44 protein-coding genes (1 of these 44 running past the window's edge) are annotated in these 57671 nt (G+C 53.5%); 27 read left to right on the top strand and 17 right to left on the bottom strand.

From position 1 onward, the window contains the following. On the top strand, window positions 1–809 hold the 3' portion of the coding sequence (locus OH144_RS11445; RefSeq protein ID WP_266202374.1) for an arylsulfatase. 610 nt of this gene lie to the left of the window's left edge; only the last 809 of its 1419 coding nucleotides appear in the window; its start codon lies off the left edge, out of view; it ends in the stop codon at window positions 807–809. 195 nt (window positions 810–1004) lie between these two features. Beyond that, window positions 1005–3386 carry a glycoside hydrolase family 95 protein gene (locus tag OH144_RS11440; RefSeq protein WP_266202373.1) on the top strand — a complete coding sequence of 794 codons (2382 nt, stop codon included), beginning with the start codon at window positions 1005–1007 and terminating at the stop codon, window positions 3384–3386. A gap of 420 nt (window positions 3387–3806) precedes the next feature. On the opposite strand, the gene OH144_RS11435 is transcribed toward OH144_RS11440, so the two are convergent. The 6 genes from OH144_RS11435 to OH144_RS11410 form a co-directional block, all read right to left on the bottom strand. Next, entirely contained in the window at window positions 3807–4262 is a 456-nt protein-coding gene (locus OH144_RS11435) for a hypothetical protein (protein WP_266202372.1), read from the bottom strand. 146 nt (window positions 4263–4408) lie between these two features. After that, window positions 4409–4816, bottom strand: coding sequence for a hydroxyisourate hydrolase (uraH, locus tag OH144_RS11430; protein ID WP_266202371.1), 408 nt, complete (start codon window positions 4814–4816; stop codon window positions 4409–4411). Window positions 4817–4884: 68 nt separating this feature from the next. Then, window positions 4885–5412: a Crp/Fnr family transcriptional regulator gene (locus tag OH144_RS11425; RefSeq protein WP_266202370.1), complete on the bottom strand. Its 528-nt coding sequence runs from the start codon at window positions 5410–5412 to the stop codon at window positions 4885–4887. Window positions 5413–5675: 263 nt separating this feature from the next. After that, on the bottom strand, window positions 5676–6347 hold the full coding sequence (locus OH144_RS11420) for an ankyrin repeat domain-containing protein (protein ID WP_266202369.1): 672 nt from the start codon (window positions 6345–6347) through the stop codon (window positions 5676–5678). 11 nt (window positions 6348–6358) lie between these two features. Further along, window positions 6359–7702, bottom strand: coding sequence for an amidohydrolase family protein (locus OH144_RS11415; RefSeq protein ID WP_266202368.1), 1344 nt, complete (start codon window positions 7700–7702; stop codon window positions 6359–6361). 80 nt (window positions 7703–7782) lie between these two features. Beyond that, window positions 7783–8631, bottom strand: coding sequence for an AraC family transcriptional regulator (locus OH144_RS11410; protein ID WP_266202367.1), 849 nt, complete (start codon window positions 8629–8631; stop codon window positions 7783–7785). Between the two features lie 558 nt (window positions 8632–9189). On the opposite strand from OH144_RS11410, the gene OH144_RS11405 reads away from it, so the two are divergent. The 7 genes from OH144_RS11405 (at window position 9190) to OH144_RS11375 (ending at window position 19854) form a co-directional block, all read left to right on the top strand. Continuing rightward, on the top strand, window positions 9190–10545 hold the full coding sequence (locus OH144_RS11405) for a hypothetical protein (protein ID WP_266202366.1): 1356 nt from the start codon (window positions 9190–9192) through the stop codon (window positions 10543–10545). A gap of 5 nt (window positions 10546–10550) precedes the next feature. Then, entirely contained in the window at window positions 10551–10964 is a 414-nt protein-coding gene (locus tag OH144_RS11400; RefSeq protein WP_266202365.1) for a hypothetical protein, read from the top strand. A 2-nt stretch (window positions 10965–10966) separates the two neighbouring features. Next, window positions 10967–12418, top strand: coding sequence for a hypothetical protein (locus OH144_RS11395; protein WP_266202364.1), 1452 nt, complete (start codon window positions 10967–10969; stop codon window positions 12416–12418). Window positions 12419–12945: 527 nt separating this feature from the next. Further along, window positions 12946–16410: an acetate and sugar kinases/Hsc70/actin family protein gene (locus OH144_RS11390; RefSeq protein ID WP_266202363.1), complete on the top strand. Its 3465-nt coding sequence runs from the start codon at window positions 12946–12948 to the stop codon at window positions 16408–16410. Between the two features lie 153 nt (window positions 16411–16563). After that, complete coding sequence (locus OH144_RS11385) at window positions 16564–17427, top strand: hypothetical protein (RefSeq protein ID WP_266202362.1); 864 nt, start codon at window positions 16564–16566, stop codon at window positions 17425–17427. A gap of 8 nt (window positions 17428–17435) precedes the next feature. Continuing rightward, window positions 17436–19187, top strand: a complete 1752-nt coding sequence (locus tag OH144_RS11380; protein WP_266202361.1) for a hypothetical protein — start codon at window positions 17436–17438, stop codon at window positions 19185–19187. 10 nt (window positions 19188–19197) lie between these two features. Further along, window positions 19198–19854 carry an OmpA family protein gene (locus OH144_RS11375; RefSeq protein ID WP_266202360.1) on the top strand — a complete coding sequence of 219 codons (657 nt, stop codon included), beginning with the start codon at window positions 19198–19200 and terminating at the stop codon, window positions 19852–19854. Window positions 19855–19953: 99 nt separating this feature from the next. Here the strand turns inward: OH144_RS11375 and OH144_RS11370 are convergent, their stop codons facing one another. Beyond that, a complete protein-coding gene (locus OH144_RS11370; RefSeq protein WP_266202358.1) occupies window positions 19954–21387 on the bottom strand; it encodes a dicarboxylate/amino acid:cation symporter in 1434 nt (477 codons plus the stop codon). A 180-nt stretch (window positions 21388–21567) separates the two neighbouring features. Next, window positions 21568–21921 carry a hypothetical protein gene (locus OH144_RS11365; RefSeq protein WP_266202357.1) on the bottom strand — a complete coding sequence of 118 codons (354 nt, stop codon included), beginning with the start codon at window positions 21919–21921 and terminating at the stop codon, window positions 21568–21570. Between the two features lie 442 nt (window positions 21922–22363). Between OH144_RS11365 and OH144_RS11360 the strand changes: the two genes are divergently transcribed. The 3 genes from OH144_RS11360 (at window position 22364) to OH144_RS11350 (ending at window position 28571) form a co-directional block, all read left to right on the top strand. Further along, window positions 22364–23917, top strand: a complete 1554-nt coding sequence (locus OH144_RS11360; protein ID WP_266202356.1) for a GAF domain-containing protein — start codon at window positions 22364–22366, stop codon at window positions 23915–23917. 74 nt (window positions 23918–23991) lie between these two features. Further along, a complete protein-coding gene (locus OH144_RS11355) occupies window positions 23992–28092 on the top strand; it encodes a chemotaxis protein CheB (protein WP_266202355.1) in 4101 nt (1366 codons plus the stop codon). Window positions 28093–28202: 110 nt separating this feature from the next. Then, window positions 28203–28571: an FEKKY domain-containing protein gene (locus OH144_RS11350; RefSeq protein ID WP_266202354.1), complete on the top strand. Its 369-nt coding sequence runs from the start codon at window positions 28203–28205 to the stop codon at window positions 28569–28571. A 12-nt stretch (window positions 28572–28583) separates the two neighbouring features. Here OH144_RS11350 and OH144_RS11345 read toward each other — a convergent pair whose 3' ends face one another. Further along, entirely contained in the window at window positions 28584–29858 is a 1275-nt protein-coding gene (locus OH144_RS11345; protein ID WP_266202353.1) for a Y-family DNA polymerase, read from the bottom strand. Beyond that, window positions 29855–30247 (bottom strand): LexA family protein, encoded by a 393-nt coding sequence (locus OH144_RS11340; RefSeq protein ID WP_266202352.1) that lies wholly within the window; start codon window positions 30245–30247, stop codon window positions 29855–29857. Before OH144_RS11340 ends, OH144_RS11345 begins: the two co-directional genes overlap by 4 nt. A 625-nt stretch (window positions 30248–30872) precedes the next feature. Here OH144_RS11340 and OH144_RS11335 point away from each other — a divergent pair. The 11 genes from OH144_RS11335 to OH144_RS11285 all read left to right on the top strand — a co-directional run bounded on the left by OH144_RS11335 (window position 30873) and on the right by OH144_RS11285 (window position 46598). Continuing rightward, window positions 30873–32516 carry a glycerol-3-phosphate dehydrogenase/oxidase gene (locus OH144_RS11335; RefSeq protein WP_323134714.1) on the top strand — a complete coding sequence of 548 codons (1644 nt, stop codon included), beginning with the start codon at window positions 30873–30875 and terminating at the stop codon, window positions 32514–32516. A 15-nt stretch (window positions 32517–32531) separates the two neighbouring features. Continuing rightward, complete coding sequence (gene glpK, locus OH144_RS11330) at window positions 32532–34016, top strand: glycerol kinase GlpK (RefSeq protein WP_266202350.1); 1485 nt, start codon at window positions 32532–32534, stop codon at window positions 34014–34016. Between the two features lie 36 nt (window positions 34017–34052). Further along, the gene (locus OH144_RS11325) at window positions 34053–34784 is read left to right on the top strand and encodes an MIP/aquaporin family protein (protein WP_266202349.1); all 732 of its coding nucleotides are present in this window, start codon (window positions 34053–34055) and stop codon (window positions 34782–34784) included. Window positions 34785–34971: 187 nt separating this feature from the next. Beyond that, window positions 34972–36315: a glycerol-3-phosphate transporter gene (gene glpT / locus OH144_RS11320; RefSeq protein ID WP_266202348.1), complete on the top strand. Its 1344-nt coding sequence runs from the start codon at window positions 34972–34974 to the stop codon at window positions 36313–36315. 16 nt (window positions 36316–36331) lie between these two features. Next, the gene (locus tag OH144_RS11315; RefSeq protein ID WP_266202347.1) at window positions 36332–39583 is read left to right on the top strand and encodes a SusC/RagA family TonB-linked outer membrane protein; all 3252 of its coding nucleotides are present in this window, start codon (window positions 36332–36334) and stop codon (window positions 39581–39583) included. 86 nt (window positions 39584–39669) lie between these two features. After that, entirely contained in the window at window positions 39670–41112 is a 1443-nt protein-coding gene (locus OH144_RS11310) for a SusD/RagB family nutrient-binding outer membrane lipoprotein (protein ID WP_266202346.1), read from the top strand. Window positions 41113–41411: 299 nt separating this feature from the next. Then, window positions 41412–42419, top strand: a complete 1008-nt coding sequence (locus tag OH144_RS11305) for a phospholipase D-like domain-containing protein (protein WP_266202345.1) — start codon at window positions 41412–41414, stop codon at window positions 42417–42419. Between the two features lie 16 nt (window positions 42420–42435). After that, window positions 42436–43857 carry a calcineurin-like phosphoesterase family protein gene (locus OH144_RS11300; RefSeq protein WP_266202344.1) on the top strand — a complete coding sequence of 474 codons (1422 nt, stop codon included), beginning with the start codon at window positions 42436–42438 and terminating at the stop codon, window positions 43855–43857. A gap of 28 nt (window positions 43858–43885) precedes the next feature. After that, on the top strand, window positions 43886–44800 hold the full coding sequence (locus OH144_RS11295; RefSeq protein ID WP_266202343.1) for a glycerophosphodiester phosphodiesterase family protein: 915 nt from the start codon (window positions 43886–43888) through the stop codon (window positions 44798–44800). Window positions 44801–44865: 65 nt separating this feature from the next. Beyond that, window positions 44866–45573: a GDSL-type esterase/lipase family protein gene (locus OH144_RS11290; RefSeq protein WP_266202342.1), complete on the top strand. Its 708-nt coding sequence runs from the start codon at window positions 44866–44868 to the stop codon at window positions 45571–45573. Between the two features lie 83 nt (window positions 45574–45656). Next, window positions 45657–46598 carry a glycerophosphodiester phosphodiesterase family protein gene (locus OH144_RS11285; RefSeq protein ID WP_266202341.1) on the top strand — a complete coding sequence of 314 codons (942 nt, stop codon included), beginning with the start codon at window positions 45657–45659 and terminating at the stop codon, window positions 46596–46598. An 81-nt stretch (window positions 46599–46679) separates the two neighbouring features. Here the strand turns inward: OH144_RS11285 and agaR are convergent, their stop codons facing one another. Beyond that, window positions 46680–47444 (bottom strand): transcriptional repressor AgaR, encoded by a 765-nt coding sequence (agaR, locus tag OH144_RS11280; RefSeq protein ID WP_323134713.1) that lies wholly within the window; start codon window positions 47442–47444, stop codon window positions 46680–46682. 435 nt (window positions 47445–47879) lie between these two features. On the opposite strand from agaR, the gene OH144_RS11275 reads away from it, so the two are divergent. Beyond that, window positions 47880–48287, top strand: a complete 408-nt coding sequence (locus OH144_RS11275; protein WP_266202340.1) for a hypothetical protein — start codon at window positions 47880–47882, stop codon at window positions 48285–48287. A gap of 127 nt (window positions 48288–48414) precedes the next feature. Here OH144_RS11275 and OH144_RS11270 read toward each other — a convergent pair whose 3' ends face one another. The 6 genes from OH144_RS11270 to OH144_RS11245 form a co-directional block, all read right to left on the bottom strand. Next, window positions 48415–48828 carry a c-type cytochrome gene (locus OH144_RS11270; RefSeq protein WP_266202339.1) on the bottom strand — a complete coding sequence of 138 codons (414 nt, stop codon included), beginning with the start codon at window positions 48826–48828 and terminating at the stop codon, window positions 48415–48417. Next, entirely contained in the window at window positions 48815–49501 is a 687-nt protein-coding gene (locus OH144_RS11265; RefSeq protein WP_266202338.1) for an SCO family protein, read from the bottom strand. Before OH144_RS11265 ends, OH144_RS11270 begins: the two co-directional genes overlap by 14 nt. Then, window positions 49485–49919 carry a hypothetical protein gene (locus OH144_RS11260; RefSeq protein ID WP_266202337.1) on the bottom strand — a complete coding sequence of 145 codons (435 nt, stop codon included), beginning with the start codon at window positions 49917–49919 and terminating at the stop codon, window positions 49485–49487. The genes OH144_RS11265 and OH144_RS11260 overlap by 17 nt, the downstream gene beginning before the upstream one ends. A gap of 144 nt (window positions 49920–50063) precedes the next feature. Then, window positions 50064–50447, bottom strand: coding sequence for a hypothetical protein (locus OH144_RS11255; RefSeq protein WP_266202336.1), 384 nt, complete (start codon window positions 50445–50447; stop codon window positions 50064–50066). A 96-nt stretch (window positions 50448–50543) separates the two neighbouring features. Next, a complete protein-coding gene (locus OH144_RS11250) occupies window positions 50544–50969 on the bottom strand; it encodes a DUF2267 domain-containing protein (RefSeq protein ID WP_266202335.1) in 426 nt (141 codons plus the stop codon). A gap of 90 nt (window positions 50970–51059) precedes the next feature. Next, window positions 51060–51410 carry a DMT family protein gene (locus OH144_RS11245; protein ID WP_266206332.1) on the bottom strand — a complete coding sequence of 117 codons (351 nt, stop codon included), beginning with the start codon at window positions 51408–51410 and terminating at the stop codon, window positions 51060–51062. A gap of 128 nt (window positions 51411–51538) precedes the next feature. On the opposite strand from OH144_RS11245, the gene OH144_RS11240 reads away from it, so the two are divergent. The 3 genes from OH144_RS11240 (at window position 51539) to OH144_RS11230 (ending at window position 57498) form a co-directional block, all read left to right on the top strand. Next, complete coding sequence (locus OH144_RS11240; RefSeq protein WP_266202334.1) at window positions 51539–52192, top strand: SIMPL domain-containing protein; 654 nt, start codon at window positions 51539–51541, stop codon at window positions 52190–52192. Window positions 52193–52522: 330 nt separating this feature from the next. Next, window positions 52523–54481, top strand: a complete 1959-nt coding sequence (gene gyrB / locus OH144_RS11235) for a DNA topoisomerase (ATP-hydrolyzing) subunit B (RefSeq protein WP_266202333.1) — start codon at window positions 52523–52525, stop codon at window positions 54479–54481. A gap of 293 nt (window positions 54482–54774) precedes the next feature. After that, complete coding sequence (locus OH144_RS11230; protein WP_266202332.1) at window positions 54775–57498, top strand: DUF5686 and carboxypeptidase regulatory-like domain-containing protein; 2724 nt, start codon at window positions 54775–54777, stop codon at window positions 57496–57498. The last annotated feature ends 173 nt before the right edge of the window (window positions 57499–57671 follow it).

Genomic DNA, 57671 nt, shown 5'->3' with positions numbered 1-57671 from the left:
AGCATCCGTTCTTCCTCTACGTGTCTTATACTCTGCCGCATGCCGAGCTGAAGGTGCAGGACGAGTACATGCAGTCCTACCTTACGGCAGATGGGCAGAGTGTTTTTGCCCCCGAATCGGCGCAGCCGGCAGGGAAGTGGTATGGGGAGCAGCCTTACACAAAAGCAGCCTATGCTGCCATGGTAACCGCTGTGGATGCCTACGTAGGCCAGATCATGCAGAAACTGGAGCAGCAGGGGCTGGCTGATAATACCCTCGTGATCTTTGCCAGCGACAACGGCACCCATATAGAAGGCGGCCGCACCCTGGCCGATGCCATGGAGTTCTTCCAGAGCAGCGGCCCTTTGCGCGGTGTGAAGCGCGACCTCTATGAAGGCGGCATCCGCATTCCGTTCATCGCCTACTGGAAAGGTAAAGTACAGCCCGGTAGTACCAGCGCGCACATCGGCGCTTTCTGGGACGTGCTCCCCACCTTCACCCAACTGGCCGGAAGCGCTGCCCCCGAAAGTATAGACGGTATCTCTTTTGTGCCGGATCTGCTGGGCCAGGAAGAGCAGCCACAGCACGAGGCACTGTACTGGGAGTTTGGCGAGGGTGGCTTTAAGCAGGCCGTGCGGGAGGATGACTGGAAAGCCATCCGTTTCTACAAAAACGGACAGCCGGAGCGCACCGAGCTCTACAACCTAAAAACGGACATCGGGGAGCAAAACAACCTGGCCGCCGCTAACCCCGAGAAGGTAAAGGAACTGGAGCAACTCATGGAGCAGATGCGCACGCCTGCCGAGAACCCATTGTTTCAGATTAAGTAATTCTCACCGGAAAGTATAGAGACAGGGCTACTATAAAGTATAGCCAATACAGTCATTCTGGAAGAAACTTGGTGGAAATAGAGGGCGACTTCCCCGGAGGCCAGGCTTTAGGGGTTTGCCCACAAGATCCTTTCAGGATGACAATATAAGTTAGACAATCTTGCCCATGAACCCTTTGTAATTACACGCCTGTAGATGATACATTACCTGACATCCTTAAAAAGAACACTTCTCTTTCTGCCATACTTTCTATTGCTGCTGTTGCCAGCCCTGGCGCAAAATAAAACACTGAAGCTATGGTACGACAAACCTGCCACTGACTGGATGCGGGAGGCCCTGCCGATCGGCAACGGCTACATGGGCGTGATGTTTTTCGGAGGTGTGGGGGAGGAGCAGCTGCAGTTCTCGGAAGGTTCGCTGTGGTCCGGCGGCCCAAACTCGAACCCGCAGTATAACTATGGCAATAAACCGGAGGCCTGGCGTTACCTGCAGCAGGTGCGGCAGCTGATCAGCGGGGGAAAGCTGAGAGAGGCGAATCAACTGGTGCAGCAGCACCTGACGGGCACGCCGCCGGCCAAACTGGAAGGCAGCACCGAATGGGGCGATTACGGGGCGCAGCAAACGATGGGCGACCTGTACGTAAAACTAGGACATGGGGAGGCAACGCCACAAAACTATCGTCGCGAGCTGGACCTGAACACGGCCACCGGCAGCGTGCGCTATCAGATCGGCAAGACAAAGTATGAGCGTCTATACTTTGGCCATTATCCCAAGGGCGTGATGGTCTACCACTTCACCTCCAGCCGTCCCGAGAAGTATACCATCACCTACAAAACGCCGCACCCGAAAGATGAGGAGCGCTTCGAGAACGGGATTTATACTTTCCGTGGCCACGTAAACGACAACAAACAGGAGTTCGAAACGGCCTATCGTGTGGTGACGGACGGAAAGGTAACCTATGAGCATGGGGCTGTAGTTGTGAGCGATGCCAAATCGGTACAGCTTATTCATACCGCCGCCACGGACTACAGCTGGGAGTACCCCACTTACAAAGGTACAGACTACAAAAGCATAGTGGCGCAACGGTTAGAATCGGTGAAGAACCAAAGTATAGCCACGCTCCTGAAAGAGCATACGCAGGATTATACTTCGCTTTTCAACCGCGTCGCGCTGACATTAGAAGGGAACAAGTATAACGAGGTGCCAACCGATGTTCGCCAGAAAAACTACTTCGAAGGAGCCGAGGACCGTGGGCTGGAGATACTCTACTTTCAGTATGGCCGTTACCTGATGATCTCGGCTTCGCGCCCCGGCACCATGCCCATGAACCTGCAGGGCAAGTGGAACAACAGCACCAGCCCGCCCTGGGCCGCCGACTACCACACCAACATCAACCTGCAGATGCTCTACTGGCCGGCCGAGGTGACCAACCTTGCCGAGTGCCACGTGCCCTTGCTGGACTATACCGAAGCGCTGGTGGCCCCCGGCAGGCAGAGCGCCAAAGATTTTTTCAACACGCGGGGCTGGATCGTGAACACCATGAACAACGCCTACGGCTATACGGCGCCGGGCTGGGAAGTGCCCTGGGGCTTTTTCCCTGGCGGAGCAGGCTGGCTGGCGCAGCACCTGTGGGAGCACTATGAGTACACCCAGGATGCAGAGTACCTGAAGCGGCAGGCATACCCGGTCATGAAGGAGGCGGCACTGTTCTGGATCGATTACCTCACCCCCGACAGCAGCGGTTACCTGGTGTCCTCGCCCTCGTACTCGCCCGAGCACGGCGGCATTTCGGGTGGCGCTTCCATGGACCACCAGATTGCCTGGGATGTGCTCAACAACTGCATACAAGCGGCTAAAGTCTTAGGGAACGATGCGGCGTTTGCCCGGCAGGCGCAGCAGGTACGCGACCAGATCCTGCCGCCGCAGATCGGAAGCTGGGGCCAACTGCAGGAGTGGAAAGAGGATGTGGACGACCCGGAAAATAAGCACCGCCATGTCTCGCACCTGTTTGCCCTGCACCCGGGCCGGCAAATCTCGCCTTTGGAAACACCGGAACTGGCCAAAGCAGCCCAGGTAAGCCTGGAAGCGCGTGGAGATGAGGGTACCGGCTGGTCGCTGGCCTGGAAGATCAATTTCTGGGCACGCCTGCGCGATGGGGAACGGGCGCACAAACTTTACAAAATGGTGATTAAACCGGCAGGAGGAAAATCAAACGGAGAGTCTTTTACCAGTGGCTCCGGTTCCTACGCCAACCTGCTGGATGCCCACCCGCCTTTCCAGCTCGACGGCAACATGGGCGCCACGGCCGGTGTGGCCGAAATGCTGCTGCAGTCGCATGCCGGCTCCATCGAGCTGCTGCCGGCCCTGCCCAGCGTATGGCAGGCAGGAGAGGTGAAAGGCCTGCGGGCAAGAGGCGGCTATACCTTGGATATCCAGTGGAAAGCAGGCAAACTGCACAAGGCAAGTATAAAAGCGGATAAGGACGGCGCGTGTACCCTGAGCTATCAGGGGAAACAGATAACTGTTCCAGTAGTAGCAGGAAAAACCGTGAAGGTCAGTGAGAAAAACTTTCTATAGCTTAAATAGCATTTAGCTTTTCAGTGTGAGCCCAAAGTTAGCGCAAGCTCTGTGGCGGGTTTCTGGCTGTTTACCGGCCTAAGAAAGTATAAAAGCATATCTGGCAGCGTACCTCTGCTTCTGGCCTTTAAGCAAAGGTGGGGAGGTGGGTTATACTTTGAACCCAGACTACGAAGCACTTTCAAGTCTTGGGCGTTATTCGTAACAAGTATAAAAGGCTGAGGAGTACCACGGAATATATGATGCTATTTCCACCGTACTCCTCAGCCTTTTGTTTGCGCACGCTGCGGCTTAATTGCTAGCTGTCTGTGCCCACACTTTCAGGTATGTACTTTTGACTCGAAATCTGGCTATTTAAAATATGAGCATGCCGCCAGGAGTTATCATTTTTTGCTTGTATGGCCAGGGCACCACGCTTTGTTAGCGGGCACGTTCCAGCACCACCACTTCCTGCTGCATAGTTATCTCACCATCCTCATGGGATTCTTCCTCCTTTACCAATCTTAGCCCGTTTTCTGTAAACGTTATGGTATAGGGCACTTTGTTCTGGTGGTACTGGCCTATGTACAGCTTTCCTTCTACCATCCAAACAGGCAGAGTGGTTTGCTTCCGGCCAAAGCCGTCTGTAATGATGAGCTTGTTAGCAGCGGTAAACTCGTACGTCTTTTCACCTGGCTGGTATACGTCTCGGTCGGTTTCCTTCTCGGCACCCTTCACTTTTTCTGTGTCTGTTTTAGAGCGTACGTCCCACTTGCCAACCAACCTGTTGTCGATAGGGTTCAGGCCGCTTTCATCCTTGTCTTTGCTGTCCTGGCAGGAAGCAGAAAGGGTGGCGATAGAAAGTATAAAAAGGAAAACAAGTTGTCTGGAGAACATAGGGTAGTTATTAAAATGAAAGAAGTGACGAGTCGCGATGCAGCAGGCTTTCAGGGTGAAAGGCAGCTGACACTGCGCGCGAAAGTATGGGAGGCATGATCAAGCAAAACTTTCACGCCGCTCATGAAGTCGTTAGTACGAGTAGATTAATTGCCTCTGTAGGTGGAGTATCCGTAGGGCGAGAGGGTTATCGGGACATGGTAATGCGCTTTATCCCTGATCTGGAACACCACCTCGATGAAAGGGTAAAACGTATCTGCTTTTTGCTGCTTAAAGTAGTCCGCTACCAGAAAGGTCAGTTTATAGACGCCGGTCTCCGTTTTCTTATAGTCGAGGAAATCCTGGATGCGGCCGTTGCTGTCTGTAGTCTTCTCGTCCACCAAAAACCATCTGTTGGCCTGCTCATCCCGCTTCTCCAGCCTGACAGGCACTCCTGCTGCAGGTCTGCCGGTAGAAACATCGAGAATGTGGCTGGATAGCTGGTGCGTGTGTGCCTGTGGAAAGGCAAGCGTAACGGCTAAACTAAAAAGGAATGTAAGGATCAGATGTCGCATTGTAGTATGGTTATGCTGGCAAAGGTAGGAGCACCTTAACAGGAAAACATTGCCGTAGCGCAACGTTTTCAGAGCCTTGCTTTTGTTCGGCTCAGTGTGGAGGGCGAGATGCCCAAGTAGGAGGCTGCCATTTTATTGGAGACGCGCAACAGGAAATCGGGCTGATGCTGGATGATCCACTTCACTTTCTCTAATGCATCAAAACCCTGGAAGCCGTAGATCCTTTGCTGAGCCATGATAAAGCCCAGTTCCAGGATCTGACGGTAGATAAAGGCAAACGCAGGGATAGTGTCTATCAAATGCAGAAAGTCCTCCCGCGTGATGCTGAGCAGCTCGGACCGTTCGATGGTCTGCATATACTCAGTCGCGGGGACCTGTTCAATAAAGCTGGGCAGGGCAGTGCCAAAGTTTCCCTCAAAAGCAAAGTACCGGCTCGTTTCCCGGCCATCCTTTTGGATCGTATAGATCCGGATGCATCCTTTGTTTACAAAATAATAATGCCGGCATACCTCTCCGCTGGAGAGCAGGAGCTGGTTGCGTTTTGTTTTAGCAGGCCTGAAATACGTATACACCATCTCCAGATCATACGCATTCATACTTGTCCTGCTCCTCAGATAGTTCCCTAAGAGTTCATACACTGGTATAGCTGCTTTCGTGTTTTGTTGTATACGTGCCTCTGCTTATGCTGCGCCACCTGCGCAGGCAGTGCTTTTGCTGTATCGCGGGGATGATGCAGGGAGCACGAACGAACACGCTGCTGAAATGGTGTTCGCAATGCTAGCCAACTCAGGGAAATGTCTGCCGCCCTGACAGGTGCTTTGCCTGGTATGTGCGGATCAACTCAGCTCTACTGGCAGGGCTACTTTCCGGAGGCAGCCTCCAGCACCTTTGCTATACTTGTATAGCCCCGGTCCCGGGCATGCTGCAGCGCCGTCACGCCATCTTTATCGGGTATGTTCACATCGCAACCGGCATCCACCAGCGTTTGCACTACCTGCACGTAGGTCTTGCTGCCGTCGCCCAATACAACGGCTTCCATCAGGGCCGTCCAGCCCAGGCGGTTCACGTGGTCAATAGGGAAGCCTTTGGTGTTGGCCAGCAGCTTTACCACTTCCAGGTGCCCTCGTTCGCAGGCCGGGATCAGGGCGCTGCCATAGTAGCGGTTGAACACATCAAAGCGGGCGCCGTGTTCCAGGAACAGCTTGACCAGAGCCGTATGCCCTGCCGCTCCGGCATACAGGAAGGGGCTGTCTTTTAGCACATCCTGCTGGTTTACGTCTGCGCCATGCGCTACCAGCAGCTGCGCCATTTCCAGGTCATTGTTGTGTGTGGCTAAAAGCAGGAGGGATCTTTTCTGATGATCCGTTGCATTCACATCGGCTCCCTCCTTCAGGGCTGCCGCCACTACATTCAGTTTTCTTTTCACGACAGCTTTAATTATGGCGTCTTGTGTTGCAGGTGTTTGCATGGGCGTGCCTGTGTGGCAGGAGGCAAAAAGTATAAAAGAAAATAATAACAGCAGGGTATACATAGCGCAGGGGGTTAATAGACAACGCTTCCTTTGTGGATCAGCGATTTTACAGGTGAAACGCGGGAAACGGCCTCTGCCGAGCAGCTGGCATCTACCAGCACCAGGTCAGCCGTGTCGCCAACCTGTGGCCACTGCCGGTTGCCCTGGTCATCTAAGGGCAAGATGTTGTGTGTGGCCAGTTTCAGGCAGCGGGAGAGTTCCAATTCTGTGGAATAGCCATACAGCTGCGCCATCAGGTTAGCTTTTTGCAAAACGCTGCCAGATCCAAATGTATTCCAGTGGTCCACGATCGAGTCGTTGCCCGTTCGCACGTCTACGCCATACTTGTAAAGCGTCGGGATGGGCATGATCATACTTCCGAAAGGTATGGTCGAGATGATGCCGATTCCGGCGTGGGCCAGCTTTTCGGCCACTTCCTCCAGCGTTGGTTTCTCGAGCCTGGCCAGTACAAAGCTATGGCTGATGAACGTTTTGCCTTTCAGAACGGGATTTTCATTTACGCGGTCAATCAGGTAGTTCACCGTGGCCAGGCCGGGCTGGCCACCTTCATGCAGGTGTATGTCGATGCCCTTGTTATGGTCCAGGGCCAGCTGCACCACAAAATCCATACTTTCCTCCATGTTGCCATCAATGGCGTTGGGGTCCAGCCCGCCGATAAAGTCGATTCCCATGGTGGCGGCCTCTTTCATCAGGTGCTCCGATTTAGAACGCAGTATACCGTGCTGCGGAAAAGCGACCAGTTCTGCAGCAAAGCTATCTTTCTTGTTCTCGAGGGCCAGCTGTAGGTTTTTCAGGGAGTCGAGTTTGGAAGTCGGCTCGATATTGACATGGCTCCTGGCAAAATTGGCGCCATGTGCCTGCAGGAGTTCGATAAGCTTCTCTGCCCGTTCGGTAGAGGTGTTGAGCATTTCCGGGAGCACCTGCTGCTCGTAGGCGATCATATCCTCTACCGTCCGGTTCTTCTTCCGGCGTGCCTGCCAGGGGCCGCCGTAAAAGGTTTTGTCCAGGTGGATGTGCATGTCCTTGAAGGCGGGGAGCAGCAGCAAGCCTTTGGCGTCGATGGCGTTGGCCGAAGGGTTGTTAGGCAGGATGGCTTTTATACTTCCTTCGCTGATCTCGAGGGTGAACAAGCCGGTTTGGGTAGCAATCACCTCCTCTTCCTCATATACAAAGCCTGTCTCCAGCCTCACGTTTTTTAACGTAAGGGAATTGCCGGTAGCTGCGAACTTGCTTTTTTCGTCACGCTCCGACTGGTCTCCTGCCAGTAGACTGCTGCAGGACAGCATGCTGCTGCTGGCGAGCAGGAGGGAGGAGCTTTTGATAAAGTCTTTGCGGGTAATGCGTTGTGGTGCCATGGTGCTGTATTTAATGGCAACAAAGTTACTCCCTTTTATACTCCGGGCAGATGCATGATTTCTGCCAAGACTTGTGAATTTTATAACAGGCCCCGGAAGGAGCGGGGAGAGGCGCCGGTCTGGCCCTTAAAGAAGTTGGAGAAATACGCCAGGTCGCTGAAGCCAAGTTCGAAGGCGATCTCTTTTACAGACATATCGGAAGCGCGCAGGAGGCGCTTGGCTTCCAGCGTAATGCGGTTGTGAATGAAGTACATGGCCGACACCTGCAAATGCTTTTTGCAAAGTATGTTCAGGTAGTTCGCCGAGATATGAAGCTTTTCTGCATAGAAAGCAACCGTTTTCTGTTCCTTATAATATGCATCTATTAGGCTGTGGTACTTCCGTAGCGCAGGCGCAGCCCGGTACACTGTCAGGATCTCATACTTGCTTTCTGCCTCGCGGCTTACCAATTGGGCTATCAGGCGGCTTCTGAGGTTGATGATGTCCCAGTAAACGGGTTTTATACTTAGCTCGTCCCGTATGGCCCGGAATTCGTATTGCAGCTTCCGGAAGACGTCGGGGGAAAGGCTGATGACCGGGTACCCTTGGTAGAGCGCAAACGAAAGCTCCAGCGAGGAAGAGAAGGTCTCAAAAACCGGGCGGCTGATCATCAGTTGATAGGCCAGCGTGTTTTCCCCCAGGTTCCAGCGGTGCACCTGGCCCGGCAGCAGCAGGTGTAACTGGTGGCTTTTTACGGCATACTCCTCAAAGTCGATGGTATGGGTGCCGCTTCCCTGCTTGAACAAAAGCAGCATAAAAAAGTCGTGCTTGTGGGGCTTCTCAATAAGCCTTTCCCCCTGTATCTCCAGGTATTGCAGGCCGTAGTCCGGTTGCAGAACAGGCTGGAATTCCTGTAAGCCAAGTATAGGAAAGTCGTCTGTTGTACTCACACCCGTAAGTTAAATTAAGTATTTTACTAAGCGCTACAGCGTCACATCTAAAATTTGCTCCCGAGACTACCCACTGCCGCATAAAGTGGCTGCTGGTGCGTAGGGGAACGGCATGGTCCCGGGGCTCCGCTTTAAATTATATGCTCTTTCACAAAACTATACGATGGGGCAGCGCTAGTTTTTCACGTTCCAATGTTAACCTTATCCCTTCTGCCCCAGGAATGAAAGATATTTTGTGTACCTTGATTCAGACCAGTAGTGAAGAGGAAGCCTGCTTGTAAACTGAGCTGTCGGGCGGTAGAAGTAAATGAGTGCACTACTGGCATGGCTGTTAGTGCACTACTGGCATGGCTGTTATAGTATCTTTATACTTGTACAGGGCCTTTGTTGATCATCCAGGACACGAATTCATGCAGCAGATGTATCTAAGCTGTTGTATATATCGTTAGCAAGCTATACTTTATACCTTGCTCCGGCCTCAAAGTAGCGCCTTTGCCATTGCACCGAATAACTTTATTTACGTTTTAATAGTATCGCTCAAAGCTAAATGACCATTGCATGCTTCTAAAAAGGTTCGAGAGTAGCTCATACATCCTGTTGCTGTGCCTTATACTTTTCTTGCCCGGGTGTTATACCAAGGATGACTCCAACGTTGAATCCGATCCTGATACAGCTACAGTTACAAAGGAAAAAAAGCCTGCCGCCACGACACCGGCCCCAACTGCAAGCCCCGCTACGCCATCCAAAGTAGACGTGAACGTATACCTGGAGATCTCCAACGGGATGAAGGGCTTTATGCCCACCGCGGCTGCCGGTAAAGAAGCCACCACGTTCCAGAATAACCTGCTGAAGCTGATCTCAGAGGTGCAGGACGGGCGTTATGTGGCAGATAAAGGTTTCTACCTGGCCAAAGAAGACGCCCGCAGCCGCCCGGTGCTCGACAGCGTGTCCTACAATACCATGAAAAACTATATCGTTAGTGGTATAAAGGATGACGTGCGGGGGACGCCGCTGCCAGCCATGCTGCAGGAGATCGTACAGAAATCCATAGATCAGGGGGCGGTTAGCATCATTATCTCTGATTTTATACATGGCCCCAGCGACCAGGGACAGTTTATTTCTCTGGACGCCGACATCCGCAGCAGCCTGCGGGAAGCCGAGCACCAGGGACTAGCCGTTGCCATACTTGCCAACAGTTCTGAATTTTTTGGCACCTACCACCCGGCTGTGAAAAAACCGGAGGTCAGAAGAACGCTGAACGGGGAGGAGATTCCCTACTATATCTGGGTGATAGGGCCGCAGGAGGAGGTGCAGGTGGTCACCAGCAAGGTGCTGCGAAACCTGCCGCCGCAGCAGGCCTACTTTGGCTTTGCGTATGAATCGGTGCCATTTTCCGCGTTGCTGAAAGAGAAACAATTCTATCCTTCCGGGAATATCTACTGCAGCAGCCGCAATGCCGACCCGTGCACGGAAGTAAACCTGCAGCCGGAAAAGAACGAGCCGGTGGAGTTTACCATTGGCCTGGACCTGCGTGCGCTGCCGGCGTCGATGCAACGTATAGATTACCTGAAAAAGAACTTGAAAGTAGCCAGCAGTGGCAGTAGGGCAAGTATGGTGTCGGTTACGGCAGCGGATGAAAGTATAAAAGCCACGCCCGACCTGGCAAAGTATAGCCACTTTGTGCGGGTGCGGGTACCGGAGCTAAGGGCCAACTCCGGTTCAATTTCTGTGCAATTGCCGCAGGTAACACCAACCTGGATCAATGCCTGGTCTACCGACAACGACAACAACCCGGCTTCGGCCCCGAAAAAGACGTACCAGCTTACCAAAATAACCGATGGCGTTCAGGCGCTATACCGCGACCAGAGCGACCTCGTTTTCAAGGCAACCATACAATTTAACAAAGCAGACTAACACGCATGATACAAAGCTTTTTCTCCGGACTCTACGAAATGGTGCTGGGCCGCCCTATCCCTGCCAACTTCACCAACGATTACCGCGAAGTGGTGTTCCCCAATACTGGCCTGATGCTGTTCATCATTACGCTGGCCATCGTGATACTTTACTACTATGTGCTGAACCGCGTGATGAGCACGGGCTTGTACAAAACCCAGCACTGGGTGATGTTCCTGATCCTGAACGCGATCATCGCCTTCATCATCCCGATCACGCAGGTGAGCAGTAACGACATTGAGACGCACTCTTACACGTATATGTTCGCTTTTGTGAATGTGATATACAGTCTCATACTTTTCTTCGTTTTCTCTATACTACTTAAGAGGGGCTCCGTGCAGGCATGGACAACCCCAATGAAATGGCCTAACAAAAGATAACTATGGCAAAGCTTTTTGTATTCGGAATAGGTGGCACCGGTTCCCGCGTGATCCGCTCGCTGGTCATGCTGATGGCGGCAGGTGTCAAAATTCAGAACTGTGATAAAATAGTACCCATCATCATCGACCCCGATACGCAGAACGGCGACATGAACCGCACCGTGGAGCTGCTTAAAACCTACAAGCACATCCACGACGCCCTGGGCCGCCGCGATGAAGGGTTCTTTCATACCGACATCAGCACACTTTCCAGTATTGCCGGCGATGGCACTTCCAAGATTCGCGATAGTTTCGTGTACGACTTTGGGGGGATCAACAAGCCGTTCAAAGACCACGTGGGCTATAACCAGCTGGATGTGGAGAGCCAGGCGCTGATCGACCTGCTGTTTACCCCTGAGAACCTGAACAACAGCCTGGACGTGGGCTTCCGCGGTAGCCCGAACGTGGGAAGCGTAGTGCTCAACGAGATCATCGACTCACCCGAAATGCGCTTTTTTGCCTCCAACTTCCAGCCCGGTGATCGTATCTTTTTTGTGAGCTCGATCTTCGGCGGAACGGGCGCGGCCGGCTTCCCGCTGTTGCTGAAAAACTTCAAGGATAGCCGTACCTCGCTGCCGAACGCGGCCAGCCTGAACACGGCCCTGACAGGTGCTATGGTAGTATTGCCGTATTTCTCGCTGGAGCAGCCTGCTGCCGGGGTAGAGGCGGACTTTATTGATTCCAATACCTTCACCACGAAGGCAAAAGACGCACTTTCGTACTACCAAAACCACCTGAACGGGGTGAACGCGGTCTACTATATGGGCGACACGCCGGACAAGCCGATGGAAAATAACCCGGGCCGTGCCAGCCAGAAAAATGACGCGCATTTGGTGGAGCTGTTGAGTGCTTTGGCGATTGTGGACTTCATGGATTATTCGGACGACGAACTTTCAGGGAATGAGACTTTCCACGAATATGGTCTGCGCGAAGACGTGAGCAACGTGCAGTTCTCTCATCTGGATAGTGAAACCCGCGACCGCATTGCCAAGCAGCTGATCCGCTTCCATTACTTCGAGCGCTACTACTCTACGCACTTGCCAGGCGACTCGCAGGCGGCCTATGCCAAAGGCGTGGACCTGCAGGGAGCCCTCCGCAACGAACCTGTGTTCCGGGAACTGAACAAATTCCTGACGAACCCGGAGTTCGGTTACCAGGCATGGCTGCGTGAGCTGAACCGCAAGGAGCGGACGTTTGCTGCGCTCAACCTGAGCGAGACCGACTTCAACCGTATGGTATCAGACAAGCAGATCGAGACAGGCTTCCTGAACAAAGGTATTCACCAGGGCTCCTTTGTAAAAGAACTCAACCGTGCTTCCGAATCTATCTCCGACCGCGACGCTTTCAAGGCCACCATCAAAGCTTTTGAAACCGCCACGGAAAGGTTGGTGGAGGAGAAGCTGAAGTATAGTTAACAGGAACTGTCCCCCTTGAGGGGGCCAAAGGGGTGTAATCATTCGTGGGCTTTGCTGCGAGTTAAAGTATAAGATTTACAACCGTACCTAACACCCCTATAGTCCCCTCAAAGGGACAATCCGGTACTTCTCTCAAATAGCTGTACTTAGAGATTTGAAAGGCATCAAAAGGAAGAGGGTCCTACGGCTCTATACTTAAACATTGCTCTTCCGGATTTGCAATCCGGAAGCTACTAACATCAGGATTTGTAATCCGACTTTAGCCAACAGAAATAGCAGGAGTAAAGCGGATTACAAATCCTGGCAATACCAAACTTTCGGATTACAAATCCGAAAGAGCAACTGATAAAGTTCGAGAACCCTATGCTGATGTTTATGGATGTGTGGGAATAGTAAGGCTCTGGTTCTTGCCCACAAGATCCTTTCAGGATGACAAAAGGGGTTGAGAAAGGTGCTTATTAATTGACAATACTATAAAAGCAGTTTCAGTTACTGCTTTACAAAGTAATACTATAAAAAAAACGAACATGCCGAAAGTACTTCGTCTTCATAAAACCGGTTCTAACGTGGAAGGCTGGGCTAAGACCAGCCAGATCACCAGTACCGAGATAAAAGATATCACCGATGGCGCCGGGGGCCGTGCTTTAAAGATCAACGCCTCCATCCCGACGCCCTTTGCCCGTATGCACCTGTTCGAAACCGCTTTCGATTTTGTGAAACGCGGTGTGGCAGGCTCCAACAACAACACCATTTACCATAAGTTCGTGACGCACTTCTGGGATCTGTGGGAGCTGCTCTACAACCACCAGAGCTATGCGCAGGCGGGCAACAAGATCATCATCCGCCGCTGGAACAAGCACCAGCAGCTGGGTGCCATGCAGGCTAATCCGAACACGAGTCTGCTGGGCCGTACGCTGGAGCTGTTCATGAACGACAGCCGCTTCCAGGGAGTGGAAGACATCTTCCTGATCTTCTTTGAATCGACCAGCAGCCGTGGCGACCGCCACATGCAGCTGATTGGCGGCACTTCGCCGCTGACCTTCCTGTTTGTGGCGCCTAACGTGCAGCCACTGAGTATAAACCGCGCCCAGAACATCGGTACCTACTTCGACCATAACTATGTGTCGCTGGAGCACCGTGAGGCCGATTTCAGGGAGTATGTGCACAAGCTGTTTGTTTCCAACCCTGCGATGGTACAGGCCTTCCCGGCAGTGTATAATGCGCTGGACGAGAACCTGATCCGAAGTATAAATATGGCGGGTGCGGTTGGTCAGGGAGCTATTGCCTCACAGTACCTGCAGCTCGTGGATTTCCAGCAGAATCCGGTGCACGTGGGCCACATCAACTTCCTGGTGAAAAAAGACCAGACCGCCGTGACCAGCAGCGACCTGTTTATTCGTCCGACGCATACCGGCTTTACCGGCGACCGCCCTATTGTGCTGAAGCCGGACCTGCGCCTGGCACCCAACATCAAGTATGTCAACAACCTGGCCTGGCCTACGAATACGGTGGTAGGATATGCGGATGAGAAACCGCTGGAGAACCGTTCGCTTCCGGGTGTGGGATTCAACTACCCATACCTGACGATCAACGACCTGTTGCAGGAAACGCTGGTGCAGGTGCCCTACGAGGTGAACACCGACCGTTTCTTTAGCGGCACGGTGGTATACCAGCCGGGTGTCACAGAGAAATCCTTCAACTACCTGCTGCCGATCACGCCTTTATACTTTGATTTCTTTTCGCCGGAGGATCTGGCCAACCACCTGACCTTCCACATCGACGTGAACCACGTGCGGGTAACGCTGCGTGTGCCAACCGAGAAAGGAGACGTGGTGTATGAGCGCAGCTACTACGATAACCCGCTGAACTCGAAAGATGTGCACGGCAATGTGATCCCGGAGAAAGGCCATATCCTCAAATCCAGAATCGGCTTGGGTGTGTTCCCGTTCTACAAGTTCACCGACGCGGTGCAGTATAACGACTTCTACAAGGTGATGCTGGTGGATGAGGACATCGATCCGCTGCTGGTGAACAAGAACCATTCGCTCAGTTTCTTTGCGGACGGCAAGCAGTTGGAAGCAGGTGGCGGTATTATTTCTGCTACAGCACACAAGCGAACCAAAAAGAGCAACAGCAGCGCGGGCAGCACCTATTACGAGATCCGGGGCACGCACTTCGACTTTGCGGAGTTCACACATGCCGGCGTCGACTTTACCGGCAGGGCGCTCATCGTACCGAAGTTCGAAGAAAAGCAGCAGGGTATTCATAACTTTACCTTTGCAATTGACTTCGGGACATCGAATACGCACATTGCTTATACTTCGGGTGCTAACCAGCCGCCGCGCGAGTTCTCCATCACCGCTAACGATCAGCAACTGGTGATGCTCAACAAGCCTTCCGAAGACCAGGCCTTAACCGATTACCAGCGCTTCCACAAGCGTGGATTCGGCAGGCTGTTTGCTGTAGAGACCTTGCTCAAGCGCGAGTTTATACCTTTGATCATCGGCTCCGGTGGTTCGCTGTACAATTTCCCAACCCGAACGGCCACTTGTGAGTCTATCGATTTCGAGAACCAGATCACCAACCTGTTTGGCAACATCAACATTGGCTTCTCGATCAACACCGAGGGCACCCACCAGGACCAGTACAAGCAGACCTACCACACCGACCTGAAATGGAGCGAAACGCTGACCAATGCCGGCAAGCGCCGCATCGAAGCCTTCTTCACCGAGATCATGCTCCTGATCAAAAACAAGGTGGTGCTGAATAACGGTAATGTGGCCAGCACCAAGATCGTGTGGTTTGCGCCGTTGAGCTTTGACGAGTACTCGCGCAACATGTTCCAGAACGTGTGGGATACGGTTTACAACAACGTGTTCAAGAACGGAAGAAACACGGTTTGCATTACCGAATCGGTGGCGCCGTTCTACTTCCTGTCCAGAACCGGTGCTGTGGTGCCGAGCCAGGACGAGAACCTGATCAACGTAGACATTGGCGGCGGTACCACCGACGTGCTGCTGTTCACCAACCGCAAGCCTTCGCACAGCTCCTCGTTCCGCTTTGCCGGCAACGATTTGTGGGGCGATGGTTTTGCCACGGTGAAGACCAGCAAAGACAATGGCCTGCTGCAGTACGGCGTGGACCACGTGCTGCGCATTCCGCTCACCGAAGAAGGACGCGAATACCGCAAGTTCCTGGAGACGGCGTTGGACAACCCGGACTTCAACTCGGCCGACATCAGCTCGCTCTTGTTCAGTTATGATAAAGAACTCAACTATAGCTCGCAGCTGTTGCAGGCGCGCCAGCTGCGGTTGATGTTCTACCTGCACTTCGGCGCGCTGATGTACCACCTGGCACAACTGGTGCAGCAACTCGATGTGAAGATGCCACGCTACATTTCCTTCAGCGGCCGCGGTAGCTTATACATCAAGCTGCTGAGTGCAGGCAATAACCTCTCGAATGTAGAGCGTTACGCCAAAGCTATTTTCCAGAAGGTAACAGGGCAGGAGCCGCCGGCTAACTTTAAGCTGGTGCTGGTGGATAATCCCAAGCAGGTAACGGCCAACGGTGGCGCGATGGCGCTGGAAGGCACCGATCTGAATGACCTGACCAACATCCCGATCATGAAGCCGACCGGCTCTGCCAATCCCGAGGATGCCCTGACGCCGGTAACCAAAACCCAGATAACAGGCGAGTTGCGCCAGGAAGTGATGGACAACGTGATGGCTTGCCTCGAAATGCTGCTGGATGATCCGGACGTGTCGCCGCTGATGCGCTCGATGGGCGTGGAAGTAGACCCGATGCGGGTACTGGATTTCATGCGCGTGAACCTGCAGGACAGCTATACTATGATTCTGGAGGACACGGTGCGCGGCCTCACAGACCGGGAGCAACTGCACGAGACCATGTTCTTCATGCCACTCAAGCAGTCGCTATATTTGCTGTCGAAGGAACTCTACAAGCAGCAGTCGCAGGTGAGTGCTATTTCTTAACGTATAATCAACTACCTTTAACGAGGTTTTTCATCCCTACCTGTGGGAGAGATCTGAAGAATGGTTCAAGTATAAACCAAGTCAGGTTTCTCCCATACGTTGGGTGGCATAGATAATCAACATTAATCCTAATTCAGAATCTAATCCTGGCTCATGAACACAATTGCCATCATCATAAGTATTATCGCGCTGATAGGCGCCGGCTTTGCCTTTTTAAGGGCCGTCAGCGCCTACAACATGCTCACCAAGCGCATCAATAAACTAAAAGACCAAAATGCTGACCTGGAGAGCCGCCTCAGAAGACTGGAGGGAAATGCCAGCCGGGGCAACAGGCCCGCCAGCGAGCCGGGCGAAGGCGGCAGGCAAAAGAAGCAGCGCCAGGAGCAGCAGCGCCAGGAACAGCAGCCGGAGCAGCGCCAAAGACAAAGAGAGCGGCAGCAGCCCCAGCAGGAGGAGGAGGCAAACGCCCCCGACCAGGCGCAGCAGCCGAAGCCGAAACGCAGAAGAGACAAGCGAAGAAGAGACGAACCGACGGGCAGAACAGGCGGTGAAGAATCGGCAAAAGAGGAGCAAAGGCCGCGCACGAACGCTGTGAGGCTGGAAATTGCAGGTGGCGATCTGCTGGACGAGCTGGAAATGGCAGCCACTGCTACGCCGCCACCGGTTGAGCCGGAGGCCATGCCGGAAGTCGCGCCAGACACAGGCACCCGCTTTGCCATTATCCCGGAGGACGGTGTGATACGGCAGCACCAGCTGCAGCAGCACCCCGACTCCGACAGCTACATTGAAATGGACATCCCGGCCGACGGCAGCAGCACGACCCGCTACCGCTTTAATCTGTCCGGCAACCATGCCTTCGTCATCGCGCAGGGGATAGACCGCCTGGAAAACGCTTTTGACTTCGAGAAGCCATCGAACCGCATGGTGAGCCGGGTGGTACTGCAGGGCGACGGTATTTTGGTAAAAGTGAACAACGGCTGGAGAATCCAGGAGAAAGCACGCATCGATTTCAGATAAACCCTTAGATGGAAGGCATATTTATTCTAGAGGCTGTACTGATCCTGATCATACTTGGCTACCAGTTGTATGTATACAAGGGGAACAAGCAGAAGATACAACGTATAGCCAGCCTGTACCCTTCCGAAGATCAGCTTAGCATCCGGGAGCAGCTGCTGGAAGCTGAAAGTGTAAAAAAGCCTGCTGAAGCAAAACCTGATGGGCAAGTATGGGCGGCCATACTTGCCGGTAAACCCTTCAGAGAGTACACGCCCTCTAACCCGGTAATTAAAAAGGTGGTGGGGGCAGAAAACAACCTGCTGCAGATAGAAGCCAAAGGAGGTCCGGTCGCTAGCTATACGTTAGCCCGCGAGAAGCTGGAGAAACTCTTCGCCGGCGGCAACATCCACCTGGTAGAGGGAGACCCGGACGCGCTGATCACCACCGTCGCCTCGGGGGGGAGAGGAGCCGCCACCATCGACCTGATCGAGGTACAAAACCCTTCCGAGACTTTTACGAGCATCATCAAGAGCACCAATCAGTACCTGAGGCGCAACAAAGGGGCCGCCGCGGATTTCGATATCCTCAAGGACGTGTCGGAGCGCTACGCAGAGGCCATGGACAACGAAGTGCAGTCCACCATCGCTACGCCGCTGTACATCGGCCTGCTGGGTACTTTTTCCGGTGTGATCATCGGCCTGTCGAGCCTGATCTGGTCTGGGCTGGGAGGGGATGAAACAGGAGGCTCTTTCATCACGGACCAGAACATCCCTTCGTTTCTCTTTGGCGTGCTGATTGCCATGTCGGGCAGTTTCCTGGGGCTGCTGCTGACCTTACTCGGTAACAACGCCCTGAAGAACGCGCGCAGCCTCCGCGACCGCCACAAGAACGGCTATTATACTTTCCTGCAGACCAACCTGTTGCCCAAGCTCAACTCTGACATGGCCGCCAGCCTGGGCAACCTCAAATCGGTGCTGGATTCCTTTAACCGCGATTTCCTGGACAAAGTACTTGGCTTCCGGCCCATCGTGGATACGCTTACGGAGAACATCAGTACGCAAAAGGAATTTATAGAGAAGCTCGATAAGATCGGTTTTACGCAGATGGCCAACGCCAATTTGCAGGTGTTCGATAAGATGAAGGAGAGCGAGCAGCTGTTCCGCAACTTTATGCAGTACCAGGTGGCCCTGAACGAATCGGTGCGGAAAGGCGCGGAGCTGACCAATACGATAAGCGATGTGCTTGGCCGACTGAACAGCCTGCAGGAAGGCTTCGACAAGGTGCCGGGGTACCTGCAGAAACACGACGAATCGATCCAGCGGCAGGTGAACTTCTTCGGGCAGCACGAACGCGAGTTAAATGATATCGGATCGCGCATCGAACAGTATTTCGACAAAGCCGCGCTGCGGCTAACCGACCTGATGGAGGCACGCTTGCAGCACCAGGAGCGGGACGCGCAGAATGCTTATGAGAAGTGGCAGGAGCATTTCAGAAGGCTGAACGAGGACAACGTGTACCAACGCATCGTGGAGTACATGCGTCCTTTCGAGCGCCTGAGCCAGCAGCAGGAAAGTATGAGCACCACGCAGCAGCAACTATCGGGTGAGATACGGCAGACAAACGAGCGCCTGTTGCAGAAGCTGGAAGCCGACACCGCCGTGCAGCAGCAACTGTTGCAGCAACTGCAAACGCTCAACACGCACATGGCCAAAAGTATGGAGCCCGGACCGCTGAAAGCTGCACTGGATAAGCTCTTCGGCGGCAATCAGGGCAGGAGGTAACGAAGAAGGTATGAGCAAGGAGAACAGGGATTTTTTCTGGCCCAGCTACGTCGACCTGATGACGGTGCTCTTTTTGGTGATGCTGGTGCTCTTTGTGCTGAGCTTTAAGCTGTTTCAGGACAAGGACCAGGAAAACCGCGACAACATTGCCCGCCTGCAGGTAGAGGTGCAGGAAAAGCGCAAGCTGGACGAGATAAAAGCTGCCCTTGCCCGCCTGGATGATGAGTACTTTCAGTACAACGAGCAGTACAAGCGGCACGAACTGCTGGTGGATGTGCTCTTCGAGCAAAGCAGCGCTGTAATACCGCAGCGCGCGCGGGCACCGCTCCGCAAAGCCGGCGAGAACCTGAGCCAGGTCATTAACTCCATCGAGGATAAAGACGTCAAGTACCTGATCGTGATCGATGGCCGCGCCGCCAGTTTCCCGAAAGGCGACCCCCGCAACGTCTCGCAGCGGGAGTACGCTCTGCAGCTGAGCTATGAGCGCGCCCTGGCCCTGCTGGATTTCTGGCAAAGCCAGGGCATCAAATTCCCGAGAGACAGGGTAGAACTGATAGCTGCCGGTAGCGGCTTTGAAGGCGCAGGCCGTAAAGGCGACATCCGCGACCGAAGGTTCGTGATTCAGATACTCCCAAAAGTAGGTACGCTGGAAAGCGGAATAGAGTAAAGGGCTACGCGAGCATACCTTCAGCCACTCACAAAGTATAAGTCATGCTTCCCGTGGCCTTAAACCTATCACTTGCTAAAGTATAAAAAGAGCGGGCGCCTAGGCAGGCACCCGCTCTTTTTGCTCTTCCTGATCCTGGTGGATGTCCGGATTGCTGGTCTCTACCAGGCCAACCTCCGGCTGCGGGTTAAACTCGCCTTCCCAGCGGGCTACCACGGCGGTGGCCAGGCAGTTGCCGGTCACGTTAATCGAGGTGCGGGCCATGTCCATCAGCTCATCAATGCCCAAGATGGCGAACACCGGCCACACCGGCAGGTTAAACGAGGCCACCGTGCCCAGCAGAATCACCAGCGAAGCACGCGGCACGCCAGCCACTCCCTTAGAAGTCAGCATCAGGGTGAACACCATCACCAGCTGCTGCTCCCAGCTCAGTGGCACGCCCGCCGCCTGGGCTACGAACACCGAGGCCAGCGCCAGGTACAGGGTCGTGCCGTCCAGGTTAAAGCTGTAGCCGGTGGGCATCACGAAGGCCACGATGCGGCGCGGCACGCCCAGTTTCTCCATCTCCTCCATGGCCCGCGGCAGGGCAGCCTCCGAGCTGGTAGTGGCAAAGGCGATGGAAACCGGACCTGAGATAGCCTGGAGGAACCGTTTGACAGGCACGCGGGCGATCAGGGCCACCGGCAGCAGCACCAGCAGGACGAAAACCAGTAGCGCTACGTACAGCGTGGCCAGCAACTGGAACAGGTTCAGCAGGATGCCAAAGCCCATGTGGCCCACCGTGTAGGCGATGGCCGCGCCCACGCCCACCGGTGCAAAGTACATAATGATGTTGGTGAACTTGAACATCGTCTCGGAGAGGCTCTCGCAGAAATCCAGCATGGGCCTGCGCTTTTTCTCCGATACCATGGCCAGGCCGATGGCAAACAGCACACTGAACACCACGATCTGCAGCACCTGTCCCTCGGCCACAGACTTGGCAATGTTCTCCGGGAACACGTGCAGGATGATCTCAGCTGTGGTTTGGGCAGGCACAGCCTGTATCTCCTCATGGCTCTGCGCCAGCCCGGCATCAATACCCTCACCGGCTTTGCTCAGGTTAATGGCTGCCAAACCGATAAAGAGCGCCAGCGTGGTCACCACCTCAAAGTATACAATGGCTTTCCAGCCCATGCTGCCCACCTGCCTGAGGTTGGCGTGGCCGGCTATGCCAACCACCAAAGTAGCGAAGATGAGCGGAGCAATGATCGTCTTGATCAGCTTGAGGAACACCTTGCTGAGGACGTTGAGGTTGACGGCGAACTGTGGGAAGTCGTAGCCGATCTCGGCGCCCACCACCATACTGATCAGGATCCAGGTGGTCAGCGAGCGTTTCTGCAGGCCGTAGCCCAGCAGCACGGCAATACCGGCCCAGCGCACGGTCAGCAGCACTTCGGCAGGCAGCGAGATTACACCATACTGCTGCAGCACGGTAAGTATAGCCGCCAGGGTGATGCACACCAGCGTGGCAAGGGGTAGGAAGGATATTCTCATAAGAAATTAGGTGATTTCGTAGTAGGTAGACAGCCCTGGCTGCGCAACAGCAGCGGCACTGTAGCTACCCCGCAACAGCATTAAGCGATAAACAATGTATAAAGAGGCGCACGCGCGCGCCATAGCACCGGCAGGAAGTGGTGCCTTAAAATGGAAGAGCCAGATGTCTGAGCGGGAGGCCTAAGGGCCTTTGGTAAGAATGGTATGCAGGCCGCAGTCGCCTTTGGAGGCTTGGTAAGAGCGTGTTGGCAGGGTTGTGTCCTGGGGCTGGGGGTAGATGTGCTGCAGAAAAAACTGCAGGAGCGGCGTCAGCAGCGACCTGTCCAGTTGCAGCACACCCTCGGCCTCGCCCGAGGTAATTTCACCGGCTACAAGTATAAAGGGTGCCTGGTCGGCAAAGGTTATACTTTCCTGCTGGGCCGCGGTGGGGGCGGCAGTAACGGTGGCAGGCACAGCAAAAGCAAGTATACCGCACAGCAACACTGCCAGCAGCAAGCTTATACTTTTAAGGAAGGGTATGCCTACACTTTTCATCGTGGCAAAGGAATGAGGTTGCACGCACTAAAGCAAGAGGGGAGGAGGCATATATTTTAGCGGCGGGTCAAAGTATAAACGCCGTAAGAGGCTAACCCATATCACCGACCTGTTATATAGGATTTATAGTATGTTTGTTTTGTAGTTTGGTGTCATATTTTTGATGATGAATGGGGCAACATATGATGGCTTTTTCATGAGGAGGTATTATATTTATGGATTCTGGGACTGTCGGTGCGGGATGATTCTGCTAATCGGATATTATCTTAGTATAATTTTACGTTTATCTGTCGGTTAATTCGGGCAACCTACGCAGGCCTACCCCGGACTGTGTTGTGCTTGGTAGCGTGATGTTGCACTTACAAGGTGCTGCCAACTTACAGCCGTTTGCAGGAATTGTTTTTCTGATGGCCTTAAAAGCCAATTATTTAACTTCTAATAGATGGAGAAGCCTACGGCCCCTGTCAACATCAGCATCGATAAAAACTACGATTCTGAGTTTTGCGGAAGCATACCATTGCACCTGATAAACCTGGTGCAGCCACACGGTGTACTGCTGGTGCTGGATAAAGAGGAGCTACGCGTTCTGCAAATCAGCGAGAACGTGGAGGACTTCCTGTCCGTTTCCCCGGAAGACCTGCTGGAGCAGCCGCTGTCTGTTTTTTTGCAGCCGGGGCAGTACAGCGACCTTTTGGCCAAGATCAACACGCAGGGTAGCCAGGACAAGATACCGTTTATGCTCAACTTTAAAGTGCAGGGCAAAGAGGTTTCCTTCTCTGCTCTTGTGCTGCCGCAGCAGGAGTATGTGCTGATGGAGCTGGAGAAGAATATGCCTGCCCCGGAGGAGGCTTTTGTGCGCCTCTACCAGCACATCAAGTATATCACTACCCTGATGAAGCAGGCCGGCACCTGCTCGGAAATTGCCCAGCGCGCCGCCATGGAGCTGAAGAAGTTCACCGGGTTTGATAAAGTGCTGGTGTACCAGTTTGACCCGCAGTGGAACGGCATCGTGATTGCCCAGGCCAAGGAAGAAGACATGGCCGACTACCTGGGGCTGCGCTTCCCGGCATCGGATGTGCCCAAGCAGGCCCGTGATCTATACTTTAAAACCCCCTACCGTCTCATTCCTACACGCGAATACAGCCCTGTGCGGCTCATACCTGTCATTAACCCGCTCACGCAGCGCTTCACCGATCTCTCGGAGAGCAGCCTGCGCAGTGTGGCCAAGGTACACCTGGAGTACCTGGCTAATATGAACATCATGGCCTCTATGTCGCTGCCTATCATTATCGATAACAAGCTTTGGGGCCTGATCTCGTGCCACCACAAAACGGCTAAGCAACCGGGGTACGAAATGCGCTCTGCCATGGAGCTGCTCTCAGGTATACTTTCGGCACAGTTGGAGGCCAGGCAGCGGGAGGAGCACATGGTGCTGCGGGTGCACCTGCGCAACATACACGTGAAGCTGGTGGAGCAGCTTTATACGGGGGCTCACTTTGCAGAAAGCCTGTTAGGGGGAAAGACAAGTATGCAGGAACTGCTCTCGCTCTCAGGGGCTGCAGTGGTATACGAAGGCAACATCTGGACGAGCGGCAGCACACCCGGCAGCCAGGAGGTGAAAGAACTGGCCTCATGGTTGCGCCGTAATAAGAGCGGCGGCCTGTTCGCCACCGATAAGCTCGCGCAGGATTACCCGCACAGCAGACCTTATGCTGAGGTGGCCAGCGGGCTTGTGTCGCTGCCGATCAACGCCGAGCAGGGCGAGTTTATACTTGGTTTCAGGGCGGAGGTAATTCAGAGTGTCGCCTGGGGTGGTAACCCTGACGATGCCATCCGGTTGGAGCCCGACGGGAAGACTTATCACCCGCGCCACTCCTTTGCCACCTACCAGGAAACGGTGAAGCAAACAGCGCTGCCCTGGCAGCAGGAAGAGCTGGAGGCAGCCGAAACCCTGCGGAATGCCGTATTGGAGAAAATAGTAAAGGCGCGGTACTAACAACTCCGTCAAAAGGAAACAATACAACAGTAGCTACTGCCAAGAAAGAGCGGCCCGGAATACGAATAGCATACATGACAGCACCCCTATCAGCACCCCATAAAAAAGAACGTAAAACCGCGGCCGTCGACCATTACCTGGTGGGCATCGGTGCATCTGCCGGTGGCCTGGAGGCTATCCATAAGTTGTTCGATCATTTCCCGAGCAACTCCAGCTTTTCCTTCGTTATTATCCAGCACCTCTCGCCGGACCACAAAAGCCTGATGGCCGAACTGCTGAGCAAGCACACGCAGATGCAGGTGCAGGAGGCGGAGGATAACATGTTCACCAGGCCCAACTGTGTGTATGTGCTGCCCAGCGGCAAGCAGCTTACCATAGAGCATGGCCGGCTGCGCCTCTCCGACAAGACCCGCAGCCGGGAGCCTAACTTTGCCATAGACCTGTTCTTCGAGTCGATGGCCAAGAACCGTGGCAAGCACGCCATTGGCATCGTGCTTTCCGGTACCGGCACCGACGGCACCAAGGGCGCCCGCGCCATCCGCAAGGCCGGGGGCATGGTGGTGGTGCAAAACCCTGAGAGCGCCAAATTTGACGGTATGCCCCGCAGTGCGATAGATGCCGGGGCGGCCGATTATGTGCTGGACCCGGAGCACATGCCCGAGGAGATACTGGAGTATACCCGCAAGGTTCCGCTGGTGAAGGACCTGATAGAGCAGAACGAGGAAGGGCAGGACGCGGAGGTGTTGCAGGAGATACTGGACCTGGTGTGCACCCATACGCAGACCGACTTCACCAACTACAAGGAGGCTACCCTGATGCGGCGCATCCATAAGCGCATGGATTACCTGAAACAGGAAAGTATGGCCGCTTACCTGTCCTACCTCCACGAGAACCCAGGGGAGATCAAGAAACTCTGTCAAGAGTTCTTCATCAACGTGACCAATTTCTTCCGCGACCCGGAGGCTTTCGAGTGCCTGGAGAAAGACATCATCCCCAAAATAATAGCAGGAAAGGCGGCAACAGAGGCTCTGAAAGTATGGGTAGCGGCCTGCAGCACCGGTGAGGAAGTATACTCACTGGCCATCCTTTTCAGGGAGGCCTTCGATAAACTGGGCCGCGCGCCGCAGGTAAAGCTGTTTGCCACCGACATAGACCAGCAGGCCATCACCCAGGCGTCCCGAGGCAGTTACCCACTCTCCATTGCCAAGCATGTTTCGGCGGAGCGGCTGGAGCGCTTCTTCCATCTGAAAGGCAACCGCTACATCGTGCGGGAGGAGATCCGACAACTGGTGGTTTTTGCCCAGCACGACCTCCAGAAGGACCCGCCCTACAGCCATATCGACCTGGTGACGTGCCGCAACATGCTCATTTACCTGAACCAGGATCAACAGAACAAGGTGCTCGCGCTGTTCCCGTATGCCCTGAACCTGGATGGGTACCTGTTCCTGGGCTCCAGTGAGCATATCGGCTCCATGAAGTCCTTTTTCGCGGAGGAAAACCGGAAATGGAAGATCTTCCGGAAAATAAAAGAGGGCTCAGGAACAAGGCAGAGCTACGGCCTTACCGATTACGCCAGCAACGGCAGTAGCAATGGTCAGGCCGCCAAGTATAACCCTTCCCCGGAATTGCGCTACAACGACTCGTTTATGGATGCCGTGTCGGAGGACTTTAAGGTGACGGCGCTTTACGTAGACGAGCACTACCAACTGCTGCACGGCATCGGCGACATTAACCGCTACCTGAAATTCCCGGATAAGCGCCTGCACTTTAACCTGATCAAGATGGTGCCCGAGGAGCTGGCCATTACCCTGAGCGTGGGTATCCGGAAAGCCATAAAGCAGGACCGCAAGGTGGTGGCACGGCAGGTGGCCGTAAAGCTGGGCAAGCGGGAACAACTGGTGCATGTGTCCATCCGGCCTATCACCCTGGACAAGGGGCAACCTAAGATTATACTTGTTCTGCTGCAGGAGATGGGCGAGGTAACGCCGCTGCCCAAGGTGTCGGACCTTACGTTTGTGTCGGACGATGATTATTACCAGCAGCTGACAGCCCTGGAAACAGAGCTGAAAGAGGCGCGCGAAGGGCTGCACCTGACCGTGCAGGACCTGAGCACGGCCAACGAGGAGCTGCAGAGCACCAACGAGGAGTTGATGTCGTCGAACGAGGAGCTGCAGAGCTCGAACGAGGAGATGCAGTCGCTCAACGAGGAGCTGCACACGGTGAACTCGGAACATCAGCTGAAAATTAAAGAGCTGCAGGAGCTGAACGAGGACCTGGACAACTATATCCGGAGCTCCAACATCGGGCAGCTTTTCGTGGACCACCACCTGGTTATCCGCAAGTTTACGCCTTCCATAGATGGGCTTATCAATATCATAGACAGTGACTTGGGCAGGCCTATCCACCACCTGTCGCACAACCTGAAGTACTCCCGCCTGATCGAGGATATCAAGGAGGTGAACAACAGCTCTGTGGATGTCGAGCAGGAGGTGGAGACGGTGGACGGCAAGTACTACCTGATGCGCATCATCCCCTACCTGAAGCACGACGGCAACAAGGACGGCGTGGTGATCAGCTTTGTGGACGTGACCACTCTAAAGACCCTGAGCAACGTGGTGCAGGGCGTGCTGAACAGCTCGTTTAACAGTATTATGGCCTTTAAAGCGGTGCGCGACGAGAGCCAGCAGATCACAGACTTTGCCTGGACGCTGCTAAACAGGAAAACGGAAAGCATGATCGGGCACTCGCAGGCGGAGCTGCTGAATACCAGTGTGCTGTCGGTGATGCCTTTCCTTCGGAAGAGCGGCCTGTTCCGTAAATTTGCAGAGGTGGTGGCCTCGGAGCAGGTTATGCACATTGAACAGCAGCTGGAGCTAAACGGGCACAAGACCTGGTTCGAGATCGCCGCCGTGAAAATGGGCGACGGCGTAACCGTAACCATGGCCGATATCACCGAGAAGAAAAGCAGCGAGGACAAGGTACTGATGGCCTACGAAGAGCTGAAGCTGGCTGAAGAGAATCTGATCAAGCTGAACAACGAGCTGGAGAAGCGGGTGGCTGAGCGCACCCAGGAGCTTTCGTCCAGTGAGGAGCGCTTCCGGATGGTATCGATGGCGACCAACGACGTGATCTGGGACTGGGACGTGGTGAACAACGAGATCTGGTGGAGCGACAGCCAGAAGACCATGCTGGGCTACGATGCGGAAGAGCTGGGCACAGGCGTGGACAGCTGGTACCGGCTGGTGCACCCCAACGACCGGGAGGAGCTGGAGAAGGGTATCAGCAAGGCCCTTAACTCAGGCAAGGACCAATGGTCTGGCGAGTACAGGATCCGGAAAAAAGACGGCTCTTACGCCTATGTATCTAACCGGGCACGCATCATGCACAACGAGTACCAGGTGCCGTACCGCGTGCTGGGCTCTTTTATCGACCTGTCGGATTTGAAGCGGACGCAGGAAGAGCTGCAGGCCACCAACGAGCACCTGCTGCGCGTGATCGAGGACCTGGATACGTTCGTGTACACCGCCTCCCACGACCTGAAGACGCCGATCAGCAACATAGAAGGGCTCATACTTCTGCTGGAGGACCAGGTGGCTGCCGCCGGCCCTATTCCCGGTGAGCCCATACAGCCCGTTTTCGAGATGATGAAGGGCGCGATCTGCCGCTTTAACAACGTGATAAAAGACCTGACAGACATTGTGAAGGTGCAGCGCGACGTGGACGTGGAACCGGAGCAAGTGGATGTGCAGGAGGTTTTTGATGAGGTGAGGGCTAGTATGCAGGAAGTCATTGAGAGTGAAAACGCAGGGGTTTCTATTGATTTTAGCGAGGCGCCACACATCAGGTTCTCCAAGAAGAACCTGTATAGCGTGCTGTATAACCTGATCAATAACGCCATCAAGTATAAAGCGGAGGGCAGAAACCCGGAAGTGTCCCTGAAGACGGAGCGTGTAGACGGATACGTGCTGCTAACCGTTTCGGACAATGGGCTGGGCATTAGTAAGGAAAACCTGGCCAAGCTCTTTACGCTGTTCAAGCGCTTCCATGCTCACGTAGACGGTACCGGCATGGGGCTATACATTGTAAAGCGCCTGGTGGATAATGCCAAGGGCTATATTAAGGTGAGGAGCGAGGAAGGGGTAGGCACAACGTTCGAGCTGTACTTTAGAAGGTAAAGGGGCCGGGCGAAGTATACAACCTACCTATACCTTTCCTGAAGTATAAACTTAGTTGAATTCATACTTCAATTAAAGTATAAACCTTGCCGAAGAAATAGACTTAAAGTATGAACAGATCGCTAAAGCTACGTGCCACGCTGGTTGTAGGAGCAGTTATACTTGCTGTGGCAGCACTCCACCAAAGCCTGGGCCTTTTTACAAGGTACAACGTCATCACCGGCTACATCGATAGCGCTCGTAAGCATTATCAGGTGGTGCTGGTAGGCGAGCCACTGCCGCAGGAGGCTATAAACCTACCCGTTGCAGCCCAAGCCTTCGGCTTCGACTACATCTTTTACGGGTGCGTTGTGTCCGGGCCTGCCCAGAATGGGATAAGCGGCTATAACAAGGTAATGGCCAGGGCGCTGGCAGAAATAAACGGCCCCGGCTGGGAACAGAAACTGCTGGAGACAATTAAGCAACTGAATGAGGAGTAAACCCTGTTCTACCTATCGCACCCATACCTGCTGCAGCTCCCCAATCTTAGTAGTATAGCAGGGCGATTTATACTCGCTCTTTAGTTTCCAGGTGTTGTCTGTGCCTTGTGTGGCTACCCGTACTTTGCTGCGCCCGAACCTGTCGGTAAGCCCGTCTACCACCTCCATCAGCTTTGCGTGTTTCTGGCGGTCCACGGTGTCCAGCAGGGCGAGCTGGACCTGGTTCTCGGGGATGATCCCGGTTACAATAACCCCGCACTTTTTGTAGAAGTAGCCGTCGCGGTAAATGGCCTTCAGGGCGATGCCGGCATAGTGGATCAGCTCCATGTCGGAATTGGTGGCTACGGGCATGCACACCGTTTTGCTGTTGTAGTACTGCCGGTCATGCTCGGAGAACGTGTTGGTGGTAACAAACACTGTGACCAACTGGGCACAGCTCTTTTGCTGGCGCAGCTTGCGGGCGCAGCGGGCGGCATAGGTGGCGGTAGCCTCCTGCATCTCATCAAGGCTGTTCACTCGTTTTCCGAAGCTCCTGGAGGTGCAGATGCCTTTTTTGGGCGGCGGTGCCTCCTCCAGCTCCAGGCACGGCTCACCCCGAAGCTCCTTCAGCAGCCGCACGCCCACCACCGTCATGTGCTGCCTTACCCAACTCTCCGAAAGATTAGTGAAATCGTACGCCGTAAGTACGTTTCGCTTCCTGAGGAACCTGGCGTACCGCCCGCCGATGCCCCACACATCCTCCACCTTTGTGGCCTGCAGCGCCTTCCGGATATGGTGCGGATCGGTGAGCACCAGCACGCCGTTGGCTTTTTCAGATTTCTTGGCTAGCTTGTTGGCCACCTTGGCCAGCGACTTGGTAGGCGCCACGCCCAGACTTACGGGGATACCTGTCCAGCGCCACACGGTGCGTTTTATCTCCCTGGCGTAGGCCTGCAGGTTTATACTATAAAAATCGCCCAGGTCTAGGAAGCACTCGTCTATCGAGTATACTTCCACGTTTGGGGTAAACTGCGCCAGCGTCTGCATCACGCGTTCCGACATATCGCCGTAAAGGGCATAGTTGGAGGAGAAAGCATGCACCTGCCCGCTCTCTACCAGGTTCCGAATCTGGAAGAAGGGCTGGCCCATAGGTATGCCTAGCTCCTTGGCCTCCGTGCTGCGGGCTATCACACAGCCGTCGTTGTTGCTGAGCACCACCACGGGCCTGCCGTTCAGGGTAGGGTTAAATACCCGCTCGCAGCTGGCGTAGAAGTTGTTGCAGTCCACCAGGGCATAAAGGCTGGTCATAGTTTTTGGGGCTTATGCAGGACCCACACCACCACCCCCCACACGCGCATGTCCATGTCCTCGGTTACTTCTATCGGCTTAAAATCTGGGTTGGCTGGCATCAGAAAGGCTTTCTTATCTATCATCCGGAAGGTCTTCACGGTAAACTCACCGTCCAGGAAGCAGACCACCGGCAGCCCGTCGGCAGGCCGCAGCGATTTGTCGATCACCAGGATGTCGCCCTCGTGTATGTTCGCATCCACCATCGAGGAGCCCTTTACCCGCATCATATAAGTAGAGGTAGGGTTCTGTACCAGGTACTTGCCCAGGTCGATGCGGTCCTCCAGGTGGTCATCGGCGGGGGAGGGAAAGCCGGCCGCGATGTAGGTGGCATAGAGCGGTAGTTCCAACCCACTTACAGCCTCCAGAGGAAGGGGTTCTAAAGTATAAGATCGTATCGGGATTACCTTTATGCTGCACATATCAACCAAACATGAACTAGTAAATGCTAAATATGTTAGCAAATACGTAAACAAGAATAATAAAAGCTAAATATATTGGCTTTATTTGTTCACATCGGAGCTGATACGGCGGTTGGTAAACGCACCTTCTGCCCCGGATCAGGGCTGGCACCAGGTTGTTCTCTGTGGCCTTCGTTGGCTTACCTTCTAAAGTATAGGGCCCTGCATGGGCGTGCTTTTACTGGCTGTCTTGTCACTACGAGCTTTCCTGCTCATCTCCCGATCTAGTGCTACCAGCCCCCATCACTCACTGATTAAATAGCCAGCCTTTATACTTATAAAAGCGAAACGAAAGGTGGAGGTATGTAAAGGAACGCCTTGTTATAGTCTTTCCATACTTTTATTCCCTGCCTGGTTTGCTTTCTTTTCAGGTCTTCTGTATTGGTATTCAGGCAGCTGTAGAATAAATAAACTAAAATATATAGAAAATTATGGGAGTTATGTTTGATTGTTGTTTTGTTTCGTTTATATTTATTTTCGAAAGTATAAATAACAAAGTATAATTACTTCTGAAGTGTCTGGAAACGAAAAGAAATACAAGGTGTCGCTCTTCGACCGTTCAGTGCAAAAGCATGCGCTGCAGCAGAAAGATTTGGTATGGGATGTGATCGTGATCGGGGGTGGTGCCACAGGATTGGGAGTTGGTGTGGATGCAGCCTCCAGGGGCTATCGTACCCTGCTCCTGGAGCAGGCTGACTTCGCTAAAGGCACCTCTAGCAGGAGCACAAAACTGGTACATGGCGGGGTGCGTTACCTGGGCCAGGGAGATATCCGGCTGGTTTATGAGGCCCTGCATGAAAGAGGCCTGTTATTGCAAAATGCCCCCCATTTGGTGCGCATGCAGCCTTTTGTGATTCCGAGTTATACCTGGTGGAGCAAGATGTTCTATGGCTTTGGGCTAAAAGTATACGATTGGATGGCAGGCCGCTACAGACTGCAGAAGACCACCTTGCTGGACAAGAAAACGGTGGCACGCCTGCTGCCTAACGTTCGGAAAGAAGGCCTGAAGGGAGGAATAGAGTACTACGACGGCCAGTTTGATGATGCAAGGCTGGCTGTGAACATGGCCCAAACGTGCATCGAGCAGGGGGGCGTGGCGCTGAACTACATGAAAGTAACAACCCTGTTGAAGAACGGGGAAGGCAAAGTATGTGGCGTGAAAGCTTGCGATACGGAGACAGGGCAGGAGTACGAGCTGAAAGCAAAAGCGGTTATCAACGCCACGGGTGTTTTTGTGAATGATGTGTTGCAGATGGATGCCCCCGGCCAACAGCCCCTAGTGCGCCCAAGCCAGGGCGTGCACGTGGTCATCAACCGCTCGTTCCTGAAGGGAGATAACGCTTTGATGCTTCCCAAAACACCGGATGGGCGCGTTTTGTTTGCGGTGCCGTGGCATGGGCATGTGCTGTTGGGGACAACGGATACGCCCCTAAACAACCCAAGCCTGGAGCCAACCGCCCTGGAAAGCGAAATTGATTTTATCCTGCAGACAGCCGGGCAATACCTGGAAGAAAAGCCGACACGGAAAGACGTGCTCAGCGTCTTCGCCGGCCTCCGTCCGTTGGCCGCGCCAACCAAAGATGCAGCCAGTACAAAGGAGATCTCCCGGAGCCATAAACTCATCGTGGCACCATCCGGACTCATCACCATAACAGGCGGCAAATGGACGACCTACCGCAAGATGGCAGAAGACACAGTAGACAAGGCCATGGCAGTGGCGGGCTTGCCCTTGCACCCCTGCAGCACGGCAAACCTGCCAATACATGGGGCATTAAATGAAAAAAATAATATATTAGGACCTCTTAGTATTTACGGAGCTGATGCGGAGGGGATTCGGGAGCTCGTTTCATTCAATTCTTCCTTAGGGGAGAAATTGCACCAGGACTTTCCGGATGTAAGGGCAGAGGTGGTTTGGGCGGTGCGTCATGAGATGGCCAGAACGGTGGAGGATGTACTTGCCAGAAGGCTGCGGGTACTGTTCCTGGATGCGAAAGCTGCTATTGACATGGCCCCCCGGGTGGCTGCACTGATGGCGGCAGAACTTGGCAGGGATGACGCCTGGCAACAGCAACAAGTTAAGGAGTTTACCGCACTCGCCAATCATTACCTCCTGGAGCCCTACCAAGCCAAGGCTACTGCTGCAGTTGATCAGGTTTAACCATACATAGCACCTATGCAGAAATTTATACTTGCTTTTGACCAGGGTACTACCAGCTCGCGGGCTATCATCTTCAACCACAAAGGTGGGATTGTGTCGGTAGCCCAGAAAGAGTTCACACAGCATTATCCCCAGCCCGGCTGGGTAGAGCACGATCCCAATGAGATCTGGTCTACGCAGGTAGGGGTAGCCGCAGAAGCCATCCTAAAGGCGGGGCTTCAGGCAAAGGATATTCAGGCCATCGGCATTACCAACCAACGCGAGACCACCGTGGTCTGGGATCGCCAAACCGGGCAGGTCGTGCATAATGCCATCGTCTGGCAGGACCGCCGCACCTCCGCCTACTGCGACGAGCTGAAAGAGCAGGGGCTGGAGCCGATGATCCGGGAAAAAACGGGGTTGGTGATAGACTCCTACTTCTCGGCGACCAAGATCAGGTGGATACTGGACAATGTGCCCGGTGCCAGGGAGAAAGCCGAAGCCGGCAGGTTGATCTTCGGTACGATAGACACCTGGCTTATCTGGAAAATGACGGACGGCAAAGAGCATGTCACTGATGTTACCAACGCCTCCCGCTCCCTCCTTTACAACATCCATACCTTAGCCTGGGATGAAGAACTGCTTCGCCTGTTCAATATCCCGGCCAGCATGCTTCCCGAGGTAAAAGCCTCCAGCGAAGTCATCGGACATACCTCTACCTCCCTTTTCGCCACGCCAATCCCCATCGCAGGCATCGCCGGAGACCAGCAGGCAGCCTTGTTCGGGCAAATGTGCACCAAGCCGGGCATGGTGAAGAATACCTATGGCACCGGGTGCTTCATGCTGATGAACATCGGGGACAAGCCCATCATTTCAAGACACAGGCTCGTGACCACAGTTGCCTGGAAAATACAGGACCAGGTGCACTACGCCCTGGAGGGGAGCATTTTCGTGGCGGGGGCCGTGGTGCAATGGCTGCGCGATGGCCTGGGGGTGATATCATCCTCTTCGGAAGTGGAGCAACTGGCCAAGAAAGTAACCGGCAGCGACGGGGTTTACCTGGTGCCGGCCTTTGTAGGTATGGGCGCACCGCACTGGGACCAGCACGCACGGGGCACCATGGTCGGCATGACCAGGGGAACCACTTCGGCGCATATTGCCAGGGCAGCGCTGGAGAGCATTGCCTACCAGACATACGAGGTGCTGAAAGCCATGGAGGCAGATGCCGGTATCACCATTAAAGAGCTGCGTGCCGATGGCGGCGCAACGGCAAATGACCTGCTCATGCAGTTCCAGGCAGATATCCTGGGCGCCAGGGTGGTGAAGCCGGAAGTAACAGAGGTGACTGCCATTGGGGCCGCCTACCTGGCAGGGCTTGCTACAGGCTTCTGGGGCAGCGTGGAGGAAATTCAGCAGCAGTGGAGCATTAGTAAAAGCTTTGCGCCTGATGATACCCTGCCGGCGGAGAACCTTCTGAAAGGGTGGCACCAGGCCGTGAAGGCCGCGAAGGCTTGGGTGTAAATTAAAGTATAGAACCGAAACTAGAATATAGCTTATATGTCAGCATTTACAGCCGAGTTTATCGGGACCATGCTTTTGATCTTGCTGGGCAACGGTGTCGTGGCCAATGTGGTTTTGCATGGTACCAAAGGGAGTAACGGTGGGTGGATCGTCATCACCACCGGTTGGGCGCTGTCCGTTTTTGCCGGGGTGGTTATTGCGGCGCCGTATAGTGGCGCCCACCTTAACCCGGCAGTTACACTGGCCCTGGCCTTAATCGGTAAGTTCAGTTGGGGCCAGGTAGGTCCCTACATGGCGGCGCAACTGTTGGGCGCCATGACGGGGGCACTGCTGGTATGGCTGCTCTACAAGCCCCACTTCGATGCCACGGAAGATCCTGCCTCACAGCGGGCTGTTTTCTGCACCGATCCGGCGATCCGACATCGCTTCTCCAATACCTTTAGCGAGGCCCTCGGCACCTTCGTGCTGATCTTCGTGATCTTTTACTTCACGAACCCGGAACTGGGTGAACAGAAGACCCCTATCGGCATGGGATCGCTGGGGGCAATCCCGGTGGCTTTCCTTGTTTGGGCGATAGGCCTGTCGCTGGGTGGTACTACAGGGTATGCGATAAACCCGGCCCGCGACCTTGGCCCCCGGATCATCCACGCGGTTATGCCCATGAAGAACAAGTGCCACAGCGACTGGAGTTATGCCTGGGTGCCGGTAGTCGGGCCTGTAGCGGGTGCGACAGTGGCCTCGCTGTTGTACATGTTACTAAAAGGTTAAGCTTCGTCTGCTATTAAATGGTTTCTATACAGTTTTTTAGTTTTGCGCCTGAGATCAAATTATAAGCAGGCTCGAAGCGAAGTACAACAAAGCGAAGCTGAGTTGGCGGAAATGTGCTGGAAACCCCGGTGGTGGGCAAACTATACATCAGGAAGGATTATTTGACTTACAACTACAATACCTCTTTATGAAGCTAATTTCACCTGCCCAGCACGCAGACCGCTTACCTCTGGAGCGCATTGATCCGGAGTATAAACGCTTACGCTTTCAGGTTTTCCTGGGGATCTTTATCGGCTATGCCGGCTATTACCTGGTGCGCAAGAATTTCTCTCTGGTAATGCCTGACCTGATTGAGCAGGGATACTCCAAATCAGACCTGGGCATTGCCTTGTCTGGCGTGTCTGTAGCTTATGGTTTAAGCAAGTTCCTGATGGGCAACGTGTCTGACAGGAGCAATGCCAGAATCTTCCTGACGTTAGGGCTGGTCTTGTCGGCGCTCACCATGATTTTTATGGGAACTGTGCCTATAGCAACAAGTTCTATTACGATCATGTTCGTGCTGCTGTTTCTGAACGGGTGGTTCCAAGGGATGGGCTGGCCTCCCTGCGGCAGAGTGATGGTGCACTGGTTCTCCACCAAAGAGCGGGGCACCAAGATGTCGATCTGGAACATTGCCCACAATGTGGGCGGCGGTTTAGTTGGTCCGCTCGCAATTGCGGCGGTGGTGCTGTTTGGGACCTGGGAGAGCAAGTTATACTTCCCGGGCATCATCGCCCTGCTTTCAGCCATGATCACCTACCTGCTGGTGCGCGACACGCCTCAGTCCTGCGGCCTGCCCACCATCGAAGAGTATAAAAACGACTACCCAAGCAACTATACAGAAGACCACGAGAAGGAGCTCAGTGCCAAGCAAATACTTTTCGATTATGTACTTACCAGCCGGGTACTCTGGTACATCGCCTTTGCCAATGCGTTTGTGTACCTGGTGCGCTACGGCATCCTGGACTGGGCCCCCACCTACCTGGAGGAGGCCAAGGGTTTCTCTGTGAAGGAGACTGGCTGGGCATACTTCGCCTATGAGTACGCCGGCATCCCGGGTACGCTGCTCTGTGGTTGGATCAGTGATAAGGTCTTCCGCGGCCGCCGGGCTCCTGCTACCATCATTTATATGGTGCTGGTACTGGTGGCAGTTATCGTTTACTGGAAAAATCCGGCTGGAAATATCTGGGTTGATAACGCAGCTCTGATCGCCATTGGCTTTCTGATCTACGGGCCTGTTATGCTCATAGGGGTGCAGGCGCTTGACCTGGTGCCTAAGAAGGCCGCCGGGACCGCTGCCGGCCTGACGGGCCTCTTCGGGTATATGGGAGGGGCCTTATTTGCCAATATTGCCATGGGCTTTGTAGTGGATGCTTGGGGTTGGGATGGCGGCTTCTACGTGCTGGTGGCTGCCTGTGTGCTTGCTGTTTTCTTTACCGCGCTCACCTGGAATAGGGAAACTAAACATCATAACCTTAATAAAGTCACCTAATTTAAGCTCTTATAGAATGAGAAAAATTTTACCACCACCATTCCCGAAGGGGCGACACCAGCTTGGCAAGGCAGCATTGCTTTCCCTGTGTCTCTGTCTAACAGGCCCCGCTCTTACAGCTGAGCTGGCCGCGGCCCCTCTGTCTGAGAAACTAACGCAGGGTGAAAGAATCACCGTGAACGGAACTGTTCTGGATGATACGGATGGCATTCCGCTGCCCGGTGTATCCATCGCTGCCAACGGAACGCCTGTTGGGGTAACAAACCAGGACGGCAAGTTCCAGCTAAACGTTGAGAAAGGGGCTGTGCTGTCCTTCTCCTACATTGGCTACAAGGCCGGAAGCGTAACAGCTAACCAGGCGGAGAGCAATCTTACTGTTAGACTGCAGACGGATAACCAGCAGCTTTCTGAGGTGGTGGTAACGGCACTCGGTATTGAGCGTGAAAAGAAGGCGCTAGGTTACGCGGTGACGGAGGTAAGCGGGGAGGACATCAGTGCGGCTCGCTCGAATAACTTTGCAAGCGCTCTGTCCGGTAAGGTGGCAGGTCTTAGCCTGACGCCCACCGGCGGCGGACCGCTGAATTCTTCCGTTATCAAGCTGCGCGGCGATAACTCATTGGACCCAACAAAAAACAAAGCGCTGATTATACTTGATGGTGTTCCGATGAACAGTGGCATGGAGAGCTCCGGCGTGGGCAATGCCTACCAAGCCGGCTCAGGGAGCGATGTGCCAATCGACTTTGGTAACGGTATTGCCGACATAAACCCGGATGACATTGAATCGATCACGGTGCTGAAAGGTGCCGCTGCCGCCGCACTTTATGGCTACCGTGCCGCCAATGGCGCTTTGATCATTACCACTAAATCAGGCCGCAAGCGCAAGGGGCTTGGTGTGACGGTTAACTCGAACGTCAGCTTTAATGATATCCTGAAGTGGCCGGACATGCAGTATGAGTATGGCCAGGGTAACGACGACAGGAACGCAGCTGGGGAACTGTATTACTCTTACGGGGTATCCGAAGATGGTAAAAATACAGGTAGTACCAGTAGCGCCTTCGGCCCGAAGTTCGATGGGCAGTATTACTACCAGTATGACCCGACGCTGGAGGGGCAGTCGGCAGAACGCCAGCTATGGAGACCTTATAAAGACAATGTAAAAGGTTTCTTCCGTACCGGTCACACGATGTCAAACAGTGTGGCTGTTGAGGGCGGCGGCGAAAATGGCTCGGCGCGTGCTTCCCTCACGCATACAAAGAACGAATGGATCATGCCCAATACAGGGTTTGACCGCTTGAACGCCGCCCTGAGCGTCAACCAGAAGCTGACAGACAAGCTCAAGTTGAGTTCTAAGATCAACTTCTCGCACAAGCACAGTGACAACCTGCCGGCCACAGGCTATAACAACCAGTCCATTTCCTACTTTATGATCTTCCAGAACCCGAACGTGGACCTGGACTGGTATAAGCCGAGATGGGAGAAAGGTAAGGAGCAGATAGCGCAGATCCACCCGTTCAGTTCTTATATCGATAACCCTTACCTGATCGCCTATGAGATGCTCAATGGGGTGGATAGCTACAACACCACAGGTAACATCACTGCCACATATGAGCTATCCCCCAAGTTTGACGTGATGGTACGTGCGGCAATTGACATGACAAACGAGGAGCGCACGACCCGTCGCCCCTGGGACACCAAGAACTTCAGCAAAGGCTACTACAAAGAGCAGAACATTTACGACAGAGAAACCAATACGGACTTCCTGTTGACCTACAAGGACAAGCTCTCGAGCAGCCTGGACTTCAGGGCCTCGGTAGGTGGTAATATCATGAAGAGCTATTTTAATAGGACCAATGCTTCTATAGAGGGCCTCAACGTGGCGGGAACCTACACGCTGTCGAATGGCATCAACCCGATCATGACAAGAAACTCCAGGTCTAGCAAAGAAGTGGAGAGTGTGTATGGCCTTGCTTCCTTCTCCTATCTGGATAAAGTCTTTGTGGACCTGACGGCGCGAAACGACTGGAGCTCAACCTTGCCGGTACAGAACAACTCGTTCTTTTACCCTTCCATCAGCACCAGCTTTATTTTGAGTGACATCTTTACGCTGCCGCGTCAGGTCTCTTATGCCAAGATAAGGCTGTCGGCCGCGGAGGTGGGAACGGACTCGAATCCTTACCTGACCCGTAAGTACTACTCCGCCAGCTTTTTCCCTGGTTCAGCCTCCATTCCTACTACCAGGTTTAACCCGGACTTTAAGCCCGAGCAGACGCGCAGCTACGAGGCTGGCATGGAGTACCAACTCTTTAACGGTCGCCTTGGAATGGACTTCGCGATCTATAAGAACGTGACCGAGAACCAGATCCTGGCCATCCAACTGGACCCGACCACAGGCTACAATGACGCCATTATTAACGCAGGCAAGGTGCAGAACACAGGTTTGGAACTATCCCTGACTGGCCGCCCCATTGAAACCCAGAATTTTAAATGGAACACCACCATCACCTGGTCCAAGAACGACAACGAGATACTTGAGCTATCGGAGGGATTCCAGGAAGACGAAGAGTATATCCTGGCACAAGGTGGTAACGCCTATATCATTGCCAAAAAAGGCGGTTCTACGGGCGACATGTATGGCTATGGCTTTGTGCGCAATGAGGCTGGGGAGATTATTTACAAAAACGGCCTGCCCATCCGACCAAAAGAAATCGATTACCGTGGCAATGCCTATGCTGATTGGAGAGGCGGTTTCCTAAACGAGTTCACCTACAAAAATTTCCGCGCCAGCGTGCTGGTGGATGGTCAGTACGGGGGTATGGTATATTCCCAGTCACACCATAAGATGAGTGAGCAGGGTAAGCTGGCGCACACGTTGCTCGGGCGTGAAGAAGGCTACATTATCGGCGACGGTGTGGTGGACAATGGAGACGGTACTTATTCTCTTAACGAGGCAAAAGTGGACCTGCCTGCCTACTACAAAGAGTATTACCGCCGCGCCAACGTGGAGGCCAACTCTTTCGATGCCTCTTACCTGAAGCTGCGCGAGGTGCGCCTGGAGTACAACTTGCCGAAGGCTATCCTGAACAGGGTGAACTTCCTGCAGGGCGCAAGTTTGGCGCTGTATGGCCGTGAACTGGCTATGATCACAGATTTCCCAATGTTCGACCCTGAAGCATCTGCCCTGAACGGAAACGTGCAGATGCCAGGCGTGGAGATGGGCCAGCTGCCAACTCCAAGAACATTCGGTGTAAACGTGAAGCTTCAGTTCTAAAACAGCGAAAACGGAAAAGTATAAAGTATAAACGCTGCCGGTAAGTACATACCTATACTTTCGGTGGCCTTTACTAAAAGACGAACATGAGAAAATATAACCGAATACTGTTGTTGTTCCTGAGCCTGAGCTGTGCCGGGGTGGCCACCACTTCCTGCTCCGACCACCTGGAAGAGCTTAACATAGATCCAAACCGCGTTGACAAGATCAACCCAGGTACGCTGCTCAACCCCATTATCTACGAGATGAGCACCTTTGGCACCTCTCGTGCCAATGCCTATACTTTCGAGATCATGCAGGTGCGTGTGCCTTTCCCGAGTGCCGCCGGTGGCGAACATCGCTACCTCATCACCCAGGGCGCTGGTAACTCCACGTGGAATACCTCCTACCGCTGGTTACTCAATGTGAAGGAAATGGAGCAGGCTGCTGTGGAAGCCGAGGCTCCGAATTATCAGGCGATCGCCCTGACGCTGAAAGCATGGATCTACTCCAATCTGACGGACTCCTTCGGCGAGATCCCAATGAAGGAAGCGGTAAGCTCTGAAGAAGGTATCCTGAAAGCGGCCTTTGACACGCAGGAAGAAGTATACAGAACCATTCTGGAAGACCTGGAGAAAGCCAACAGCCTGTACGACAAGACAAAGCCGATGGCCTATGGCATGGATATTCTGTATGGAAATAACATCGATAACTGGCAGCGTTTTACGAACTCGCTGCGCCTGCGCCTTTTGCTGCGCGTTTCTAAGCGCGAGGAGATGAACTCGTTTGAGCGTATGGCTGCCATCCTCGATAACCCCGAGGAAAACCCGGTATTTACCGCGAACAGTCAGTCAGCTATACTTCAGATTACAGGTGTGGATCCTAATATGTCTCCCTGGGGACGCGCGAGCGATTTTACCCTCAATACTGTTGGCTCAGAGTTCTTTATCGACAACCTGAATGCCATGGACGACCCGCGGGTGGAGAAATTTTACACCCCTGCTAAGACCAGCGATGGGGCTGATATGGGCTACAAAGGCGTTCCAAGCGGATATGACCCGGCGCAGCAGTTCGATTATGTGCCTTCCGGCATGAACACAGACCTGGTAACCGCTCCGATGATTTCAGTCATCATGAGCTATGCGGAGGTAGAGTTCATTAAAGCGGAGCTGGCGCAGAAAGGCATTATCAGCGATGATGCACAGGCGCACTACGAGGCCGGTGTGAAAGCTGCCATTGAGCAGTGGGGCGCCAAGGTGCCGGCTGACTATTTCGAGAACCCTGCCGCTGCGTACGATGGCACGTTTGAGCGCATCATGCTGCAGAAGTATTTGGCCCTGGTTTTCAACGACTATCAGCAGTGGTTTGAGTACCGCCGCACCGGTTTGCCTGTGCTTCCCAAAACAGAGGCCATGGTAAACGACAAGCAGGTGCCCGTAAGGTTTTTATACCCGGAAGAGGTGAAGATCTATAACCGGGACAACTACAATGCAGCCGTCAGCCGCATGGGTGGCGACGACATCAACATCAAAGGTTGGTGGGAAAGATAAGAGTTTGAATAGTTTAAGGTGAATATTACAGGCAGCGTTGTGTTTGCTGTCTGATGTTTAAACCAGTAAGGCTGCCTTTTAAAGGCAGCCTTACACAAACTTTTTCTATGCAGTATCTACGTTTACTCTTTTTTTATACTTCCTTATTTCTGATTTCTGCCTGCAGTAGCGCTAAAGAAGATCCTGAGACCCCGCAGCCGGAGCTGCCTGCAGAAGCAAAGCCGATTACAGCTTCTTTCCCGGAGGCAATGTTCACAGACCCGACTAAGTTATCACGAGGTGCTTCCTCCACCGAAATCTTGGATAGGCTAATAGCACTCATCGATGCGGGTCAGAAAGGCTCCTCCATACATATTTCTATTTACCTGTTTGACTATGCCGAGCTTGTTGATGCGCTTGACAGAGCAGACGCCCGCGGTGTAAAGCTGCACCTCATACTTGACCTGAGCAGGGAGGAGAGCCAGAAAAGCAATCCCTACACTATTAATCAACTGAAAACAAAACTTTCCGAAAACGCAGAACTTGTGATCGTAGAAAGTGATGCAGGAAGCATTGCCATCAACCACAACAAGTTTGCTCTTTTCTCTGAGGTAATAACCGAGGATGGTGAGGTAGCCAACCTGGTCATGCAGACATCCCATAACTTAATACTTTCCGGCACCCGAAAAGTGCAGGATGCCGTGTTCCTGCCCCACAAAGGGCTGTACGAGGCTTACCTTGACTATTGGCAGGACATGAAACAGCGGGCACAGCAGGGGATGAAGGACTATAGCTATAGTGAGTATCACGACTCTGAAACCAATGTCTCTGCCTACTTCCTGCCCAAGAGGCGCGGTGGCACTGCCTACGGAGATGACACAATCATTGAGTTTCTAAACAAAGTCACAGACCCATCCTCTGCGGTTGTCCGGATTGGCATGTCCGACTGGACAAGCTCCCGCCTGAACATTGTGGAGAAGCTGGAGGAACTCTTGGACGAGGGAGCTACCATCGAACTGGTCGTGAAGAGCAGCATCAGTGAGGATATCCTGGCCGGGTTACGCGCACTGGAGGAAAAGGGCGCCTACCTTAAAGTATACAACATGACGGAGTCCGGCCAACTGAAGGTGAACATCCACGCCAAATTTATGCTGATCGAGGGGATGTGGGAGGGTGAGAACTCCAACATACTGATTACGGGCTCGCACAACTTTACACAAAACGCCCTCCGCAACAACAACGAGGCGATTCTGCTGCTGAAGAACCACGACCTCTACAGTACCTATACTTCCTACTTCGAAGCGCTTAAATCTATACCAGGCCTTTAATACCTTTAGCTGAACCATGAAAAGAAGAGAATTCCTTAATAGCGTCTTACTTTTAACAGGCGGACTTGTACTTAGCGCTGAGGCTGCGTTTGGCCTTAACAAGACTGTTAAAAACAAGGTAAAGGGCACTGTGAAGGCTCGTGGAAGGGGCCTTGCGAACGTTTCGGTTTCCGATGGATACAACGTGGTGCAGACAAACGCCAGGGGTAAGTATAAACTACCCGTAAACAGCCAGGCGGAATTTGTCTTTATAACCATTCCATCGGGTTACGCTCTACCTAACGAGAACGGGATCGTGAAGCATTACCAGCGCATCTCAGAAAGCAATAACCGCTACGATTTTGAGCTGGAAGCCCTGCAGCAGGATGACACCAACCATAAGTTCATCGTATGGGCGGACCCTCAGGTAAAGAACCAGGAGGATGTTAGGCAGATGCTTACACAGGCTGTGCCCGATGTGCAGGAACTGGTGCAGGCCTTCGGGGCGGGGGCACTGGTGCACGGTATCACAGTAGGCGATATAGTGTGGGACGAGCATGCGCTTTTCCAAAATTATAACGAAGCAGTGGCCGGCACAGGCGTGCCGTTTTTCCAGGTGCTGGGCAACCACGACATGGACCTCAACCAGGGTGGGGACGAGGTTTCTGACAGAACCTTTAAAAAACTATATGGCCCTACCTACTATTCCTTTAACAGGGGCAAGGTGCATTATGTGGTATTAGATGATGTGCGCTATTCAGGAGAGGGGAAAAAGTATGACGGCCACGTATCGCAGCAGCAGCTGGACTGGCTGAAAAAAGATCTTGCGTTCGTGCCAAAGGACTATCTGGTGGTGCTATCAGCCCATATTCCGGTGCATCGCGGGGTTGAGAACAAGCAGGAGCTACTGGATGTGCTGGAAGGATATCAGGTGCATATCATGACCGGGCACACACACTATAACCAGAACATTATAGCAGACGGTGTGTATGAGCACATCCATGGCACCCTCTGCGGTGCCTGGTGGACGGGGCCTGTCTGCAGCGACGGCGCACCAAGAGGCTATGGCGTGTATGAGGTGAACGGCAACGAGCTTAGCTGGTACTACAAGTCTACAGGTTTAGAGAAAGAGCATCAGCTAAGCGTGCATGTAGAGGAGCAGCAAGGCCAGAAGCGTATGCTTGCCAATGTCTGGAACTGGGACCCGGAGTGGAAAGTAGAGTGGTGGGCCGATGGCAACTACATGGGGGCGCTGGAAAGCTCAGTCGGTTATGACCCGGTGGCCTATGCTCTTTATTTTGGCAAAGGACTGCCGGAGAAACGCGGTTTTGCAGAGCCGCGCGAAACAGATCACCTTTTCAAAGCTGCCCTTGCCCCAGGTATGAAATCGCTTAGGGTTGTAGCCACAGACCGCTTTGGGAACAAGTATGAGCAGTCCGCCGATGTCGAAATTTCATAAGCTTATTATTTTCCGCAAGTATACCTACATGAAAAAGCTATTAAGTATTGCCTTTGCCAGCCTCGCCTTGTTGGCTAGCTGCAAGAACAGTGAGAGCCTTTCCCAGCAAAAAGCACCGTTGCCAGCCTTTGATGCAGAAGGGCACCGCGGGGCACGTGGCCTGATGCCGGAGAACAGCATCCCGGCCATGATCAAAGCCATTGACCTCGGTGTGACAACCATCGAGATGGACTGCCACATCACCCGAGACGGCAAGGTGATCGTAACGCACGATCCGCACATCAGCCATTTGTATGCACGTACGCCGGAGGGGAACGACTTCACGAAAGAGGAAAGCCAGCAGTATAGGGTCTACCAGATGGATTATGAGCAAGTGCGCCGGTTCGACATAGGTTCCAAGCCTTTTGACCTGTTCCCTAAGCAGCAGAAAATGAAGGCACATATCCCGCTGTTAACCGACCTCATAGACTCTGTGCAGACTTACCTGAAGGCTAACAACCTGCCGCAGGTGTTCTACAACATCGAGGTGAAGTCGAAAGAGGGAAAAGAGAATGAGTACCATCCCGAGCCGGCCAGGTTTACGCAGCTGGTGGTAGAGGCAGTGGAGCAGAAAGGCATCACCTCCTATGTCATCATCCAATCTTTTGACAAGCGTGCGCTGCAAGCCTTGCACCAGAATTACCCGCATATCAGAGCCTCCCTGCTGGTTAGCAACGAGGACTCGTTTGAGGAGAACATAAAGCAGCTAGGCTTTACACCGGACATTTACAGCCCACACCAAAAGCTGGTGACGGAGGAGCTGGTGAAGAAATGCCATGAGCAAAACATCAAAGTCGTGCCCTGGTCTGTGAACACAGCGGAGGGTATCGCACAACTAAAAGCCTTGGGAGTAGACGGCATCATCTCCGACTACCCGGACCTTTTTACAGAGCAGCAACTGTAGTTGCTTTTACCTCAGAAATAGAGGCAAGGGCCTCAGAAGCAGTAAAATTATAAGGTGATTAACGTATGAAATCGATGACCAAAGTTATCTGGGGCGCTGTGCTTGTGGTTTGCGCAGCGGTCTTCCCCAAAATGGTTGTGGCCCAGGAAGTGGAAGACGCTGCCTGGGACAGCACGTACCGCCCTGCTACCTACCAGGTGCAGGTAGAGCAGTTTCGTGCTTATCCTGACTCCCGAAAAGACATTGTTTTTTTAGGAAACAGCCTTACGGCCCACCCGGACTGGAGCGAACTGCTGGAGTCAAGGCACGCAAAGAACAGAGGTATATCAGGAGACATAACCTTTGGCATACTGGAGCGCCTGGATGAGGTGACGGGGGGAAAGCCCTCTAAAATATTCCTGCTGATCGGCATTAACGATGTATCCAGGAACATTCCGGATAGTGTGATTCTGGAGAACTATAAAAAAATCGTGCACAGGATAAAATCGGAGACCCCTTCCACTAAGCTGTACATCCAGACACTGCTGCCTACCAACAACAAGTTCACGAAATTTAAAAGGCATTATAACCGGGAGGACAACGTGTACTGGCTTAATAATGAGCTGAGGAAACTCGCTGCCCAGGAAGGTATTACGCTGATTGATCTACATCCCGCCTTTGCGGATAGTGAGGGGCACCTTATAGAAGCTTATACACATGATGGGCTGCACCTGACGCATGAGGGGTATAGAAAGTGGGCTGAGGTGCTAAAAGAGGGCAGGTATTTAAAATAAGAGTGCTTATACTTTGCTGCCGAGCACTTAACAGGATAAAGCATATTAAAAGAGGTATCGGTTTTTTCTATAGCTGGGGTACTATGAGCAGAAGTTTACAACAGAAGGGTATCGTTGTCCTATACCTGGCTTTGGTCATGCTATCGGCCTGCGGGAACCCTACCATGGTTCGTAAGGGACAGGCTGAGCTTCCTGCGTTCCTGAAAGTAGGACACCGTGGTGCCAGAGGGGTCATGCCTGAAAACACGGTTCCTTCTATGAGGAAGGCGCTGGACATGGGGGCGAACGTTTTAGAGGTAGACATTCAGGTCAGCAGGGATAAGCAGGTTGTCGTCGCGCACGATCCACACATCAATCACCACATCACCCTTTCGCCAGATGGAGAGGAGATCTCAGAGGAGCAGGCAAAGCAGTACGTGCTTTACCAGATGCCATATGCGGAAATCCGGAAGTTTGACGTAGGCTCCAAATACCATACAGGTTTCCCCGAACAGAAAAAGCTGCAAACCTACATGCCCCTGCTAGGCGAACTGATCGACTCAGTAGAGCAGTACACCGCAGCTAAAGGTCTGGCTCCCGTTATTTACAACATTGAGGTCAAGGCGGACCCTAGCCGGGACGGGGTTTATCAGCCGGAGCCAGAGGAGTATATAAGGCTTGTTCTGGATGTAGTGAAGCAAAGGGAGATAGAAGGCAGATTCTATATCCAGTCCTTTGATGTGAGGCAAATACAGCAGGTACGTCAGCAGAGCCCTGGTATTACCACTGCCCTGCTGACCGGCGATGGTAAGGTTACCTTCAGCAAAAATATAGAGAAAGTAGGCTTTATCCCTCAAATTTACAGCCCCCATTACAGCCTGGTAACAGAAGAACTGGTAAAGGAATGCCATACGCAAGGTATGAGACTGGTGCCCTGGACCGTAAACTCGCTGGAAGAGATGAAAAAGCTAAAAGCGATGGGGGTAGACGGGATCATCACAGACTACCCGCACCTCCTCAACCAACTGGAGGCAACCGAACTATAAATAGGAAAGAAGCGGGTTTAAAGTATAAAGATACTTTGGGCTAATCTTCTAAAGGTAAGGCAGCTGCTGGGGTGTCAACCGCTAAACGATGGTTACTTTGGTGCCCATTGCTTCCAGAGCCTTCACTACATAATCAGGCACGCCTCTGTCTGTGATTATCTGATCAATATCTTCAAAACCGCAGATTCTGCCAAAGCCCCTTCTCCCGAACTTGGTGGAGTCGGCAAGGACGATTGTTTTCTGCGACACCTTGATCATCTGGCGGTTTAGGTGCGCCTCCATGACATTGGTGGTCGTCAGGCCAAACTCCAGGTCAATGCCATCCACTCCTAAGAATAACTTGCTGAACGAGAAATCGGTTAAAATACTTTCTGCATAGGGCCCGGTTACCGACGAGGAGCTTTTCCGGAGCAAGCCGCCAAGCTGGATCACTTCAATCTCAGGTCGTTGGATCAACTCCTGGGAGACGTTTAGGGCAGAGGTGATGACGGTGAGCTGCCCTTTAGGCTGAATGCTTTTGGCCAGTGCCAGCACCGTCGTGCCCGAGGCAATCAGGATGGAGTCGTTAGGCTGCAGCAGCTTGGCCGCTGCGGTGCCAATCAACATCTTCTCCGTAGACTGAATCTTTTCCTTCTCGTTAACTGAGCGGTCAATGGTATAAGGGTTGTGCAGGGTAGCACCGCCATGCGTCCGGAAGAGCAGCCCCTTGTCTTCCAGCAGTTTCAGGTCTTTGCGAATCGTCACGGAGGAGACATCCATATCCGCGCACAGGTCCGCCACATTGACTTTGCCCTCTTGCTGTAGCCTGTTAATAATCTGTTGATGCCTCTCCGCGATAGTGATCATAGGTTTTGCTGCAGTTATTTAGCGTTGGTTCGCCCCGCAAATAGGAGGAAGAGGCGCTGCCAAAACAGCTGCCCCTTATCTTATCATGACGTAAAGCCACCAGCGAAGATAGCAAAACCATTGGATATTCCCAGAGCTGAAAGCCGTCGGAAAATGTAGCACCACAGCATGACCGGGTGGTGAAGTATCGTATTTCGCCTATGGGACTAAAGGGGGGATAGGCGGCAGATCAGGATAACCAGCAGGTGTCTACGCGCAGCAAGTATAAAGTAAGGCATTGATGGGGAACATACTCCGCATTGAAGTATAGTGATTTCGGAATATTTTTTGTAGCTCGCAAGTATGTCTTTGCAGTTGACCCCGAAAGGAACTTAAGGTAGCAGGGGCTTGTATGGAGCAAAGAATACATTTATACTTTACAGAAGAGCAACTTCGATGATCCTGTTTGAGAACAGTATTGTAAAATTGGATTACAGCCCCGCTACTGACATCCTAGAAGTAGCATACCCTGATCTGCACGGTTACCTGCTGCCCGAGATAAAGCATACCATCACCATCATGATGGATTACATAAAGAACTACGACGTGAAGAAGCTGCTGCTCGACTCTACCAGAACGCTGATTTCGGTAAGCGATGAGGAAAGCCGCGAGGTGGCCATGACCCTGGCCGCCGGCATCATGACCACCCGCGTAGGGAAGGTGGCGCGGGTGCAGTCGCCGAGCCGCGAGGTGGAGCAGACCGCGCAGGGCAACATCAGCCACCTGAAAGAAACACAGCAGCTGCCCTTCGAGCTACGCAACTTTACAAGTAAGACAGAGGCTTTGGCCTGGCTGAAGGGCTAGCAGGACTAGCCGCAGTCAGGACTTTTTGCCGACCTTATACCTGGGCCATGTCTGCTTCGAAATGCGTGGCGCATGCTCAGGCGGTATTTCAGCATCAATCGGACATGCTCAGGCCGGTATTTATACTTTACCTGGTTGGCGGGCATGCCTCGAGGAGCCGCTCTACCTCCGGCATCGTGTAGCGCGGGTTGTCGTTGCCGAAGTTGGTCTGGATGTAGTTGAGCAGGTTGGTGACGTGGTCTGCGCGCAGGCCTGCTACTCCCGGCATCTCCTTGTTATACTCCACACCGTTCACGATAATAGAGCCGTCCATGCCGTGGCGGATGATGCAGGGCAGCTGGTCGCGGTGCGTCTGCAGGTAATCGGCTTGGGCCAGCGGCGGAATAAGGCCTTTCAGGCCGCTACCGTCTTCCATGTGGCAGCTCTGGCAGTGGGTTTCGTAGAGGCGCTTGCCCTCGTCCTTTTTCTTGGTGAAGCACTGGGTAAGGGTGGTGAGGGCAAAAGCCCCCATGGCCACCATTACAAGCTTATTTTTTCTCATCTTTCCTCTCGTTCAGCAGCCGCGGAATGTCCTGAATCAGCCTGTCTACGTCTTCCTCTTCGGTGCCATTGTAATGACCACGGATACGGCGCTGCTGGTCTATCAAGTAAAAGTCGCCGGAGTGCGAAAAGCCGCCTTCTGCACCCTCATCCTCGCGAGCTGCCGCCAGGTAGTTTCCGGCAATGTCGTAGATACTGTCTTTGTCGCCTGTGAGCAGGTGCCACTTCTCCGTTTCTATCTCCAGCCTTTCGGCATAATCTTTCAAAACAGCCACCGTGTCGTGCGCCGGGTCTATGGAGTGGGAGAGGAGTACCACGTTTGGGTTATCCTTGTAAGCCTCGTACACGCGCAGCATCTGGGTCTTCATTTTAGGGCAGATGGTGGGGCAGCTGGTGAAGAAGAAGTCCGTCACGTATACTTTGCCTGCTACGGTCTCCTGCGTCACGCGCTGGCTGTCCTGGTTCACAAACGCGAAGTCCGGAATCTGGTGGTAGATGGTGTCTATGACCGTTTTGCCGTCCACGGTGCGTTCCACGGGTTCGCGCTCGCCATAAATAGGCAGGGTGTCCTGTGGGGTGCTGTTGTCGCAGCCATAGAAGGCGGTAGAAGCCAATGCGAGGGCTGCTGCTGCTAGTCCGTTTCGCAGGTTCATGATCTTATTTCTGTTGCTCATACGTTGTTGCGGTTGCCCGGGCAGCCTTTATGGTGCTGTCCATGATGGTTTGTACTCGTTCTATTTTGGTTAGCTCCTGTTGCAGGTACTGCATGGCCTGCTCGTGCTGCAGGGTGTCGGGCGCCTTGTATTGGCGCATCCACTGCATCATGGCCTCATCGGCCTTGTTCAGCCCGTCTATCTCCCGCTCCAGCGAGAGTAGGGCCGTGCTGTCGGCCTGCTGCGCCTCCAGCGTGTCGCGTGTGACGCGCAGGGAGCGGCGCAGCTTAAAGATCTCGCCCATCCTGGCCATGGCCTCGTCATGTATGGCCAGCACCTTCGTCTCCAGTTCTTCCTTTTCCTCCTGGCCGGAGTCACCGCTCTGGCAGGCAGAGAACAGGGCCAGCGGCAGGACAAGAAGTATAAGGTATCTTTTCATGATATTCTGATAAAGTAGGGGCAGCACAAAAGAGTGGCCGTTTTAGCCCTACGGTTCTTAAATGATTTTAAAGGCAAAAGGTTTATACTTTGGCACCGGCGCAAGAGCGGTTGTCATGTACAGCCAACGCCGTGTTCGTAAGCATTAAGTCTGCCGGGGCGGGTGGAAAGGGGCGGAAAGTATGGCCGTGCTGGTACGGGGCGCAGGCATGGCTGGCGTTTCAGCAGCGGGTGCAGCAGGAGGGGCAGAGAGCGCCCAGAGCAGGTGCGGCACATCTTCCACAGGCTGGAAGGCGCTTGCCAGGTGCTGCAGCGCCTCTTTCTGCTGGTGCCGGTTTAGTGGGGCCAGGTTCTTGCGAAGCTGGCACTTGCCTTTGCACTGCAGCTCGGGCTGGTCGCGGTTAAGGCAGAGCACCTCTGAGATATAAGTATAATCCAGCTGGTAATGCACCACCGGCGCCAGGAAGCGGAAGGTTGTCAGGAGATAGACAACCAGAAAACCGAGTCCGAAAACATAGCTGCGCCACATGGTGCAAAGGTATGGCTACCGGCTGGCAACTGCAAGTATAAAAGCACAGGCCCGGCGGCAGCCGGGCCTGTGGTGATATGGTAACGTATAAAACGGCTACGCCGGAACCGTGATCTCGGAATGAAGCGCCTGGGCCACTTGGTTGTACTGGCCCTCCGAAATGTGGTCGCGCAGAAAGGCCATCACATCCTGAAAAGCGTAAAAAGCGTGGTCCAGGGTCGGGAAATCGGCCTGGTCGGCACCGAAGTCTTTGCTGCGGATAAACTCCAGCCACTCGTCCTCGTGACGGATGCGCACCGGCTCATGCAGCGAGAAGCCGTCAAAGTAAATGCCTTTCCAGATAATGGGCAGTTGCGCGCCCAGGTGGATGGCTTCGCCTGCCGGGATGCGGTCGCGGATGGCATGCATCACCGCCCTGAAAATACGCGAGGCCTTATACTCATCGTCAATGCCCAGGTACGTGCACAGTTCGTGCAGCCAGGTTTTACCGTCTTTCAAATAATTCTCAAAGTTCATTGCCATAGTTTGTCTTCGTTTTTAGATGGAACATACACTAGTACAGAACGAACGCACCGGGGCAGGGTTATTCTGGTAATGCATAAAGTGCCCGCCTCACCATTTTTTGAAGACGAAGAAAACAGCCGCCAGGATCAGCACAAAGCCCACCAGGTAGTTCCACTTCACCTCCTCGCGCAGGTACAGCACCGAAAAGCCGATAAACACCACCAGCGTAATCACCTCCTGAATAGTCTTCAGTTGGAATGCCGTGAACTGCCCGTGCCCGATGCGGTTGGCTGGCACCTGGAACAAGTACTCGAAAAATGCGATGCACCAACTGACCAGGATCACCTTCCAGAGGGCGGTGTCTTTAAAGCGCAGGTGGCCGTACCAGGCAAAAGTCATGAAGATGTTGGAAATGAGCAGCAGCAGTACTGTTTTCTTACTTAATTTTTTCCCGTAAATCTGTGTATTTTAGCTGTGGCAAAGTATAGCCCGGGCTATAAAAATATTTCCGCACAAACATGGGCTGTAGGCAGGGTGCGGCACACTTTTCGTTCGCTAAAACAATAAAGCCAACTAATTTCTAAACTATGAAAAGATTAAACCTATGGGTGCTGTCGGCCTTGCTCGGGGTGGGCACCCTCAGCAGCTGCCAAACCCGCTCTGCCGCCGAGGAAGAAGACTACCTGCAGGTGATAGGGGAGTATGAACAGCAGATGCCCGAGGCCGGCTACCGCCTTAGCTTATCGTACAACGGGCCGATGCGCCTGCGCCCCGCTTTTACCCGCTGGGCCGATTCGCTGCAGCAGGTGGTGCCCAGCATGGTGCTCACCAACGACAACACGTACCTGCACTACATGCCGGAGCAGATGGGACAGGAGAAGATAAAGCCCGGCATGTTCCAGACCAGCCTGACCTACAACATGGTAGTGCCCGACAGCGCCGCTTACGGCCGCATTATCCAAAGCGCCCTCGACCACAACTTTCCTTTCAACATGAACGTGACCGGTACTTTTGTGGAGCCGGAGCGAAAGCAGGAACTGCAGCAGGAGCTGATGCAGAAAGCCATGGAGAACGCCCGTACCAAACTGAACTTCCTGAGTGGCGGCGCAGACAAGTATAAAATTGTGGGCGTGGAGGAACTGGACAACCTGCAGCCCTACGGACCGGAGTATTACGAGTTCAACCGGAAAATGGTGTCCCGGGTAAAGGTGAAGGCCCGCCTGACGGCTGAGGCAGATTGACCGGCTTTCGGCAAATGACCAGGCCATTGCACCTCAATCCACATCCATACCTACGGCAACCCGGACAGGAAGGGGGGCTCCCACGGGAGTATGAAAATGGAATCGGGAGACGTATTGGGAGAGGATGTTTTTATTGTGTTTTCAAGGGCTAAAACAGGCATTATAGGCACTATTGAAGTGTGTAATTTGTTAAAATATAGTAACTTATGCTCTGGTGGCGGAGCCGGCATAACCAGCTCTTGCAACAGGGCAATGGCACTGCTTCCAAAAGTATAGTTTAAACGAAATAAAAGTGGTAATTTTACCTATTCAATCTACCCTGATACACAAATGAGTGAAGTAGAAGAAAAATCATTAGCAAACGATTATTCAGCAAATAGCATTCAGGTACTGGAAGGGCTCGAAGCAGTTCGTAAGCGCCCTGCCATGTACATTGGCGACATTGGCATCAAGGGCCTGCACCACCTGGTGTGGGAGGTGGTGGATAACTCCATCGACGAGGCCCTGGCCGGCCACTGCGACGAGATCAATGTCATTATTAACCCGGATAACTCCGTTACGGTGTCGGACAACGGCCGCGGAATCCCAACAGACTTTCACCAGAAGGAGGGACGCTCTGCCCTGGAGGTAGTTATGACGGTGCTGCACGCCGGCGGTAAGTTCGATAAGGACACCTATAAAGTATCCGGTGGTCTGCATGGCGTGGGCGTGTCCTGCGTGAACGCGCTTTCTACCGATATGCATGTGACCGTGCACCGCAAAGGCAAGATTTACGAGCAGCACTACAACATTGGAGTGCCGGCGTACCCGGTGCGCGAGGTAGGCGAGACTGACAAAACGGGTACCATCGTGACCTTCCAGCCGGACGCCTCTATCTTTACCACCACTGAGTACAAGTACGATACCATCGCCAGCCGCCTGCGCGAGCTTTCTTTCCTCAACAAAGGCATCCGCATTAACCTGAAGGACCTGCGTGAGGTGAACGAGCAGGGCGAGCCGCTGTCAGATTCTTTCCTGTCGGAAGGAGGCCTGAAGGAGTTCGTAGCCTACCTGGATGAAACGCGCGAGAACCTGATTCCGGAGCCGATCCATGTGGAGAGCGAGAAAAATGGCGTACCGGTGGAGATTGCCCTGCAGTATAACACATCGTACACCGAAAATATCTACTCCTACGTCAATAACATCAACACCATCGAAGGGGGTACGCACGTGGCCGGTTTCCGCCGCGCCCTTACCCGTACCCTCAAGGCCTATGCCGAGAAATCAGGCATGCTGGATAAGGTGAAGATTGATATTGCCGGTGATGACTTTAGAGAGGGCTTAACTGCCGTTATCTCGGTAAAAGTGCAGGAGCCGCAGTTTGAGGGCCAGACCAAGACCAAGCTGGGTAACTCAGAGGTATCCGGCGCTGTGGACACGGCCGTGGGTGAAATGCTCAACCAGTACCTGGAGGAGAACCCGAGAGAGGCTCGTACCATCGTAAACAAGGTTATACTTGCCGCTCAGGCCCGTTTCGCAGCCCGCAAGGCCCGTGAGATGGTGCAGCGCAAGAGTGTGCTCTCCAGCACCAGCCTGCCCGGCAAACTGGCCGACTGCTCTGATAACGAACCTGCGAATTGCGAGATTTACCTGGTGGAGGGTGACTCTGCGGGAGGGTCTGCTAAGCAGGGGCGCGATCGCAAGTTCCAGGCTATTCTGCCGCTGCGCGGTAAGATCCTGAACGTGGAGAAGGCGCAGGAGCACCGCATCTACGAGAACGAGGAGATCAAGAACATGATCACCGCGTTTGGCGTAAGCTTCGGCACACCGGATGATGACAAGGCCCTGAATATGGAGAGGCTGCGTTACCACAAGATCATCATCATGACGGATGCCGACGTGGACGGATCCCACATCCGCACGCTGATCCTGACCTTCTTCTTCCGTTACATGAAAGAACTGATTGAGAAAGGTTATATTTACATTGCGCTTCCGCCGCTGTATCTGGTAAAGAAAGGCAAGGAAGAGCGTTACTGCTGGAGCGAGCAGGACCGCATCGATGCTATTGCCGACTTGGGCAAAGGCAGGGAAGAAAGTGTAAACGTACAGCGCTACAAAGGTCTGGGTGAGATGAACCCGGAGCAACTCTGGACCACAACCATGAACCCGGATGTCAGAAGCTTAAAGCAGGTAACCATTGAGTCTGCCGCTGAGGCGGATCACCTGTTCTCGATGCTGATGGGCGACGAGGTAGGCCCGCGCCGCGACTTTATCGAGCGCAACTCCAAGTATGCACGCGTAGACGTGTAAAACTTAGGTATAAGAACATCTTTATGAGCGTCGGCCATACTTTAAAGTATGGCCGACGCTTTTTTTATACCTCCCCAGCAACTACCGGTTCCGGGGCGTGCAACCTTTTAGGGGACTAATGGCATCTTACTAATATTATTGTAATTAATTTATATAGTAATATATTTGAGACGAAGCTCAATTTGATTTATCTATGAAAACATTTCTTAATTCCGGTTCTGTGCCCTCGTCTCCCGGCGGCGCAGGTATAAAGCATTCCCCCATCGTACCGTGGAAGCACCCTTTGCTGCTACATGGCCACCATACGCCAGGCTGCAGAAGCAGAAGCAGAAGTGCTTTCGCTGCCTAATAAGTTTAGATCCATACTTTATCAACCTATTTTAAAGCGCATGTACTCCATTTCGCTCAAGCACTTCCTGTTCCTTATACTTTTCCTGGTGCAGCTGCCGCTCTTTGCTCAGGGTATCCGGGGCACCATCAAAGACAGCAATGGGGAGCCGCTGCCGTTTGCCTCCATCTACATCACCAACCTAAACAACGGCGCGTCTAGCAACGCCAGCGGGGAGTATGAGGTAAAGCTGCCGACTGGAACCCATACCCTTGTGGTGAAATACATTGGCTATGAGGCTGAGCAGGTGCAGGTAGAGGTAAAAGACGGGTGGGTGCAGCGGGACTTCAGCCTGCGTGGCCAGACGTTTGCCCTGAAGGAGGTGCAGGTAAAAGGCAAGGGCGAAGACCCGGCCTACACCATTATGCGCAAGGCCATTGCCAAACGAAAATACCACCTGCTGCAGTACGACAGTTACCAAATGAAGGTATATGTGAAGGGCACCGGTGAACTGACCAACGCACCTTTTTTCCTTAAAAAGAAACTGAAGGAGGAGGGCGTGAAACTGAACGAAGCCTATACGTTGGAGTCGGTAAGCGAGATAAAGTTCACGCAGCCCAACAAGATAGAGGAGAAGGTGATCTCCATCCGGACCTCCGGCGACAACAAAGGGTCTGCCTCCCCGATGAGCTTTGTAAACGAGAGCTTCTATAACGATAAAGTGGTGGAGATGGTCTCGCCGCTCTCCAAGTCGGCCTTTGGCTACTATAAATTTCAGTACGAGGGCAGCTTCCGGGAAGGGGATATAGATGTGAACAGGATAAAGGTAACCCCACGCTCGCGGGGCGATAATGTATTTGAAGGCCACATCTACATCATAGAAGGGCACTGGGCCATCCACAGCCTGGATCTGAAAACCAGCATGATGGGCTTCCCGATCAAGGTGAAGCAGAATTATGCCGAGGTGGCACCCACCGTATGGATGCCGACCACGCATCAGTTCAACTTCTCGGGCAAGGTGATGGGCTTTGCAGGGGAGTTCAGGTACCTGGCATCCTGCTCGGATTACAAGGTGGAGCTGAACAAGAAGCTGGTGGCTCCAAAGGAGATCATCGATGAGAAGGTAGAGGAGGTGCCGGAGGCGCTAGCGGCTATCAAACCGGCTACAAACAACGGAAACCTGGAGGCGCTGGCCAACCAGGATAAACTGACGCGCAAGCAGTTTCGCCAGCTGATGGTGGCCTATGAGAAGGAGGCTGAGAAGGAACGGAAAGAGCCGGAGGTAGTATCCGAGCGGAGGTATACGGTAGACACGCTGGCTACCAAACGCGATGCTGCTTATTGGGATGCCGTGCGCCCGGTGCCCTTAAGCGATAAGGAGGTGAAAGGGTATCAGCGGGATGATTCGGTGGCGCAGGTGGAGTCGGCGAAGCTGACGGGGAAGGACCCGAAGAAAGTTATCAAGAAGAAGACGTTTAACCCGCTGGATATTGCCACAGGTGGCAACTATAACCTCACGCCAAGAACGCGGCTAAACCTGGAGCCTGCCCTGGCTAACACCTATTATAATACTGTAGAAGGCTTTAATGTGAACGTGGGTGCCCGGCTGCGCCACCAGTACGATAGCCTGCGCCGCACTTTCGAATTTGCGCCCACTCTCCGGTATGGCTTTGCGAGCGAAGAGTTTTACGCCAAGGTCCGTGTGTCGCATAGTATAAAGCGTGCCGGTAAATCGAACCTGCTGTTTGTGGAAGGCGGCAAGTTTGTGGAGCAATTTAACGACGAGAACCCGATCCACCCGCACATCAACACGGTGAGCACGCTGCTGTTCCGCCGTAACTACATGAAGATCTATGAGAAGGCCTACGCCAGGGTGGGGTATGTGTATACACCGTCGGTTTGGCTGAAGGTGAGCGGCAACCTGGAGTGGGCGCAGCGGAACCAACTCTTCAACAACACCGGCTACAGCTTCTTCTATTCTGATGAGGACAGGGCCTTCACACCGAGCCTGCCGGATAACCATGAGTTGGAGGATACCGCTTTCCCGAGGCACGAGGCACTTGTAGTGGAGGCAAACGTGAGTTACCGCCCTGTCAGCCGCTACCGCATGTACAATGGCCGCAAAATTCCGCTGCTGGATGGCTCGCCGGAGCTCCTGTTCATGTACCGCAAGGGCATTTCGGGTGTGCTTGGCAGCGATGTGAATTTCGATCAGGTGCAGCTGGGTATAAACCACGGCTTTTCGTTTGGCGTGCGCGGCAGGCTGGAGTTTGAGTTGCGAGGCGGAACCTTCCTCAACAGCAGCAGCATGTTCTTTATGGACTACCACCACTTCGATGGCAACCGCACGATTCTGAGCAGTCTGAAGCCAGCTGGTTCTTTCCGCCTGCTCGACTACTACCAGTACAGCACCAACGGCAGTTACTTCTCGGGCCACACGCACTACAGGTTCCGCAAGTTCCTGCTCACGCAGATACCCTACGTGCGCTTCGCCGGTCTGAAGGAGAATGTGTTCTTCAACTACCTGAAAACGCAGCACTCGCCACACTTCTACGAGGTTGGCTACTCGCTTGATAACGTGTTCCGGGTACTACGCATTGAGGCAGCCGCCTCTTTTGAGGATCGTAGCTTCCGGGAGCTCGGCTTCAGGGTCGGTATTGCCACCATTATTGGAGTGAACTCGAATTGAGGGGGATGAGAACGGTGGCCATACTTCTAAAGTATAGCCGCTGCTTTTGTATTTATAAAATACTATATTTAGTAGCTGCTGCATGGGTGTATGAAAAGGAAACTCCGCACATAATGCGGATAAACGGAATAGGAGTTCTGTTTATACTGTAGTTATGCTCAATTTCAAATAAA

It is taken from the genome of Pontibacter kalidii (assembly GCF_026278245.1).
In the GTDB taxonomy this organism is placed as follows: Bacteria; Bacteroidota; Bacteroidia; order Cytophagales; family Hymenobacteraceae; genus Pontibacter; species Pontibacter kalidii.
This window is presented reverse-complemented; position numbering and strand designations above follow the sequence as displayed.

Coding starts and splice junctions, on each gene's coding strand:
- OH144_RS11440 (WP_266202373.1), top strand. CDS start 1,005: ATGATACATTACCTGACATCCTTAAAAAGAACACTTCTCTTTCTGCCA.
- OH144_RS11435 (WP_266202372.1), bottom strand. CDS start 4,262: ATGTTCTCCAGACAACTTGTTTTCCTTTTTATACTTTCTATCGCCACC.
- uraH (WP_266202371.1), bottom strand. CDS start 4,816: ATGCGACATCTGATCCTTACATTCCTTTTTAGTTTAGCCGTTACGCTT.
- OH144_RS11425 (WP_266202370.1), bottom strand. CDS start 5,412: ATGAATGCGTATGATCTGGAGATGGTGTATACGTATTTCAGGCCTGCT.
- OH144_RS11420 (WP_266202369.1), bottom strand. CDS start 6,347: ATGTATACCCTGCTGTTATTATTTTCTTTTATACTTTTTGCCTCCTGC.
- OH144_RS11415 (WP_266202368.1), bottom strand. CDS start 7,702: ATGGCACCACAACGCATTACCCGCAAAGACTTTATCAAAAGCTCCTCC.
- OH144_RS11405 (WP_266202366.1), top strand. CDS start 9,190: ATGCTTCTAAAAAGGTTCGAGAGTAGCTCATACATCCTGTTGCTGTGC.
- OH144_RS11400 (WP_266202365.1), top strand. CDS start 10,551: ATGATACAAAGCTTTTTCTCCGGACTCTACGAAATGGTGCTGGGCCGC.
- OH144_RS11395 (WP_266202364.1), top strand. CDS start 10,967: ATGGCAAAGCTTTTTGTATTCGGAATAGGTGGCACCGGTTCCCGCGTG.
- OH144_RS11390 (WP_266202363.1), top strand. CDS start 12,946: ATGCCGAAAGTACTTCGTCTTCATAAAACCGGTTCTAACGTGGAAGGC.
- OH144_RS11385 (WP_266202362.1), top strand. CDS start 16,564: ATGAACACAATTGCCATCATCATAAGTATTATCGCGCTGATAGGCGCC.
- OH144_RS11380 (WP_266202361.1), top strand. CDS start 17,436: ATGGAAGGCATATTTATTCTAGAGGCTGTACTGATCCTGATCATACTT.
- OH144_RS11375 (WP_266202360.1), top strand. CDS start 19,198: ATGAGCAAGGAGAACAGGGATTTTTTCTGGCCCAGCTACGTCGACCTG.
- OH144_RS11370 (WP_266202358.1), bottom strand. CDS start 21,387: ATGAGAATATCCTTCCTACCCCTTGCCACGCTGGTGTGCATCACCCTG.
- OH144_RS11365 (WP_266202357.1), bottom strand. CDS start 21,921: ATGAAAAGTGTAGGCATACCCTTCCTTAAAAGTATAAGCTTGCTGCTG.
- OH144_RS11360 (WP_266202356.1), top strand. CDS start 22,364: ATGGAGAAGCCTACGGCCCCTGTCAACATCAGCATCGATAAAAACTAC.
- OH144_RS11355 (WP_266202355.1), top strand. CDS start 23,992: ATGACAGCACCCCTATCAGCACCCCATAAAAAAGAACGTAAAACCGCG.
- OH144_RS11350 (WP_266202354.1), top strand. CDS start 28,203: ATGAACAGATCGCTAAAGCTACGTGCCACGCTGGTTGTAGGAGCAGTT.
- OH144_RS11345 (WP_266202353.1), bottom strand. CDS start 29,858: ATGACCAGCCTTTATGCCCTGGTGGACTGCAACAACTTCTACGCCAGC.
- glpK (WP_266202350.1), top strand. CDS start 32,532: ATGCAGAAATTTATACTTGCTTTTGACCAGGGTACTACCAGCTCGCGG.
- OH144_RS11325 (WP_266202349.1), top strand. CDS start 34,053: ATGTCAGCATTTACAGCCGAGTTTATCGGGACCATGCTTTTGATCTTG.
- glpT (WP_266202348.1), top strand. CDS start 34,972: ATGAAGCTAATTTCACCTGCCCAGCACGCAGACCGCTTACCTCTGGAG.
- OH144_RS11315 (WP_266202347.1), top strand. CDS start 36,332: ATGAGAAAAATTTTACCACCACCATTCCCGAAGGGGCGACACCAGCTT.
- OH144_RS11310 (WP_266202346.1), top strand. CDS start 39,670: ATGAGAAAATATAACCGAATACTGTTGTTGTTCCTGAGCCTGAGCTGT.
- OH144_RS11300 (WP_266202344.1), top strand. CDS start 42,436: ATGAAAAGAAGAGAATTCCTTAATAGCGTCTTACTTTTAACAGGCGGA.
- OH144_RS11295 (WP_266202343.1), top strand. CDS start 43,886: ATGAAAAAGCTATTAAGTATTGCCTTTGCCAGCCTCGCCTTGTTGGCT.
- OH144_RS11290 (WP_266202342.1), top strand. CDS start 44,866: ATGAAATCGATGACCAAAGTTATCTGGGGCGCTGTGCTTGTGGTTTGC.
- OH144_RS11285 (WP_266202341.1), top strand. CDS start 45,657: ATGAGCAGAAGTTTACAACAGAAGGGTATCGTTGTCCTATACCTGGCT.
- agaR (WP_323134713.1), bottom strand. CDS start 47,444: ATGATCACTATCGCGGAGAGGCATCAACAGATTATTAACAGGCTACAG.
- OH144_RS11275 (WP_266202340.1), top strand. CDS start 47,880: ATGATCCTGTTTGAGAACAGTATTGTAAAATTGGATTACAGCCCCGCT.
- OH144_RS11270 (WP_266202339.1), bottom strand. CDS start 48,828: ATGAGAAAAAATAAGCTTGTAATGGTGGCCATGGGGGCTTTTGCCCTC.
- OH144_RS11265 (WP_266202338.1), bottom strand. CDS start 49,501: ATGAGCAACAGAAATAAGATCATGAACCTGCGAAACGGACTAGCAGCA.
- OH144_RS11260 (WP_266202337.1), bottom strand. CDS start 49,919: ATGAAAAGATACCTTATACTTCTTGTCCTGCCGCTGGCCCTGTTCTCT.
- OH144_RS11255 (WP_266202336.1), bottom strand. CDS start 50,447: ATGTGGCGCAGCTATGTTTTCGGACTCGGTTTTCTGGTTGTCTATCTC.
- OH144_RS11250 (WP_266202335.1), bottom strand. CDS start 50,969: ATGGCAATGAACTTTGAGAATTATTTGAAAGACGGTAAAACCTGGCTG.
- OH144_RS11240 (WP_266202334.1), top strand. CDS start 51,539: ATGAAAAGATTAAACCTATGGGTGCTGTCGGCCTTGCTCGGGGTGGGC.
- gyrB (WP_266202333.1), top strand. CDS start 52,523: ATGAGTGAAGTAGAAGAAAAATCATTAGCAAACGATTATTCAGCAAAT.
- OH144_RS11230 (WP_266202332.1), top strand. CDS start 54,775: ATGGCCACCATACGCCAGGCTGCAGAAGCAGAAGCAGAAGTGCTTTCG.